Raw genomic sequence first — 57671 nt, 5'->3', positions numbered from 1 at the left:
CCACCAGCCGCGCCGGCCGCCGGTGCGCGGGAGCGCCCGCCGCGTGCGGCCCGTCCGGGCACGCCGGGTCCGGGCTGACCGGGTCGCAGGAGAACCGGCAGTGCTCCACCACGTCGACGCCCGGCAGCAGCCCCGCGAGCGCGCGCACCATGGTCGACTTCGCGGTGCCCTTCTCGCCCCGCACCAGCACCCCGCCGACCGCGGGCGAGATCGAGGACAGGACGAGCGCCAGACGCAGGTCCGGCATCCCGACGACAGCGGTGAACGGATAGGGCTTCAAGAGCACTCCCTCGTGGGTCGGCGTCCGGCCGATCATCGCACAGCGAAGCCGTCGCTTAGGGTGGGAAATCGTGCGCGAAGAATCACGCCTGACGGTGGTCGGGATCGGGGCCGACGGGTGGGCCGGGCTCACCCCCGCGGCCCGCGACGCCGTGCGGAAGGCGGATGTCGTGCTCGGTTCGGAACGGCAGCTGAAATCCCTGCCCGCGGACCTCCGGACCCAGCCCTGGCCGAGCCCGCTGCTCCCCGCGCTCGACGAAATCCTCACGAAGCAGACCGGCCGGGTGTGCGTGCTGGCCAGCGGCGATCCGTACCTGTCCGGCATTGCCACCACCCTGCGTGACCGCGGCTACGCGCTCGAGGTCCACCCCGCGGTTTCGTCAGCGACACTGGCCCGCGCGCGGCTCGGCTGGTCGTTCGAGGAGACCGAAGTCGTGACGGTCGTCGGCCGCGCCGTCCACCGCGTCGCGCGAGCCCTGGCACCCAACCGGAAACTGCTGGTCCTGGGCGCCTCCGCAGCAGAACTGCGCGAGTTGCTCAAAGCCCGCGGGTACGGCGATTCCGCCCTTACCGCCTGGGAAAACCTCGGCGCGGCCGACGAGCGCGGCTCCGACGGCTGGACCTGCGACCCCGGCCCGCTCACTGTGTTCGCCGTGCTCTGCAAGGGTCCCGGCCTCCCGCTCGTCGGCCTCCCCGACGACGCCTTCGAGCACGACGGCCAGCTCACCAAACGCGACCTCCGCGCGTCCGCCCTCGCCCGCCTCGCCCCGGCTCCGGGCGAACTTCTGTGGGACGTCGGCGCGGGCGCGGGCAGCATCGGGATCGAATGGTCCCGTGCCCATCCACTGAACCGCGCCATCGCGATCGAACGCGACCCCGCGCGCGCCGAACGCGTCCAGCGCAACGCCAATACCCTTGGCGTGCCGGAATTACAGGTGGTCACCGGTCCGGCGCCCGAGGCACTCGCCGGACTCCCCCGCCCGGACGCGATCTTCGTCGGCGGCGGCCTGACCGTGCCCGGCGTCCTCGACCAGTGTGTCGAAACCGACGCCCGGATCGTCGCGCACGGTGTCACCCTCGAAGCCGAGCAGATCCTGGCCGCCGCGTACGCCCGGCACGGCGGGGAACTGCAACGGATCTCCGTGGAGCACGCGAAACCGCTCGGCGGGTTCACCGGATGGACGCCGTCCCGGGCAGTCACGCAGTGGAGCTGGAAATGACCGTTTACTTCATCGGCGCCGGACCGGGCGCGGCCGACCTGATCACCGTGCGCGGCCGCGACCTGCTCGCGCGCTGCCAGGTGTGCCTGTACCCGGGCAGCATGACGCCGACCGACCTGCTCGCCTACTGCGCGCCGGACGCCGAGCGCGTCGACACCGCGAACCTCAGCCTCGACCAGATCACCGCGAAACTGATCGAAGCGCATCAAGCCGGACACGACGTCGCGCGGCTGTGTTCCGGAGACCCGTCGCTGTACAGCGCGGTCGCGGAACAGGTCCGGCGGCTGGAACCGGAAGGCGTGCCGTACGAGATGGTGCCCGGCGTTCCGGCGTTCGCCGCGTCCGCCGCCGTGCTCGGCCGCGAACTGACCGTCCCGGGAATCGGGCAGAGCCTCGTGATCACGCGCGCGCAGGCGAGGTCCACCGCGATGCCGGACGCCGAAACGCTGGAGAATTTCGCCCGCACCGGCACGACTCTCGCGCTGCACCTGGCGATCAACCACATCGAGCGCGTCACCGAAGAACTCTCCGGGCACTACGGCGAGGACTGTCCGGCCGCCGTCGTCGCGCTGGCCAGCCAGCCCGGCGAAACGGTGGTCCGCGGCACGCTCAAGGACATCGCCGGTCAAGCACGGGCCGCCGGAATGACCCGCGCGGCCACGATTTTCGTCGGCCGGGTCCTCGCCGCGGGCGGATTCCCGGACAGTTTCCTGTATTCGAGCACCCGGGACCGGGCGAGCCAACCGGAGTCGTTGTGACCGAACTGCGCTGGGGCCTGCTGGCCACCGGGACCATCGCCGCCGAATTCGCCGCCGGCGTCGAGCAAAGCCGCCACGGCGTGCTCACCGCGGTTGCTTCGCGCACGGCCGAGCGGGCGCAGCATTTCGCGACCAGGTACGAAATCCCGAAGGCGTACGGCAGCTACGAGGAACTCCTCGCCGACCCGGACGTCGACGCGGTCTACGTCGCCACCCCGCACGCGCAGCACGAGGAATGGGCGATCCGGGCCGCCGAAGCGGGCAAGCACGTGCTGTGCGAGAAACCGCTCACGCTCACCGCGCCCGACGCGGAGAAGGTCATCGATGCCGCGCGGCGCAACGACGTTTTCCTCATGGAAGCGTTCATGTACCGCATGCACCCGCAGACGCGGCGGCTGGTCGAGCTGATCGAATCCGGGGCGATCGGCGAGGTCCGCGCCGTGGACGTCACGTTCAGCTTCGACTCCGACGCGAACGACGCGGCCCGCCTCGGCGACCCCGCGCTCGGCGGCGGCGGAATCCTTGACGTCGGCTGCTACTGCACCTCGCTGGCCCGGCTGGTTTCCCAGGCCGCGACCGGAATTCCGGCGGTCGAGCCGACCCTCGTCACCGGCATGGCGCGGCTCACCGAAAGCGGCGTCGACGAGTTCGCGATGGGCCTGCTGCGGCTGCCCGGCGACATCATCGCGCAGATGTCCTGCGGTTACCTGCTCACCCAGGACGACCACATCCGGATCTACGGCACCGCCGGCCACCTGTACGTGCCGAAGCCCGCGTGGATCCACGAACTGCGCGCGCCGGGCGTTTCGACGATCGTGCTGACCCCGTCGGACGGCGAGCCGAAGGTCATCGAAATCGAAGCCACCCAAGGGATTTACGCCCGGGAAGCGGACTACGTCGCCGCGCATGTCGCGGACCAGCAAGGCCCGGAACTGACCTGGGCCGAAACAGTCGCCAACATGCGCACGCTCGACCGGTGGCGCGCGGCCGTCGGGTACGGGCGATGACCGTCCTGATCCTGGGCGGCACCGCGGAAGCCCGCGACCTCGCCGCACAGCTGCACGAACGCGGCGTCCCGGTGGTCTCCTCGCTGGCCGGACGCGTCACGCGGCCGCGCCTGCCGGTCGGAGAGGTGCGGATCGGCGGGTTCGGCGGCGTCGACGGCCTTACGGTCTGGCTGCGCGAAAACGGTGTCTGGGCAGTGGTCGACGCCACGCATCCGTTCGCGGAACGCATCGGTGCCAACGCTTTCCACGCCACCCAAGCCGCGGGCATTCCGCTCCTGCGGCTCGCCCGCCCCAGCTGGCAGCCGAGCGAAGACGATCGCTGGCACTGGGCCGCCGACCTCGAGGAAGCCGCCGCGCTCCTGCCCGGCCTCGGCACCCGCGTGTTCCTCACCAGCGGCCGCCAGGGCCTAGCCGCGTTCGCCGACCTCGACCCGCTGTGGTTCCTGATCCGCTGCGTCGACCCGCCCGGCCAGCCGCTGCCGCGCCGGCACGAGGTGGTGCTCGACCGCGGCCCGTACCGCCTCGACGGCGAACGCGCGCTGATGACCGAACACGACATCGACGTGCTGGTCACCAAGGACAGCGGCGGCGCGATGACGGCCGCGAAGCTGACCGCAGCGCGGGAACTCGGCCTGCCGGTGGTCGTCGTGCGCCGGCCGCCCCGACCGTCCGCTCCGGAAACCGCGGAAACCACAGACGCAGCCGCCGCCGTCGAATGGGTGCTCAGCCGATGAACGCTGAATCAATGAACGCCATGTTTTACGAAGTCCTGCACCGCCGCCGCGACGTCCGCGCCGAGTTCACCGGCGAACCGGTCGACGACGCCGTCCTCACCCGGGTGCTCGAGGCCGCGCACGCCGCGCCGAGCGTCGGGATGAGCCAGCCGTGGGACTTCGTGCTCGTCCGCGACCCCGCCACGCGCGAGGAATTCGCCCGCCACGTGCACGAGGAACGCGACGTGTTCGCCGCGTCCCTCGACGGCGAGCGCGCGGAGACGTTCGCCAGGATCAAGGTCGAGGGCATCCGCGAATCGAGCCTCGGCATCGTCGTCACCTACGACGAGCAGCGCGGCGCCCCGGCGGTGCTCGGACGGCACGCGATCGCCGACGCCGGGCTGTACTCGGTCTGCCTGGCGATCCAGAACCTGTGGCTCGCCGCGACCGCGGAAGGGCTCGGCGTCGGGTGGGTGAGTTTTTACCGCGAACCCGCGCTCGCCGACCTGCTCGGCATTCCCGCCGGGATCCGGCCGGTGGCCTGGCTTTGTATAGGACCGGTAACGAATCTGGCCGAGGTTCCCGACCTGGAGCGGCACGGCTGGCGCAGCCGCGCGCCCCTGGCCAGCGCGTTACACCACGAGCGGTTCACCCCGCGCGACGAGGGGTCCGCGCAACCGCGTCAACCCTGACCCAATAGATTTCCTCTAATGCGTCCGATTGCCGTAGTGCTGGGGTTGCTTTCGGCGCTGTGCGCCCTGGCCTATCCCTTCCTGCCGGTCGTGCAGGACACCGCGGAAGTCGTCTGGCCCGTCGCCTCCGACACGCGTTCCGTCAACGCGCCCTTGACCGGGTACTGGGCACAGGACCTGAAGGCCGAACTGCCCTGCGAGACGATCCGCTCGCTCGACGCGCGCACGAACGGCCCGGCGCTGCTGTTCTCGACCGTTCCGGACGGGCGCACCGGCAAGCACGCGGCCAACGGCGTCGGCATGCAACTGCGCGTCGACAACGGAGTGCTGCTCGCGTCCAGCCAGGGCCAGCAGATCGCGCAGCAGCCGCTGCCGCAGGACGGCTGCAAGGTCACGCTCGACTCGGACGCGACCCAGATGACGCTCTCGGTCGGCAAGACCTCGATCTTCCACACCACCGGCGACGTCCGGCCGCGCGTGCTCGGCATCTACTCCTCGATCACCTCCGCGCGCGACCCGATCGCCGGGCTGCACGTGTCGGTCGTCCCGGACACCCGCTACCAGACCTCGCCGACCACGCTGAAGATCGTCGTCGGCATCCTCGCCGCGCTGTCGTTCCTCGGCTGCCTGATCGCGGTGTGGCGGATGGACTCCGGCTTCGCCCGCCGCGCGCCGCGCTGGGCCCCGGTCGGCTGGTGGCGGCTGACCGGCCGCGACGCGACGGTGTTCGGCGTGCTCGGCGCGTGGGTCTTCATCGGGCCGGTGACCTCGGACGACGGCTACATCCTCACCATGGCCCGGGTCACCGAGGCCACCGGGTACCTCACGAACTACCACCGCTGGTTCGGCGTCGCCGAGGCCCCGTTCGGCTGGTTCTACCACCTGTACGAGCTGATGACGCACGTCAGCACGGTGCCGCCGTGGATCCGGCTGCCCTCGTACCTGCTGGGCGTGATCAGCTGGCTGCTGATCAGCCGCGAGGTGATGCCGCGGCTGGGCACCCAGGTCCGCCGCAGCCGCGCCGCGGGCTGGGCCGCCGCCGCGGTGTTCCTGGTCTGGTGGATGCCCTACAACAACGGCGTCCGGCCGGAACCGGTCGCCGCGCTCGGGTCGCTGCTGGCGATCTGCGCGGTCGAACGCGCCCTGGTCACCCGCCGCCTGCTGCCGCTGTGCCTCGGGCTGACCGCGGCCGCGTTCACCCTCGCCGCGACGCCGACCGGGCTGATCGCCGTGGCCCCGTTCCTGGTCGCCGGGAAACCGCTGTTCAAGCTGGTCCGGCAGCGGTCGGCGAGCGGCTGGCTGCCGATGCTCGCGCCGATCCTCGCGTCCGGCTTCCTGGTGCTCGTGGTGATGTTCGCCGACCAGACGTTCGCGACGGTCCAGGAGGCCACCCGCATCCGCACCGCGGTCGGCCCGAACCTGTCGTGGTTCCAGGAACTCGCGCGGTATCAGTTGCTCTTCGAGAACCTGCCGGACGGCTCCGCGCCGCGCCGGTTCCCGGTGCTGCTCGTGCTGCTCTGCACGGTCACCTGCCTGGTGGTGCTGCTGCGCCGCGGCCGGATCCCCGGCGCGGCGCTCGGGCCGAGCCGCCGGCTGATCGGCACCACCGCGCTGTTCTTCCTGCTGCTCGCGCTGACCCCGACGAAATGGACGCACCACTTCGGCGCGTTCGCCGCGGTCGGCGCGTCGATGGCGGCGCTCACCGCGCTCGCGACCAGTTCCACCGTGCTGCGCTCCAACCGCAACCGAGCCGCGTTCCTCGCCGTGCTGCTGGTGGTCGGCGCGCTCGCCGCGACCGGGCCGAACACGTACTGGTTCGTCTCGCGGATCGGCGTGCCGTGGACGAACGTCGCGCCGTCGATCGGCGGCATCCCGCTGTCGACGATCCTGCTCGCGGCCGCCGCGATCGCCGGGATCTACGCGTTCGTGGAGAACATCCGCGCGCACCGGCCGGGCCCGGCGCTGACCCAGCAGGAGGGCCGGAGCCGGTCGCTGCGGCTCGGTTCGCTGTCGCTGGTCGTGGTGTGCGGCCTGGTCGCGGCGGGCGAGATCTACACGATGGGCGCGGCGATCTACTTCCAGCGCGACAGCTACAGCCTCGGCGCGGCCAACATCGGGCACCTGTTCGGCAAGAGCTGCAACCTGTCCGACCACGTGATGGTCGAGCGCGACGCGGCGAAGAGCATCCTGCACCCGCAGCCCGAACAGCGGACGGTGCCGGAGAAACCGGTGACGCAGAACCCGCCGAACCCGCTGCCGAGCCCGGACCAGGACAACGGCCGGATCCAGACCGGTTTCCACACCAGCCCGGTCGACGACAAGGACCCGCTGGCCGAGCCGCCGCACGGGTTCAAGCAGGACCAGGTGCCGATGTGGAGCAGCTACCTCGACACCCAGACCCGCGCCGGACGGCTGCGCAGCGACTGGTACGCGCTCACCGACCGGACCGAGAACGGCCAGATCGTGGTCGCCACCGCGAGCCAGCCGCGCCGTCCCACGTCGGTGAGCCTGGAGTACGGCGTGAACACTCCCGAGGGCGTGCGCGTGCTGCGCGGCCAGTTCGCGCTCCCGCCCGGCGCGGGCACCGGCGGCTGGAACGACACCCGGATCAACCTGCGCGACCTGCCGCCGGAGACCACGTCGGTGCGGATCGTCATGGTGGACAACGACCTCACCGAGGACGGCTGGATCGCCGCGTCCGCGCCGCGCGTGCCGACCTTCACCACGCTCACCGACAAGCTCGCGGGCAAATCGGTGTACATCGACTGGCCCGCGTCGTTCGTGTACCCGTGCGCGAACCCGGTCACCTCGCACGACGGCATCTCCGCGATGCCGGACTACCGCATCACCGCCGGCCAGCTCGCCGACGAGGCGAAATGGGCGTCCAGCACCAACGGCGGCCCGAACGGCTGGCTCGAGGAGATCGCCGACGAGCCCGAGGTGCCGAGCTATCTGAACGGGCAGCCGTACCAGTCGTGGGGACAGCTGCTGCAGATCGAGCCGTACACGACCGGGGTGGCGCCGACGGTGCGGCACGGCGAGAAGACCGTGTGGGGCTGGTGGTCGCCTGGACCCGGGCCTTCGCAGCCGAACGGCAAGGACCCGACCCGTTAACCGGGTTGGCTGCCTTGGGGAAGGTTGCGTGACAACCGCTCGGTTCGGCGCTCTCGAGTTCGGGCCACGCCTCGAAATATCTTGTCGAGGGCCACGCGAGGCTGCACCCGGCGGTCACCGGCGGGCTGGTGACGGGAGTGCTCGACGCGGCAGTGCGGGACCGGCTCGCGACCGTCGAGACGATCGCCGTGCATCCCGACCACCAGTCCCAGGGCATCGCGACCGGCCTGCTGGAGACCGTCCTGCCTCGGCTGCGCGACCTGGGCGCCACCGAAGTGGACGCCTGGACCCGGGGCGAGGAAACCGCTCGCGCCGTTCGCCCCGGCCCGGGTTTCACCGTCGCCGGGGCCTTCCTGCACGCCGACGCGGCCAGCGAGCAGCAGTTGCGGGACACCTTCACCCGCGTCTACCGCTGCCGACGCTTCCACCGCCATCTCTGACACGGCGAGGCTTCGCGTCACCGCCACGTTTGACCGCTCACCGCGGCTCCCGCAGCCGCCGCGCCGCGAACACCGACACCGCGGGCAGCACCGCCAGCGCCAGCAACGCCCACTGCAACCCGACCGCGTTGGCGAGAGCCCCCACGGCAGGAGCGGCCACCCCGCCGACGCTCACCGCCAGCCCCAGCGTCACCCCGCTGGCGGTCCCGAGCCGGTTCGGCAGATAGTCCTGGCCGAGCGTGACATGCAGCGAGAACGGCACATACAACGCCAGCGCGGCCAACGCGATCAGCGGGAACACGCCGTACCCCGGCACGAGCGCGATCCCGGCGACCGCGGGCACTGACACGACATACGCGAGGTAAACCGTCCGGATCCGCCCCCACCGTCCGGCCAGCACCCCGCCGAGCAGCGTGCCCAGCGCGCCGACGCCGAACAGCACCACCAACGCCACTTCCCCGGCGAGCACGCTGCCGGTCCGCTGCGCGACCCAGATGGCGAGGAAGGTGTTGAGCGAGAAGGCAGCGATGGAACGTCCGACGACCACCACGGTCAGCCAGCCGAACTGCTGCCAATCGTCGCGCCCGGTGTGCGCCTTGTGCCCCGCCGCGGAATGGACGTCGCTCATCCGCCGGAACAACGCGGCGATCACCACCCCGGCGACGAGCGCGGGCAGGACCAGATACGGCGTCGCGCCCAGCCCGCCCGCCTGCAGCACCGGGGTGACGACGATCGGCCCGAGCGCGAAACCGACGTTGCCGCCCAAGGAAAACCAGCTCATCCCGACGTGCCCGCGCCCGGCGATCCGGCGCGCGATCCGCGCCGACTCTGGGTGGTAAGCGGCGACGCCGAGACCGGACAGCGCGATCGCGAGCCAGGTCAGCGGGTAGGAATCGGCGAGCCCGGACAGCCCGATCCCGGCCCCCGCGACCGTCATCCCAACGGGCACGAGCCACGGCATCGGCCGCCGGTCGGTCAGCACCCCGAACAGCGGCTGGACCACTGAGGACAGCAGCGTCGCGGCCACCGTGATCCCGGCCGCGGCGAGGTAGCCGTAATGCCGCTCGGCGACGAGAAACGGGACGAGTGCGGGGACCGCGCCTTGGTAGAGGTCGTCGACCGCGTGGCCGAGCACCATCAGCGGCATCGGCCAACGCGCGGGACGCGTCGGAGCGGGAAGGGTCGTCGTCACTCGATCATCGTCAGGCCCGGACCTGCCTTCGCGATTCCGTTATTGTGCCGAGTTGTGTCGATTTCCAGCCACCTGCCGACCGCGCCCACGAACACCCGCGACCTGGCGGCCACCACAGGCATCGCCGAGCACTGGCACGACGAGCACCAGATCGTCTACGCCAGCAGCGGCGTGCTGGCCGTGCACACGGACCGGTCGCGCTGGATCGCACCCGCACACCGAGCGCTGTGGATTCCGGCGGGCACCGTGCATTCCCACCGCGCATACGGCGTCACGCGGCTGCATCTGTTCGGCTTTCCGCAGGAACTGAGCCCGTTGCCGGTGACCGAGCCGACCGTCCTCGCGGTCACCCCGCTGCTGCGCGAACTGCTGATCGCGTACACCGAACTCGGCGAGGACCGCTCGACGCCGGCAGGCCAGCGGATGCGGGCGGTGCTGTTCGACCAGCTCACCCTCGCGCCGGAACGTCCGGTGCAGGTGCCCGCCGCGCGCGATCCGCGGCTGGCCGCCGTGTGCCAGTTGCTGGAGGAGGATCCGTCCGACTCACGCAGCCTGGAAGCACTGGGCCGCACGGTCGGCGCCAGCGGCCGGACGCTGACCCGGCTGTTCCGCGCGGACACCGGCATGACATTTCCGCAGTGGCGCACCCAATTACGGCTCTACCACGCCCTGCGGCTGCTGGTGGAGGGGCGGTCAGTCACCGCCGTGGCGCAGTTGTGCGGATTCGCCACCACCAGCGCGTTCATCGACGTGTTCCGGCGTTCCCTCGGGCATACCCCGGGGTTTTACCTCCACAGTGGACAATCCGGTGACGCACCACGAGACTCGCCGCGAGCCGGTTGACGCCGAACGAGACGAGAATGAGCCCAGTCGCGTCGAGCAGGTGCGCGCCGAGGACGCTGGCCAGCGCGAACGAGCCGATGCGGATCGCGAGAAACACCGCCCACAAGGCGATTCCCGGGCCGGTGAGCCGGTATTGCAGCCCGCCGGCCCGCCGGAAGCGCGTCACGTACCCCATCGCGGTCCCGGTGCCCGCGACCAGCACGAGTTCGCCGGCCAGCAGCCAGTCCGCCGGCTGCAACCCGCCGTCCAGCTCGAAACCGAGGCAAACCAGCCCTGCCGCGATCACCGCCAGCGGCATCACCAGCATCCGCCGCGGTTCGGCGGACCGCCACTGGAACTGCCGCACGATCAGGATCCCGACCGCGAGCGCGATCAGCACGTCGTCGACCATCGCCAACTCCATCACTAGTGATGCTTCCTCGAATGTATCACCAGTGATTGAATACGGCCATGCGCGCCGCCGACCTGCACCTCCTCGCCCGCACCCTGCGCGAGATCGCCCTGACCAGCACCGGGAACACCGGCACGGACCAGGTCAACGCGGGAGAGCTGGCGGTGGTCGAGGACGTCTCCCGCAACCCCGGCGCGACGATCAGCGACGTGACGCGCCGGACCGGGCTGGCGCAGAGCCTCGTTTCCCGGATCACGCGCCGGATGGCGGACGCGGGCGTCCTGCGCGTGCGGCCCGACGAAACCGACCGGCGCAAGTCGCGGCTGGAGATCGAACCGTCCGCGCGCGAGATGTTCCGCACCCGCGCGGACGGTTCGATCGCCTCAGCCCTCGCCGCGCATGCACCGAAACTCAGTGCCGCGCAACGGAAAGAACTCACCCACCACCTCGTGGAGGCGGAACGGCTGCTGCGCGAAGGTCAGGAATAACTCCGCGGCGTCCACACGACCGACCGCCCGTCCGGGCCTTCCTCCACCACCGTGCGCGACGAGCCCACGATCAGCAGGCACCGCATGTCCACAGTAGACGGATCGAGCCCGCCCAACGTGGTCACGCGAATGTCCTCCTCCGGCCCGCCGACATCCCGGGCCACCACCACCGGCGTCCCCGGATCCCGGTGCCGCAGCAGGACGTCCCGCGCGTTGGCCAGCTGCGTCACCCGGGTCCGCGAAGCCGGGTTGTACAGCGCCAGCACCAAATCCGCCGCGCCAGCCGCGTCGAGACGGCGTTCGATGATCTCCCACGGCTTCAACCGGTCCGAAAGGGACAGCACGCAATAGTCGTGCCCCAGCGGCGCACCGACCCGGGACGCGGCCGCCTGTGCCGCCGTCACCCCGGGCACGATCCGTACCCGCGCGCCGGCGCCGTTTCCGGCCGAAACCTGTTCCAGCACCGCCGAAGCCATCGCGAACACGCCCGGGTCCCCGGACGACACCACGGCCACCCGCGCACCGGTCGAAGCCAACTGCAGCGCCTCGACCGCCCGGTCCGCCTCGACCCGGTTCCCCGACGCGTGCCGCTGCTGTCCCGCCCGTTGCGGAACCCGCGCGACATACGGCCCGTAGCCGACGATGTGGTCCGCCGCCGCCAGTTCCGCCGACGCTTCCGGCGTCAGCCACTCCGGCCCGGCCGGACCGAGCCCGACGACCACGACCTCGCCGCCTTCCACCGGAACCGGAGCCGAAGAAGCAGCCGCGGGCTCACCCTCCACTCGCGACTTGTAGGCCGGACTCGGCAAGAGCGCCAAGGAAAAGTACGGCACCGACTCCGGATCGACGTCCGCGAACGGCTCCACCCGCTGCTGTCCCCAGGTCGCCCGTTCGATGTACAAAGCGTCGTCGAGCTTGCCCGACTCCGCGAGTGCTTCCCGCACAGAACCGAAGGTACGGCCCAGTTTCAGCACCGCCGCCGCCTCAGTGTCCGCCAGCCGCCGCGCCAATTCGGGCGCTGGCAACGTTCCCGGCAGCACCGTGAGCACTTCGTCGCGCTGCACCAACGGACGGCCGAGCACCGACGCCGCCGCGCTCACCGACGTCACGCCGGGCACCACCTCGGCCTCGAACCGTCCGGCGAGCCGCTCGTGCATGTACATGTAGGAGCCGTAAAAGAACGGGTCGCCTTCGCACAACAGCACCACGTCGCGTCCCGCGTCGAGATGCTCGGCCAGCTTTTTCGCGCTCAGCTCGTAGAAATCGGCGATCGCGCCCTCGTAACCGCCTGGATGGTCGGTGGTCTCGGTGGTGACCGGATAGACGAGCCGCTCTTCCAGCTGCCCCTCGCGCAGATACGGCTCAGCCACCGACCGCGCGATGCTGCGCCCGTGCCGCGCGCTGTGGTACGCGATGACGTCCGCCTCGCCGATCAGCCGCGCCGCTTTGACCGTCATCAGTTCCGGATCGCCGGGTCCCAGCCCGACGCCGTACAGCCGCCCCGTCATTCGACCGCGCTCGCAATCGCGTTCACGGCACCGACCGCCATCGCACTGCCGCCGCGACGGCCGTGCACGACCAGGTACGGCGCGGGCGCGCGCTTCGCCAGTTCCACTTTGGACTCCGCCGCGCCGACAAACCCCACCGGGACCCCGATGATCGCGGCCGGTGCGCCGACGCCCTCGTCCAGCAGTTCCAGCAACCGGAACAACGCGGTCGGCGCGTTGCCGATCGCCACCACCGAACCGGGAAGCCGGTCCCGCCACAGTTCCAGCGCGGCGGCCGACCGCGTGGTGCCGAGCCGTTCGGCCAGCCCGGGCACGCCGGGGTCGTCCAAAGTGCACACGACGTCGTTCGCCGCGGGAAGCCGTTTGCGCGTGATGCCGCTGGCGATCATCTTCGCGTCGCACAGGATCGGCGCGCCCGCCTCCAGCGCGGCGCGGCCCGCCTCGACCACGTCGAGCGAGTACCGCAGGTCGTCGACCAGGTCGACCATGCCGCAGGAGTGGATCATCCGGACCGCGACGCCCGCGACGTCGTCGGGCAGGATCGCCAGGTCCGCCTCTTCGCGGATCGTGGCGAACGAGTGCCGGTAGATCTCGGCCCCGTCCCGCAGGTAGTCGATCACGAAGGTCCCTTTCTCGCCAACGCATCCGCCAACTCGGACGCCGGGGTCCAGCGTCCGTCGACACGGTAGCCGCCGGGTTCGGCGACAACGTCGCGGTGGGCGCCGGACGGTCGTCCGCACCGCCGTGCACAGCCCGAGACGTGCACCCGCTCCCCGTCCGCGACCAGTGTCGCCGCGTCCGCGCGGACATCGGCGAGAGACTTCGCACACCCCGGCGCGCCGACGCAGGCGCTAAGCTCCGCCGTCGCCGGATCCGTCGAGAGCCCGGCCGCGTGCAGGCGTTCGACGTCCGCGCCGCCGGGCAGCAGCACCGAACGCCACGGCGTGACCACGGCGTCGCCGAAGTCCGCGAGCGTGCGCAACTGAGCGGCCGTCAACTGCCCGAACCTCGGCGCAACGCCCACCGCCTCGCCGCCGTCATCGCGCCGGATCCTCCCGACCGTCGGGTCGATCCGCGTCGGACGTGCCTGGCGCGCTTCCCGCGGACCGTCCGGCAGCAGTGCCGAAGGATCGGCCAGTTCCCCGATCCGCCATGCCGAACCGCGCGTGCGCGCAAACGTTTCCGCCACCGTGAGCAGCGCGGACACCGCCTCGTCCCGCGGCACCAGCCAGCCGGAATCAGCCCCCGCCAGCAGCACCACCCCGGTCGACGAACTCACCGCACGCCAACACACGTCAGTGCCCACGACGTCGCCGCGCCCGTCGTCAAAACCGAACAGGAACCGCCCGGGCAGCTCGGCGAGTTCCGGCCGCGCGCACAGCGCACGATCCAGCGTCGCGGAAAGGCCCCGGACGTCCGCGAGCCCGCCCCGCACCCCGCTCAACGGCGAGGCCAGCACGTTCCGCACGCGCTCGTGACTGGGCGACGGCAGCAGCCCGGCTTCGGTCAGCCGTCCGGCCAAGCCCTGCCGGTGCACGCCGCGCAACTGGACGTTCGCTCGCGAGGTCAGATGGACGTCGCCGTCGCCGAGGTCTTCCGCACAGGTTGCCAACGCGCGCAACCGATCCGCGGTCACCACGCCGCCGGGAAGCCGGACCCTGGCGAGCGGCCCGTCCGCCGCGTCGTGCGTCGCGAAGACTCCAGGGCAGGCGTCGGCGCGCACGCGGGCAGGGCTGGGCATGGCGCTCACTGTAACCCGCGGCTGTTTTAACAGGCTTGCGATCATATGTAGTACATCTGCTACATTCCATCGCACAGGCAGGATGGGGGTCATCCAATGAGAGATCAAGCGGACACCGTGCTCCGCGTCGAAGGCCTACGCATGCGGTACGGCGCGAACGACGTGCTGCACGGCACGTCGTTCACCGCGCACCGCGGCGAGGTGCTCTGTCTGCTCGGCCCGAACGGGGCGGGCAAGACCACGACGATCGAAATCCTCGAGGGGTTCCGCATGCGGTCCGCCGGCGAGGTGTCCGTGCTGGGCACCGACCCGGCACGCGGCGGCGAGGACTGGAGGGCGCGGCTGGGGGTCGTCCTGCAGTCCTGGCGCGACCACGGGAAATGGCGCGTGCGCGAGCTGCTCGACCTGCTCGGGTCGTTCTACTCGCCGTACTCCACCGACCGGATCCGGCGGCCGTGGGACACCGACGAGCTGATCGAGGCGGTCGGGCTTTCCGAGCACGCGGGCAAGAAGATCCGGATGCTGTCCGGCGGGCAGCGGCGCAGGCTGGACGTGGCGATCGGCATCGTCGGCCGCCCCGAACTGCTGTTCCTGGACGAGCCGACCGCCGGGTTCGACCCCATGGCGCGCCGCGATTTCCACGAGCTCGTGCACCGGCTCGCCGACGACGACACGACGATCCTGCTCACCACGCACGACCTCGACGAGGCCGAGAAGCTCGCCGACCGGATCCTGATCCTGAGCGGCGGCCACATCGTCGCCGACGGGTCGCCGGACCAGCTGAGCAGGCAGATCGCGGGCGAGGCCGAAGTGCGCTGGACGCTCGACGGGCAGCGGTTCGTGCACTCGACCACGGAGGCGACGAAGTACGTGTACGAGTTGTTCAAGCAGCACGGCGAAGCGGTCGCCGACCTGGAGGTCCGGCGCGCGTCGCTGGAGGAGACCTACCTGACGCTCGTGCAGCGCGCGGAGTCCGGGCTGACCTCGGCGGGTGCGCGATGACGGTATCGGCGCAGCGAACCGCGGCGAGGGTGGGGCTCCGCCGCGGGTTCATCGAATTCCGCCAGCAATGGACGAACCGGGACGACTTGCTGGGCCAGATCATCTGGCTGGGGATGATCTTCGGCACGCTGATCTTCATGCGCGGCGCGCAGTTGCCCGGCACGTCGTTCTCGCTGGGCACGGCGACGGTGCCGAGCGTGATCGGGGCGGGCATCGTGTTCAACGGCCTGTCCGCCGTCGCCGGGGCGCTGATCGTCGACCGCGAGGACGGCACGCTGCTGCGCGCCAAGGCGACGCCGAACGGGATGCTCGGCTACCTGATCGGCAAGGTCACGACGTTCTCGATGGTGCAGGTCGCGGGCATCGTCGTGATGCTGGTGCCGTCCCTGTTCCTGTTCGAGGGGCTGGCCCCGGACGGGTTCTTCTCGATCCTGCACCTGGTGTGGGTGCTCGCCGCGGGCCTGGTCGCGACCATGCCGATCGGCGCGGCGATCGGCTCGCTGATCCAGGATTCGCGGATGATGGCCCTGGTCATGCTGCCGATGCTCGGGCTCGGCGCGATCTCCGGGATCTTCTACCCGATCACCGCGCTGCCGGTCTGGCTGCAGGACGTCGCGCAGGTCTTCCCGATGTACTGGCTCGGCCTCGGCATGCGTTCGGCGCTGCTGCCCGACCAGGCGGTCGTCGTCGAAATCGGGCAGTCGTGGCGGCCGTGGGCGACCCTGGGGGTGCTGCTCGCGTGGGCCGTGATCGGATTGGTGCTGGCCCCGATCCTGCTGAAGCGGATGGCCCGGCGCGAATCGGGGTCGTCGGTGGCGGCGCGACGGGAAAGGGCACTTCAGCGTGTGTGAGGCGCGGTGAGCGAGAACGTCTACAACCGCATCGCGGTGCTGCGCGCCGAACGCGGCATCTCGCGGCGGCAGCTCGCGGACGCACTCGGCGTGCACTACCAGACCATCGGGTACCTGGAGCGCGGCGAGTACAGCCCGAGCCTGTACCTGGCGTTGCGGATCGCGGAGTTCTTCGAGGTCGCGGTGGAGGTGCTCTTCTCCACCGCGCCCTTCCCGCGGATCGGGGACGAAAGCAAGCCCGCGTGAGGGTCTGCTCACCTTGACGGCGCCGGTGCGCCCGGCGAGAGTAAGAGCGCACACGCGTCGGCACGCGGAGGAACCCGGTGGAAATCCGGGGCGGTCCCGCCACTGTGACCGGCGGCCCCGCGGCCGCCGTCAGCCAGGAACTCCCGCCGGCGTGCCCGACGACCCGGGGCGCGGACACCCCGAGTGAGGAACGCCGTGATCCTGCTGCTGTCCACTTCGGACACCGACCTGCTCAGCGCCCGGGCCAGCGGCGCGGACTACCGCCTCGGCAACCCGTCCCGGCTTCCCCTCGGCGATCTGCCCGGGCTGCTGGACGGCGTGTCGATCGTCGTCGTCCGGATCCTGGGCACGCCGCGGACCTGGCAAGAAGGCTTGGACACGCTGCGCGCGTCGGGTGCGCACGTGGTCGTGCTCGGCGGCGAGCAGACGCCGGACGCGGAGCTGATGAAGCTCTCCACCACGCCCGCCGGGATCGCCGCGCAAGCGCATCTGTACCTCGCGCAGGGCGGTCCGGAGAACCTCACGCAGCTGCACCGCTTCCTGTCCGACACGCTGCTGCTCACCGGCGAAGGCTTCGAACCGCCCGCCGAACTGCCGTCGTGGGGCGTGCTTTCGCGGCCCGCTTCCTCGAACGACGGCCCGGTCATCGGGATCCTCTACTACCGGGCGCACCACCTGTCCGGGAACACCGGTTTCGTGCACGCGCTGGCCGACGCGGTCGAATCCGCGGGCGGGCGGGCGTTGCCGATCCACACCGCGTCCTTGCGCACGCGCGCGCCGGAGATGATGGCTGAGCTGGGCAAGGTCGACGCCCTGCTGGTCACCGTGCTGGCGGCGGGCGGCACCCGTCCGTCGGAAGCCGGGGCCGGCGGGGACGACGAATCCTGGGACGTCGCGGAGATGGCCGCGCTGGACGTGCCCGTGCTGCAGGCGTTGTGCCTGACCAGCGACCGCGAAACCTGGTCCGCCAGCGACGACGGCCTGTCCCCGCTCGACGCGGGCAACCAGATGGCGGTACCCGAGTTCGACGGCCGGATCATCACCGTCCCGTTCTCCTTCAAGGAATTCGACGACGACGGCCTCCCCCGCTACATCGCCGACGCCGAACGCGCCTCCCGCGTCGCGCGCATCGCTCTCGCGCACGCCCGGCTCCGCCACACCCCGCCCGCTTCCCGGCGGATCGCCCTGATGCTGTCCGCGTACCCGACGAAGCATTCGCGCGTCGGCAACGCCGTCGGCCTGGACACCCCCGCGTCGGCGATCAAACTCCTGCGCCTCATGCGCGAACGCGGCTACGACCTCGGCCCCGAGGCTTTCCCCGGCGTCGACCCGACCGGCACCGACCAGCCGGACGGCGACGCGTTGATCCACGCCCTGATCGCCGCGGGCGGCCAGGACCCCGAATGGCTCACCGAAGAACAGCTCTCCGGCAACCCGATCCGCGTCCCCGCCGCCCGCTACCGCGCCTGGTTCGCTGCCTTGCCGGTCGAGTTGCGAGAGGCGATGGAAGAACACTGGGGCCCCGCACCGGGTTCGCTGTATGTCGACACGTCGGCAAACCCCGAGGGCGACATCGTCCTGGCGTCGCTGCAGTCCGGCAACGTCATCCTGATGATCCAGCCGCCGCGCGGATTCGGCGAGAACCCGGTCGCGATCTACCACAACCCGGACCTGCCGCCGAGCCACCATTACCTCGCCGCCTACCGCTGGCTGGAAGAGGAATTCGGCGCGCACGCCGTCGTCCACCTCGGCAAACACGGTTCGCTGGAATGGCTGCCCGGCAAGACCGCGGGCCTTTCCGCCGCCTGCGCCCCCGACGCCGTACTGGGCAATCTGCCGTTGGTGTACCCGTTCCTGATCAACGACCCCGGCGAAGGCGCGCAAGCGAAACGCCGCGCGCACGCGACGATCGTGGACCACCTGGTCCCGCCGATGGCCCGTGCCGAGTCCTACGGCGACCTGGCCCGGCTCGAGCAGTTGCTGGACGAGCACGCCAACATCGCCGCGATGGACCCGGCGAAGCTCCCGGCGATCCGCGCCCAGATCTGGACCCTCATCCAGGCCGCGAAACTCGACCACGACCTCGGCGTCGAGGAACGCCCGCACGACGCCGAGTTCGACGACTTCCTGCTGCACATCGACGGCTGGCTGTGCGAGGTCAAGGACGCCCAGATCCGCGACGGCCTGCACATCCTGGGCGAGGCCCCGGTCGGCGAGGCGCGGGTCAACCTGGTGCTGGCGATGCTCCGAGCCCAGCAAATGTGGGGCGGCAAGCAAGGTGCCGTCCCCGGCCTGCGCTCCGCACTGGGGTTGAAGGAAAACTCGGACGCCCCACTGTCCGAAGTAGACGCCATCGAGGCGACCGCGCACACGCTGGTTTCTTTGATGGAGACCCACTCGTGGTCCCCCGCTTCGGTTTCTCCCGTGGTCACCGAGGTGCTGGGCGCTTTTGACGCCGAAGTCGCGCGCGTCCTGACCTTCGCCGCCACCGAGATCGTCCCCCGCCTGGCAGGCACCTCGTCCGAAGTGGACGCCGTCCTGCACGCCCTCGACGGCGGCTACATCCCGGCCGGCCCGAGCGGTTCCCCGTTGCGCGGCTTGGTCAACGTCCTGCCGACCGGCCGAAACTTCTACACCGTCGACCCGAAGGCCATCCCCAGCCGCCTGGCGTGGGAAACCGGCCAGGCCCTGGCGGACTCCCTGCTCCGCCGCTACCGCGAAGACACCGGCGACTGGCCGCGATCCGTCGGCCTCTCGGTCTGGGGCACCTCCGCGATGCGCACCTCCGGCGACGACGCCGCGGAAGTCCTGGCGCTGCTGGGCATCCAGCCGGTCTGGGACGAGGCTTCCCGCCGCGTGACCGGCATCGAGCCCATCCCGCTGTCCGAACTGGGCCGCCCCCGGATCGACGTGACAGTCCGCATCAGCGGCTTCTTCCGCGATGCCTTCCCGCACGTCATCACCCTGCTGGACGACGCGGTCCGCCTGGCCGCGTCACTGGACGAATCCGAAGCCGACAACTACGTCCGCGCCCACGTCAACGCAGACCTGGCCGCCCACGGCGACAACCGCCGCGCCACGACCCGCATCTTCGGCTCCAAACCAGGCGCCTACGGAGCCGGCCTCCTTCCGTTGATGGACTCCGGAAACTGGCGCGACGACAAGGACTTAGCGGAAGTCTATGCGGTCTGGGGCGGCTTCGCGTACGGCCGGGATCTGGACGGCCGCCCCGCCCGCGAGGACATGGAATCGTCGTACAAACGCATTGTGGTAGCCGCGAAGAACACCGACACCCGCGAACACGACATCGCCGACTCGGACGACTATTTCCAGTACCACGGCGGAATGATCGCCACCGTCCGCGCCCTGACCGGCTCCGCCCCCGCGTCCTACGTCGGCGACTCCACCACCCCCGACGCCGTCCGCACCCGTACTTTGGGCGAAGAAACAGCCCGCGTCTTCCGCGCCCGGGTCGTCAACCCGCGCTGGCTGTCCGCGATGCGCCGCCACGGCTACAAGGGCGCCTTCGAACTCGCGGCAACCGTCGATTACCTCTTCGGCTTCGACGCCACCGCGGGCGTGGTGGGCGACTGGATGTACGAGAAGCTGTCGCAGTCGTACGTTTTGGACGAGGAAAACCAGCAGTTCCTGCGGGACGCGAACCCATGGGCGTTGCGGGGAATCATCGAACGCCTGACGGAAGCCGCGGACCGGGGCTTGTGGGAAGAGCCGGATCCGGAGTTGATGGCCCAGATGCGCGAGGTTTACCTGACTCTGGAAGGCGATCTGGAGAGCGACTGAGCCTTCGCTGCGCCGGGTTGCGGGCTGATCCGCAACCCGGTGCCAACGCTTCTCCAGCCGCGACGTGGGCCCGCCAGCGCTCTCCTAATGAGCTCCATGGCATTTCCCCCGCCCCAGCCGTCGCACAGCACTTTCGCCATGCCACTGGCCAGCCGTTCGACGCCCCGACCCACGCCTCTTCCGTCGCCAGCACACGCCCTTTCGGCCGCACCCGCTAGGCCAACTGCGGCCCCAGCCGCCCACCCCCGCGAAGGTCCGCCGAACAGTCCCGCCGACCCTCGCCCTATCGCCAAGCCCGCCCCGCCACTGCTCGCGCCACCACTCGCCGAACCGCCCCCTGACCCTCGCTCTACCGCCAAGCCCGCCCCGCCCAGCCACTCCACCACCACAGCTCGCGCCACCACTCGCCGAACCGCCCCCTGACCCTCGCCCTACCGCCAAGCCCGCCCCGCCCAGCCACGCCACCACCACAGCTCACGCCACCACTCGCCGAACCGCCCCCGCCGGTCAGCCACCGCGACCCCCGACCGGCGCCCCCGGCTCGCGCCTGCCCAGTCCAACCGCACCGTCACCGTCTCCCCCTCTCCCCAGCGGACCGCTCGCCCCGGCGGTCCGCGTCCTTTTGCGCGGAACCGTTGCGCCACAAGGGCTAACCCGCCGCAGCGAATTCCGGCATACCTCCCGAACCAGCCCCCCGCCGGACAAGAGCAGCCGACCGCACCTTGACTTCATAATGGTCTAGTCCAATGCTTACCGCATTCATTTTCCGAATGCTCGCCGGAGGACAGATGCAGCGAAGCAGACTGGCCGCCACACTCGTCGCCGCCGCTACCGTGGCCGGGGCGGCCGCCGTCGTGGCCGCGACCGCCCACGCGCAGACCGGGGCGTCGACCGGCCTCGACAACAACTGGTACGCCGCCGCGCCGTACCTCATGCCGCAGAGCAACAACCCGCCGGACCCGGTGACCGTCATGAACGCGACCGGGCAGAAAGCGTTCCAGCTGGCCTTCATCCTCGCGCCGAAGGGCGGCGGGTGCAGTCCCACCTGGGACGGCACCACGCCGGTTTCCTCGGACACGACCGTCGGCGACGCGATCAACCGCATCCGCGGCAACGGCGGCGACGTGTCGGTCTCGGTCGGCGGCTACGGCGGCACGAAACTGGGCCAGACCTGCGGCACCGTCGACGCGACCGCCGCGGCCTACCAGCAGGTCGTCGCGAAATACAACCTGAAAGCCATCGACTTCGACCTCGAAGAACCCGAGTACGAAGACACCGCGGCCATCGCGAACGAACTCGGCGCCGCGAAGAAACTGCAGGCGGACAACCCCGGTCTCTTCGTCTCGGTGACCATGCCGGGAACCGCCGCGGGCACCGGCTGGTTCGGCACCCAACTGCTGGACCAGGCGAAGTCGATCGGCTTCTCTCCCAACAACTTCTCGATCATGCCGTTCGACGGCGGTTTCAGCGGCGGCGGCGCGTCGCAGGTGTCGGCGCTCGATGCGTTCCACGGCTTGCTCCAAAGCCACCTGGGCTGGGACAGCGCCACCGCGTACGCGCACGAGGGTTTCTCGGGAATGAACGGGAAGTCGGACAGTTCGGAATACTTCAACGTTTCCGATTTCCAGACCGTGTACGACTACGCGACGAGCCACCACCTCGGCCGGTTCACTTTCTGGGCGGTGAACCGCGACCGGCAATGCACGACGACGACCGACAACAGCGTGTGCTCGAACGTCCAGCAAAACGACTGGGACTTCACGAAGTTCACCACCCGGTTCGCCGGCGCGACCCCGCCGCAGACCACTCCGCCGACGAGCCCGACCAGCCCGACCAGCAATCCTCCGGGAACCTGCTCGGCACCGGAATGGCAGAAAACGCAGGTTTACACCGGCGGTGCCGTGGTTTCGCACAACAGCCACAAATGGACCGCCAAATGGTGGACCCAGGGCGAGGAACCCGGCACGACCGGCCAGTGGGGCGTCTGGACCGACAACGGCGGCTGCTGACCGGCTAGTTTTTTCCCGATCGGGCGCTGCGACGCGGATTCCGTGCCGCAGCGCCCGATCGTCCGGTGCTCAGGGACGAACGCCGGGCAAATGCGTGTTCGCCCGCCGGACTTCCGAAGCCAGCGCCGGGACCTCGATCACCCGTCGTCCGGCCGCGACAAGCCGCTCGACCCCTTCGGCCTCGACGAACAACGACGGTTCCCGCCAGGCCATCACCACTCGGGGAATCGCGGTTTCGAGGATCAGCTGCGTGCAGCTTTTGGGATGGGACGCGCGATCGCTGCACGGTTCGAGCGAGCTGTACATGGTCGCGTCGGCGAGTCGCGGGTCGTGCGGATCGAGCTTCGCCAGCGCCGCTTCTTCCGCATGATTGCGCGGATCGCCTTCGCCGGAATGTCCGGTGGCGAGCACCGTCCCGTCCGGCAGCCCGACGACTGCGCCGACCCGAAACGTCGAACTCGGCGGGCATTCGTCGGCGAGCTCGATGGCCTGCCGCAACCGCAGCAGATCGAGCGACGACGGTTCGACCGCCGCGCGGTACCGCAGCACCGCGACCTCGCCGAGCCGCCGCACTTCCGTCAGTTCCAGCGGTCGCGGGAACGCGCCCGGCCCGAGAAACCGCGGCGCTCGCGGGTCGCCGACCATGATCGGCGCGATCGCGAGCCGGAGTTCGTCGGCGAGCCCGGCGTCGAGGAACTGCGTGTGCACCGCCCCGCCGCCCTCGACGAGCAGCGTCCGGATCCCGCGCGCGCCGAGGTCGTCCAGGATGTGCTCGAGCCGCGGCGGGCTGCTGACCTCGACGACGGTCGCGACCGCACTCAAGCTGTCCGCACTGCCTCGCGGCGCGTAGACGAGCTTCTCGGTGTCGCCGACGGTGAAGAACCGCGCCGCCGGATCCAGCTTGCCGCTGCTGGTGACCGTCACCTTGACCGGTTGCTCCGGCCGCCCCGCCGCGACCCGCTCGCGGCGGAGTTCGGCGGAGCGCACGAGGAGCCGCGGGTTGTCGGCCCGCACCGTGCCCGCGCCGACGAGGATCGCGTCGGCCTCGGCGCGGAGCCGGTCGACCTCCGCGAAGTCGTCCTCGTTGGACAGGAGCAGACGGGTGGCGCCGGCGTCGTCGAGGTAGCCGTCCAGCGATTGCGCCGCGGACAGCAGGACGTGCGGCCGCCCGGTCATCGTGCCCATCCGCTCATCGTGCTCCGGCCAGGTCAGGCGGGCACTACGGCGTACTGGCGGACGTACAGGTCGGTGTAGGTCACCGGCCCGCGCGGCCCCGGCACCCGGTCGAGATTGATGCCGGTTTCGGGCACCGCGAGCAGCTTGAAGCCGTCCAGCAGCCGGGTCGGCGCGTTCCAGAACACGCCCGTGCCGGTGTAGCCGTCGAAGAATCGCTCCGCGGCCGCCGGGTCCTCAGTCGCGATCCCCGCGGCGAGCCCGGACGTGCGCTCGTTCGCGATCTCGACCGCGTCGACGAGCCCGCCGACCTTCTCCACAGTGACGGTCGCCTCCCGCTCGGAGTCCAGCGCCCACTCGTAGCCGATCGGATGCTCGTGCGGCGCGAGCGAAGGCGTGACGCCGCGCTCGGCCAGCGCCGACTCGATCTGCGGCCACACCGTGTCGTGCACGTCCTCGTGGATCAGCAGCAGGTTCAGCCGGTTGCAGACGCCGAGCCGGTCGAGGCTCGAGAACACGAGGTCACGAACCTTGCCCGCATCCGCCGCGGCGTCGACGTACAGCACACCGCCGCCGTCAGCGTGCGCCAACGTGCGCACACCATGCACCGCGGCCTCGGTCGCCAGCGCGCGCGTGCTGTCGCCACTGCCGCGCAGGATGACCAGCGGCACCAGCCCAGGCAGCCGAACCAGCGCCGACGCGGCTTCCCGCTCCACGCGCGGCACCAACTGCACGACGTCCGGGTTGATCCCGGCAGCCTCGAGCGCGGGCGCGATCACGACGTCCCGCAACCGCTGCGCCGAGCCAAGCGCCGCCGACCCGGTCCGCAGCACGCCGCCGTTGCGCGACTTGACCAACTGCGAGGCCACGTCGACCGTCACGTTCGGCCGCGCCTCGTAGTTCGCGCCGATGACGCCCACCGGACGCCGCCGTTCGACCAGCCGCAGCCCGCCGTCCAGCGTGGACACGTCGACGGCCCGCTCCTGGTGCGGCGCGCCGGCCAGCAGACGCAGCTGATCGGCCATCCCGTCGAGCCGCTCGGGGGTGATGGTGAGCCGGTCGAGCAGACCAGCGCTCATCCCGTCGGCCGTAGCCTTGGCAACATCGGCCCGGTTGGCCTCAAGCACCTCGTCCCGGTGCGCGACGAGCCGCTCCGCCATCCCGACGAGCGCCGCGTCCACCGCCTCGTCCCCGGCGGCAGCCAACGACGGCGCAGCCGCCTTCGCCGCCCGCGCACACTCCTCGACGGCCTTCGCGACCTCGTCCATCGCCTGTCTCCCTCCGGCGGCTCAGCAGACGTCCAGTCTGCCGGACACCCGCCTCTGACCTGCATCGGGACCCTCATCGCGGGCCAGACGCCGGGACGCACCGACCGACCACGAGAGGCTTCCCATGAGTCCCGGAAACCTACCAAAGGCAGCGACGTGCCCAGCGAACGAGCAACCTTCTGCCGACGTGGAGCCGGGATTGCCGCCGTGGCCGTAGGCGTGGCACTGCTCGCGCCCCTGGGCCCGGGCAGCACGAAAAGCGTCCGCGACCGTTGGGCGACGAGGTCGCGATCGCCAAGGCCGGAGCACCCGCGCACAGTTCCTAAGCACGACGGTGCTGGAAACCGACGGGGCTTCCAGACCCCAAAGTCGCTCGAAAGCAACGGTGCGCGACCTCCTGATCAGGCGACGGGAACAGGTGCCGTTCGGTGATCAAAGCACCTGAGCTAAGTGGACATCACCGCCGTAACGAACGGAGCAGCACACACGACTACAAACCACCTCAGGCCAAGGAGCACCGCATGATCAAGGGCCTCGCCATCTTCGCCGCAGCGGCCGCAGCGACCGTCACCCTCACCGCCTGCTCCGGTGGTAACGCCAGCGGTCTCGGCGCCAGTGGTTTGACTCCCACCTCAGCTTCGACGCCCAGCTACTCGCCGCAAGAGTCCTGCCCTCCGCTCAAAGCCGGACAGTCATGCATCAACGGGCAACTGGTCGAGTCCAGCCCCACCAGCGAGACTCCCCAGGCCCTGACGAGTTCGCCCGCCGAGACTCCGCAATCCCCTCCTCCGGTCGAGTCCAGCCCAACGAGCGAAGCACCGCAGTACCCGCCCCAGGTCGAGCAGGCCCGCGACTCCGCGCTGTCCTATCTCAACTACACCGCTTTCTCACGAAACGGCCTGATCGATCAGCTGTCCTCCAAGTACGGCGACAGCTACCCCAAGAACGTCGCCACCCAGGCGGTGGACAGCCTGGACGTCGACTGGAACGAACAGGCAGCCAAGGCGGCGCAGTCGTACCTGGACTACACCTCTTTCTCGTGCGCAGGCCTGATCCAGCAACTGTCCTCGAAATACGGCGAGAAGTTCACCAACGCCCAGGCCAAGTTCGGCGCGCACCAGACGAAGGCGTGCAAATGAAGTCCGACGCGTAACCAACGCCGAACAGTTCCCGCACCCCTCACAGCGGCGTCGTGGCTGATCACCCCCAGCGGTTGGAGATCGCAACCACCCAGGAGAGCTGGGTCAGGCGCGAACGCCACCAAGCACTCGGACGTGCAGTGCCACGCACGCCCTGCCAAGCGCGGCGACAGCTTGCCACGGCATTGCCGACGACAGCGTGCGCCCATAACCGGCCGTTCCACCCTACCGCTTGCCACTCAACTGCTTGCCACTCAACTGCTTGCCACTCAACTGCTTGCCGCTCAACCAATCCGTCGGCAACCCAGCCAATGCTCAACCGATCCATGGGCCGCCCTGCCAACGCTCAACCGATCCGTGAGCCGCCCAGCCAGCGCTCAACCGATCCGTGAGCCGCCCAGCCAGCGCTCGACCAATCCGCCGCGGCCGCCGTCCGCTCGCACGCGGAGCGTGCATGAACGTCGCCGCCGCACCGCCACGGGCTTCCGCCGCATCCCAGCGACCGCGCGCCGTCGCACGACGCCACCGAGCCGCCAGTCCGCGTCACCTCACCGCAACCGACAACCGCAGCGACCGCATCACAACGCCAACGGTTGCAGCAGCCACAACCCGCCCGCGATCACGCAACTCGCCGTGAGCACGCCGAACACCAGCACCCACAACACCGCGGGCACAGCGGTCAGCCGGCTCAGCTGATCGGCGTCGGAGTCCCGCGCCTGGCCACGCCGCCGCTTGAGCTGAAGCTCCACCACCGGCCGAACCCCGCCGAACAGCAGGAACCAGGTCAGCAGGTACACGAAGGGCGCCTGCACCACCTTCGGCGCGACCAAGGCCACCAGCCCGAGCACGACAGCGCTTGCCACCACCGTGAACACGCCGTAGGCATTGCGCACCATGATCAGCACGCCCAGCAGCAGCAACGCGACCAGCACGAGCACCGCGGTGATCAGGTCGGCTCCGACCAGGCTCGCGAACAGCAGTCCCAGGACCGACGGGGCGATGTATCCGGCCAAAGCGGTGAACGCCATGCCGGGCCCCTCAGGCTTGCCGCGCGACACGGTGACCCCGGAGGTGTCCGAGTGCAGCCGGATCGACCGCAGCCGCCGTCCGACTGTCACCGCGGCCAGCGCATGGCCTGCCTCGTGCACGATCGTGATGACGTTGCGGGCGAACCGCCACGGCGTCCCGCCGGCCAGCACGACCAGCAAAGCGATCGCGCCGGTGACCAACGTGATGACGCTCGGCGTGTTCGCCTGTTCCAGCGCCGCGCTGACTGTCCCAGTGCTCGCGGCCATGGCCGCACCGGAGACTTCTCCGGTGCCCGGTCGAGCACTGAGCACAGTCGAGACGGCGAGTACAGGCGTAGTCACGCGGACACCTCACCACAGGCCCTATTTGGCTGCTGTGAGTGCCCAGGCAACATCCGTCGACCGCGATTCGGTATGGGCCGCGGCCTCACTCCATGGCATCTCCCTCCTGCCGATCCGCGACTTCAAGTACCGCTCAGTCCGCGACCTCCACGGACACCTTCAGCCGATCAAACCGGAATAGATGGGCAACCCATGACCGATACGGACGCCAATCCTCAGCCAACGGCTCAAGCTCGTCCGGCGGCGTGTCGGGAGGCAACGCGTACTCCGCGCACAGAATCTGGTGGAGCTGGGTGTCCAGGCGGGGGAAGAGATCGGGATGTCCCGCGCCGTGCAGCAAGATCTGCTCGGCGGAGAACGCTCCGATGCCCGGGATCGCACACAGGCGGCTCATCGCTTCGGGGATCGGCAGCGCCAGCAACTCCTCGGTGTCCAGGCGACCGTCTACAGCTGCCCGGGCGACAGCTCGGAGGCGCGCGAGCCGGAATGGCCCCACCGACGGTTCGTCGCCCAGCTCGGCCAGAATCTGCGGCGAGGGAAAGGAAAACAGCCCGTCTTCGCCGACCTGACGGCCATGGCGCACAGTCAACTGCTCGCGAAATCGTCTCGCCTGCGGGACCCGCATTCCTTGCGTGAGCACGGCCCAGCAAGCCGCTTCGTACGGCGACGAAAACAGCACTGGGCGCGCTCCGCTGTGACGGGCGTGCAGCCGCCGGACCACCGAGTCCCGGCTCGCGGCCTCGGCGAACCCCGATTCGTCGACATCGAGCGAAAGCATCCGGCTCACCTGCGCGACCACCCGCGCGGCGATCTCCACCGGCGCCGCCACCCCGACTTCGACCGTGCCCGGGGATCTCTGCCGGATCGCGGCCCCGGCATGGGTCCAGGTCCCCTCCACCGGGAACGCCATCCGCAGCACGCCCGGTTCGGCGGCGAAGGACCCCGCCGGGCCCGCCCCGGCGAGCCACCGCGAGGCGGCGCTCAGGTCGAAGGCCCCATGCACGGCGATTTCACCGGTGGGCAGGTCGATCGGACGCAGGATCGGTGCGGTCATCAGTCAGTCCTCCTCGCTGGTCTCCGCGAGTCGGAGACCGTGCGGACGACGTTAGGAACAGCCACCGACAATGCCGGGCCTCGAACGCTTGATCGGACAGATCTTCACTCGAACGAGTGAGCAGTTGATGCCGCATACTGCCGGTATCCCACCGAGAGGACCTCCGTGCCGCACCACAGCACCCAGCAACGGCTCACCGATCTGCTCAGCGAACCGGCCACGACAGCCGACGGTTTCTTCGACACCCTCGGCGACGCGGCCCAGGCCGGCCCGCCCACCGGGCTCACCCAGCGGCTCATGCGCACCACGCTGCTGCCGCAGGTATACGAACACTACTGGCGGCCCGTGCTCGGCCGCGTCCTCAAAGGCCCCAGCGGCCCGAGCATGGCCGACGAGGTCGCGCTGGCCTCCGAACGTCTCGGGCTACAGCCGGGCCAAGTCGTGCTCGACGTCGCGTGCGGAACCGGCCGGTTCACGCGCGCGTTCGGGGACGCGGTGGGGCCGGAAGGGCTCGCGATCGGCCTGGACGGCGCACGCAGCATGCTTTCGCGCGCGGTCGAAGAAACTGACTCACCGAACGTGGCCTACCTTCGCGCCGACGCGGTCGAACCGCCGCTGCTTTCATCCACTGTGGACGCTGTCTGCTGTTTCGCTGCCCTGCACATGTTCGCCCAGCCGGAACGCGCGCTCGATTCGTTCACCCGGATTCTGCGTCCCGGCGGCCGGATCGTCCTGCTCACGAGCGCCCGCCGAGACTGCTGGCTGGCCCGGATCGCCGACACCGCAGGAGGAATCGTCAGCGGGCAACGCATGTTCGACCGCGGAGAGATCGCGGCCAGCTTGCGCGCGCGTGGCTTCGACGAGGTGCGCGAGCAGTACTTCGGCGTCGCCCAACTCGTCTCCGGTCGGCTGTCCGACGTGCGGTGATCCATTTCTGTCGGGGTTCGGAGTTAGCATTCCCCGCATGACCCACGCCGCTCCTGTCCCGCCCGACGACAGCCACCTCCGTTCCCTCGTCGAAGCCACCGCCGATGCCGTGGCCGCCGCCGAACCGCTCAGTTCCGACTACGCCGGGGCCGACGCGGAAACCCGTGCTGCGGTTGAAGAAGAAGTGCGTTCCCGCGCGAGCGAACTCGTCGCGCTCAGCCAGGATCTGCACGCGCATCCGGAAGAAGGGTTCGCCGAACACCGGTCAGTCGGCGCACTCGCCGACTTGCTGCGCGCCCATGGACACGAGGTCACCGTCGGACTCGGCGGGCTGGACACCGCATTGCGCACCGGAACTCCGGACAACAAGGGGCCGCACATCGCGGTTCTGTCCGAGTACGACGCGCTGCCGGGATTGGGGCATGGCTGCGGGCACAACGTTATTTGCACCGCCGGAGCAGGCGGATTCCTCGGTGCGGCCGCAGTGGCCGAACGACTCGGCGGGCGTGTGTCGCTGGTGGGCACCCCTGCTGAGGAAGGCGGGGGCGGCAAGGAGACGCTCGCGCGAGCCGGGGTCTTCGACGATGTCGACGCGGTGATCATGCTGCACCCGTTCAGCCACGACATCGCGTTGCACCCGTTCCTCGGCAGGCGGCAGCTCGAGATGGTGTTCCACGGCGTCGGCGCACATGCTTCGGCGCAGCCGTTCATGGGGCGCAACGCGCTCGACGCGGCGGTGGCGGCCTATCAAGGAGTGTCGGCGCTGCGACAACAGCTGCCGTCGAGCGACCGGGTGCACGGCATCTTCACCGACGGCGGCGCGCGGCCGAACGTGATCCCGGCCCGGGCGGCTCTCCTGTTCTACCTCCGGTCGGCAAATCCCGACACGCTGCGCGACTTGGCCAGCCGGATGACCGCGATCGCCCACGGCGCGGCCGAAATGACGGGCTGCGGAGTGGAATTGCGCTGGGACGCGCAGCCGGCGTATCTGCCGATCCGGTTCAACACGACACTGGCCGGACGGTGGTCGGTCAATCAACAGGGCACGGGGCGGAAACCGCTGCCGCCGGGCATCGTGCCGGAGTTCCTGACGGGGAGCACGGACCTCGGGAATTTGTCTTTCCGGATGCCCGCGCTGCACCCGATGATCGCGGTGTCCGGGCCGACGGTCGCCTTGCACACCAAGGAATTCGCTGAGGCTGCTGGGTCGCCGGCGGGTGATCAGGCGGTCATCGACGGCGCGCTGGGGCTGGCTCTGACAGCCGCCGACTATCTCGCCGACGCGGCGCTGCGCAAAGCCGTGCACGACGAGTTCGAGGCATCGGGAGGGGCGTTGGACGTGCCGAGTTTCTTTGACTGACAAGTGTGGGAGTTGGTGGATGACGATGGCCGGAAGGCTGGAAAGGAGGTGCGCCGCGTCCAGCTTGCCGGGTTGCGCGGAAGCTTTGGACGGTTTGGACTGACGCATTGCTGATCGGCGGTGGTGAGCTCCGCGGGCTCATCGCTCTGGACGGCACGGCACGGCACGGCACGGCACGGCACGGCACGGCACGGCACGGCACGGCACGGCACGGCACGGCACGGCACGGACGAGGATGCACTGCCTGAGAACGACTGAGAATTCTCAGCTGATTCTTCTCAGGAAAGCCTGAGGGTTTTCCACAGGCTGCTCATAAGCACAGGCGCGAGTCTGGGTTCATGACCGAGAACGAGAGCCGGCCCGGCCCCGCTACACCCGGTGGGCACCAGCCGCACCAGAGCAGTGAGCAGTACGGCCAGTACCGGGCCGGGTCGAGTCCGTTCGTTGCGGGACAGGGACGTCCGCAGGAGGTCGGAGGCGGTCCTGTCGGGCAAGCCGGAGGGCGTGGCGAGCAGGAGACGGCCGCCAGCGCTCGGCAGGCCGGGCCGGGCAACGCGCAACTGCCCAGCGGTGCCCAGGCAGCCGGACCCGGAGCGGTCCGGGTTCCTCAGCCGGGGACTGCCGCGCAGTCTGGGCCGAACACCGCGCCGCACCCGCCAGGCACGCCGCACAACCAACCCGGCACCGCGCAGCAGCAGTTCGGAGCTCCGCACAGCCAACCCGCCGCCCCGCAACAGCCAGGCATTCCGCAAAACCAACCTGACACCCCACAGCAGCAGTCAGGCATCCCGCACTACGGCCCAATGCCACAACCCGCGCAACCGCCCGCAGCCCTGGCTGGTCCGCGGAAGCGACCCGGCCGGATGGCGGCGCTCGTCGGAGCCACGGCGCTGGCCGCGGCCCTGCTCGGCGGCGGTGCCGGTGCGGCGATCGTCGGGCTGACGGGCGGCACCAGCGCGTCCTCAAGCACCGCGTCGACCGCCGCCACTGGGCAGACCATCAGCAACACCACGGCTTCCGGGGATGTCAGCACCGTCGCCGCGAAGGTGGTGCCCAGTGTGGTTCAGGTGAACGTCACGACCGGGCGGGGCACGGCGATCGGATCGGGCGTCATCCTCACCGCGGACGGCCGGATCCTCACCAACGCGCACGTCGTGGAGGGCGCGCAGACCGTCACGGTCACCACGTCGGACGGCAAGAAGTACCAGGCCAGGGTCGTCGGTTCGGACACCAAGAGCGACATCGCGGTGTTGCAGGCCCAGGGCGCGAGCGGGCTCACCGCGGCGACGCTCGGCGATTCGAGCAAGCTCGCCGTCGGGCAGCAGGTCATCGCGATCGGGTCGCCGGGCGGGCTGCAGAACACCGTCACCACCGGCATCGTCAGCGCGCTCAACCGGCCGCTGTCCGACGTCGGGGGCGGCGACGGCGATCAGCAGAACTCGCCCTTCGGGAGGCAGACCTCGAACGTCACGTCCGGCCCCAGCTACACCGCGATCCAGACCGACGCCTCGATCAACCAGGGCAACTCGGGCGGCGCGCTCGTCGACAGCCAGGGCCGGGTGATCGGCATCAACTCCGCGCTCTACAGCCCGAACTCCTCGGCGGGCAGCGTCGGAATCGGGTTCGCCATCCCGATCAACGACGCCAAGAAGATCGTCGACCAGATCGTCAACGGCTGACCGGGACTCCGGAGGCGGACCGTGGTCGGGGCGGCCCGCCTCCGCTCCTCACTCTCGGGACGGTGAGGAAACCTGGCCGCTCTCTCCGGGAAATTCGGGGCCTGGAGAGAGCGGCTTCTTCACGCGCCCGGCAGTTCGTAGACCAGCGTGAACGTGTGCTTCCCCTCGTCGACGGCGATATCGGCCGATCCGGAGATGCCCACCAGTTCGTCCGTGCCCGAACCGGGCAGCAAGACCAGCGACAGCCCCTCGTCGCCGGCCGTGTGCCGGAGAACGAAGCTTCCCTTCCGCCCGTCGACAGATCCGGTGAACCGCTCGAAGGCGACATACGCGCGCGATGTCTCGTTCGACGCCGTCAGCATTTCGACCCGGCTGGTCCCTTCGACCGCCCCGGTGAACGTCTTCTCGATCAGCACCTGCGCGAACGCCGTGCCGCCGGCCTCGTCCTGCGCCTGCGGCTCCCATTTGTCCAGCTCGAACGCGGCGACGGCGGTCTTGGTCATGCGGTTGCTCCTCTGCCGGAAACTCGATCCCGCACAGTCAACCGCCGATACCTGCCATCTCCCGTCAGGTATCTCAACGCCGCCGGTTGCCGAACAGCCCGCGCGAGAACTCCCGTCCGAGCGAACTCGCCGCCGAGCGCATGAACGACTTCACCGCCGGGTTGCTCAGCACCTGCGAGATCATCCCCGGCTCCTCCTTCTCCGGCTTGGGCGCGGCCGGCACCTCGGGCTCCGCGGCCGGTGCCGCTTCCGGGGCTGGCGTGGCTTTCGCCGCCAACTTCTCGTACGCCGACTCGCGGTCGATTGTCTCCCCGTACTTGGCGTTCAGTTCCGACGACGCGACCGCCGCGCGGATCGCGTCCGCCCCGATCGACCCCATCTTCGACCGCGGGGCGCGCAGCCGCGTCCAGGCGACCGGCGTCGGCGCGCCGCGTTCGGACAGCACGGTGACGATCGCCTCGCCGATCCCCAGCGACGTCAACGCCGTCTCGAGGTCGTAGTGCGGCGACTTCGGATACGTCTTTACCGTGCGCGCCAACGCTTTCTGATCGTCCGGCGTGAACGCGCGCAACGCGTGCTGCACCCGCGCGCCGAGCTGGGACAGCACGTTGTTCGGGATGTCGGTCGGCAGCTGCGTGCAGAAGAACACGCCGACACCCTTCGACCGGATGAGCTTCACCGTCTGCTCGATCCGTTCGAGGAAAGCCTTCGACGCGTCGGAGAACAGCAGGTGCGCCTCGTCGAAGAAGAACACCAGCTTCGGCTGGTCGAGGTCGCCTTCCTCGGGCAGCTCCTCGAACAGCTCGGCCAGCAGCCACATCAGGAACGTCGAGAACAGCGCCGGTTTGGACTGCAGATTGTCCAGTTCCAGCAGCGTGATGACGCCCTTGTCGTCCTGCTGGCGCATCAGGTCGTGGACGTCCAGCTCGGGCTCGCCGAAGAACTCCTCGCCGCCCTGAGCCTCCAGATTGGACAGTGCGCGCAGGATGACGCCCGCCGTCGCCGCGGACACCCCGCCGATGCCCTTGAGGTCTTCCTTGCCCTCGTCGCTGGTCAGGTGCGTGATGACCGACCGCAGGTCCTTGGTGTCCAGCAGGGCGAGCCCGCGCTGGTCAGCCCAGTGGAAAATCAGGCCGAGCGTCGATTCCTGCGTCTCGTTGAGCCCGAGCACCTTCGACAGCAGCACCGGACCGAAGCTGGTGATCGTCGCGCGGACCGGGATGCCGGTGCCACTGGTGCCGAGCGACAAGAACTGCACCGGACCCGCTGCGGGTGCCCATTCGTCCCCCAGCTCTGCGGACCGTTTCGCGGTGCGATCGCTCGCCTCGCCGGGCGCGGACAGGCCGGACAGGTCGCCCTTGACGTCGGCCAGCACGACCGGAACCCCGGCCGCCGACAGCTGTTCGGAGATCAGCTGGAGCGTCTTGGTCTTGCCGGTGCCGGTCGCGCCCGCGACCAGCCCGTGCCGGTTCAGCGTCGCCAGCGGCAGCCGGACCGCGGCCGACGCCTCCGTCTTCCCGTCGATCACCACCGCGCCCAGCTCGACGGCCGCCCCGTCGCTCACGTATCCCTGCGCGATCTCCGCCGCTGGTCCCGACGCTTGCTCGGCCACTGGCCGCACCCCGTTCCGAGTCCGAAATCACACCTCGCTGCACTGGCTGACCGAGCGTAACGCGCCGGAAGCCCAGGTGACGCCGCTGATATCCCCGTGTCGGGTTAGGGTGGTGCGGGTGAACGACCATCTTGTCTGGATCGACTGCGAGATGACGGGGCTCGACCTCGGCAAGGACGCGTTGATCGAAATAGCCGCGCTGGTGACCGACGCCGACCTGAACGTGCTGGGCGAGGGCGTCGACATCGTCATCCACGCCGACGACGCCAAGCTCGACGGCATGCCGCAGGTCGTCCACGACATGCACGCCAAGTCCGGCCTCACCGAAGAAGTCCGCGCCTCGACGACCACGCTCGCCGAGGCCGAGCAGCGCGTGCTGGAGTACATCCGCGAATGGGTGCCGGACCCGGCCAGCGCGCCGCTGGCCGGCAACTCGATCGCCACCGACCGCGGCTTCATCGCCCGCGACATGCCGGAACTCGACAACCATCTGCACTACCGGATGGTCGACGTGTCGTCGGTGAAGGAGCTCGTGCGCCGCTGGTACCCGCGGATCTACTACGCCAAGCCGGAGAAAGGCCTGGCCCACCGCGCGCTCGCGGACATCAAGGAGTCCGTCGGCGAACTCGAGTACTACCGCGCGATCGCCTTCGTCCCCCAGCCCGGCCCGACGAGCGACGAGGCCAAAGCCGCCGCCGCCGAAGTGCTGGAACGCCACCGAGGGTGACCCCCTGAAAAGCGCTCGCGGGCACCCGCTAGGATTGCTTCCAGCAAGGTGATCGCGAGATCTTTTGCCAGATGGTGGCTATAGCTCAGCTGGTAGAGCACCTGGTTGTGGTCCAGGAGGTCGCGGGTTCGAGCCCCGTTAGCCACCCGCGCACCCCGGCTTCACCGAGATCTTTTTCGGAGAAGCCGGGGTTTTGTCATTTCCGGGGTACTGTGGCGAGTGCCGGTGTCGCGCAGGTCACTGGGGTCTCCCGTCCGACCCGCCCGCTGCCGCGTCGGCCGACGCTGCCCGGGTTCATGGGTGGTCACCGCCGCTGACCTGGGCTGTTGTCCCGGCGAGCAGAAAAGGGGACCCCCCTGAAACGGGGCCTGAACGCCCTGCTAATCTTTTCCACGTCGCCGAGGGAAACCACAGCGGCGGGAAGCACCAAGCGCCATTAGCTCAATTGGCAGAGCAGCTGGCTCTTAACCAGCGGGTTCGGGGTTCGAGTCCCTGATGGCGCACCCTTAATCCCCAGGTTCGAGAAGTTTTCGACCTGGGGATTTTGGTTTTCTGGAAGCTTTTCTTCCGGTTCCGGACTGTCCACAATGGTCGGTGGCGAGCCCGAGTCGCGCCCGAGCTGTCGCGGTGCTGACCGCGGGATGATCTTGGCGGTGGCCTCGGCCGCCGCGAGCGCGACTTCGGGCAGCACGGTGGTGTAGGTGTCCATGGTGACGGTGATCGAGGAATGCCGGAGCATGTGCTGCACCACCTTCATGTCCGCCCCGGCCGCGAGAGCGAGAGTGGCCGCTCCGTGGCGCAGGTCGTGCAGCCGGATCGGCGGCAACCCGGCCTGGCGTGCCAGCTCCTGAAAACGCGCGGTGACATCGGCCGGGTGCAACGCGCTGCCATCGGGCTGGGTGAACAACAGTCCGCTGCCGACCCAGCCGGCACCAAGCCGCGCGATCGCCTCATCCTGGTCTGCCAGGTGCTGACGCAGCACGAGCACCGTGCCGCCGTCCAACGCGACCAGGCTCTCCGACGACGTCGTCTTGGGCGCGGACTGCCCGGTCTCCCAGCCGTACTGCACGATCTGATTCGTCACATCCAGCGCAGCGGAATCCAGATAGGTGTCGACGCGCCGCTGACCGCATGCTTCCCCGCGCCGAAGCCCGACATGAGCGATCAGATGGAACAACGCGTACAGCGGATCGTGGACCGCGTGGTCGAGGAACCGGCCGGTCTGCTGCGGGGTCCACACCATCACCGGCGACGGAACCTCTCCCGTCTCCCGCCACCGCGCGACCCGCTCGTCGGTCCACACCTTCGCGGTCGGGCGTTTGGCCGGGGGCAACTCCACCAACGACGCGACATTGACCGTGAGCAGGCCTTCCTTCACCGCCGGGCTCAGCGCCGCCCGCAGCGTTTCCCGGATCCGCCGGATCGAGGTCGGTCCGACCGGCCGCTGCCACTTCACGGCCGCGACCTTGCGGGGATCCTTGCTGGCCCGGTACTCGGCGATCACGTCGTTGTGCTCCACGATCGCGTCGAACATGCCCTCCAGATGCGCCACACGCAGTTTGTCCCGGCGAATATGTCCCAGATGCGGCCGCAGATACAGCCGCACATGCGACTCGTAGGAACGGTAGGTGTTGCGGGAGCGGGTTTTCTTTTTCGTCGCGAGAAACGCGGTGAACACCTCGTCCATCAAAGGGTGCTCCAGCACCTCTGCCCCGGCCCGCACCAGCCGGCGCATGTCTTCCAGTTCCGGGAGTTTCTGGCGTGCGGTGATCGCGGCGGCGATCACGTCCGCGATCTTGCCCAGGGTGTCCTCGTCGTCCCCGGCGAGCGCGAGCAGGTCGCCGACGTGACTGAGTTCCTTCTGCGCCTTCGTCGCGGTCTCGAACCCGCTGCGACGCCGCGGCCGACGATTCCCGCCGCGGTCCGCGGGCAGCTCGATGCGGTAGCACCACTGCCCGTGCCGGCTCTGTTCCAGTCTCGGGCACGCCGCACCCAGACTGCGACCGTTGCTGTCCTTGCAGGAACAGCGTTTGTACACCGATCCCTCGGCCATCGCCTGCCGCCTTCCCCTCGGTTGCGTTGAATCAGCGGGTTGCCGTCATGCTCGCGCTGCAGAACCCGCTCGGGGAAGCCCGAGCCCGAGCGACACCACCCGATCCGGCGAATCCCCGAGCAGCGCTCAGCCAGCAGGCTCGTCCAGGCCAAGGACCCGTCGCAACCCGGCGGTCGGGACGCGGTATTCCCCGCCGACGCGCAGCACCGGACACGGGAAACCACCGTCGCGCGCCAGCGCGTACGCCGTCGTCCGGCCGATCCGCAACGCCCGCGCCGCGGTCATCAGATCCACCACCGCCGGCAACGCGGCCACCTCCCCCAACGTCAGCACGGCCGCTGCGTTCACGAGACCACCGCACCCGTCAGGCGGCGGCAGGCCAGGTCGTGACAATCCGGATCCAGATCGACGCCGACGAACGAGCACCCGTGTTCCAGCGCGGCGATCCCGGTGGTCCCGCTGCCGCAAAAGGGATCCAGCACCACACCACCGGGCGGGCACCCCAGACGGACACAACGCCGCGCGATCTCCAGCGTCCCCGCTGCCGGATGCCCCGTACCCGAACGCCCCGCCGGGACCCGCCAAAGATCCGTCATCCCCTCCGCCGCGAACCAGTGCACCGGCGACCGGGTCAGCAGGAACACCGACTCGTACCGCTGGGCAAGCCGGTCCCGCACACTCTCCGGCCGCGCGTTCGGCTTCTCCCACACCACCGCATTCCGCACCAGCCACCCACGATCCTGCAACGACAACGCCACCCGCCACGGCACACCCACCAGATCCTTGCGCCGAAACAACGACTGCGGCGGCCGATGCACCCCGTACCCCGTCGCCGCCCGCACCGCAGCAGTGCGCGCGACCGAGCCCGGCGCCACGTAATTCCCCCACGACCCGCCGAAACAATCACCCAGATTCAGCCACACCGTCCCGCCCAGCGCCAGCACCCGCGACAGCTCCCCGAAGACCCCGGCCAGTCGCGCGACATATCCATCCACGGTGGACTCGACACCGTATTGCCCGACGACGCGGTAGTCCCGCAAACCCCAATACGGCGGCGACGTCACGACGCAATCCACCGACCCAGCTGCCATCCCTGCCACCACCTCACGCGCATCGCCGACGCACAACCGCACCGCCGCCCCAGTTCCGGCCGTCATCGGTCTCCCCCATGCCTGCCTGCGTCCAGTCGCCGCTGTGCGAGGTCGTGGTAGGCGGGGTTGGTGTCGATGCCGGTGAAACGCCGGCCGAGCGCGCGAGCGGCCACGCCGGTGGTGCCGCTGCCGCTGAACGGGTCCAGGACGTGACCGCCCGGCGGGCATCCGGCCGCGATGCACCGGCGCGGGATCTCCACCGGCGACGGTGCCGGATGGCCGCCGCGGGTGCGGTCGGGTGGAACGGTCCACACGTTGCCGGGGTTGCGACCGCGCTGCCCGTCGGCGGGTGCGCGAAGCCAGGTTCCGCGTGCTGTATTCGGCTTCGTGCCGCCGCGGTAGGCGCGACGGGACAGGGCACGGTCGCCGGTATACGGCTGCCGGATCGCGTCGAGGTCGAAGTAGTAATCCGGTTGCGTGACGAACAGGAAGAGCATCTCGTGGCGGGTCGCGAGCCGATCGGAGACCGGGGTGGGCGTGGCGTGGGGCTTGTGCCACACGATCGCCGACCGCAAGATCCACCCGTCGCTTTGCAGTGCGAAGGCCAGCCGCCACGGCATGCCGAGCAGATTCTTGTGCGGCACGTCCGCTCGTGACCGGTAGTGCGGCTGACCGGCCTGGCCGGGGGTCGCGCACCAGTAGCCGTCGGAGTTGGTGGAGTAGCTGTCACCCAGGTTGACCCACACCGTGGCCCGCGGAGCCAGCACGCGCCGGGCCGCGGCGAACACCGCGCGAAGGGCTGCGAGGTAGTCATCCGCGGTCGCTTCCAGCCCGGTCTGCGGATGCTCGCGCCGGTCCCCGCAGTCTTGGCACCGCCACCGCCTGGCACCCGCGTCGCGGAGACTGGCCGGGCGGTGACGGCAGCCGGGTCGGCCGCCGGTCCAGGCGTCCGGGGCGTAGTCGCGCAGCCGCCAGTAAGGCGGGCTGGTGACCAGACAGTCCACCGAATCCTCTGGCAGATTGCGGAGCGCGGCTTCCGCGTCGGCGGTCACCAGCGTGATGGCGGCGTCCGCACGGGCGTGTGCTGCGCAAGTAGTCATGCGGCCCTCCCGGTGTCCTGTGCGGGGAGGCCGAGACGGCGCAAGCCGATGTCGTGGAACGCCGGGTTGAGGTCGATGCCGAGATAGGACCGGCCGAGCCGACGCGCGGCCAGTCCCGTCGTGGCCGCACCGCTGAACGGGTCGAGCACCACACCGCCGTCCGGGCATCCCGCGGCGATACAGCGCAGCGGGATGTCGACCGGGAACGCGGCGAAGTGCGCTTCCCGCAACGGGCGGGTGGTGATCGACCAAACGTCACCAGGATTCTTACCCCGAGCGTGCGCGGCGGTGTGCCGAGCCCCGGTCGGGCGCATCGCGTCCCCCGGGGCTTTCCCTGCGAACGGTTCAGTGTCGCGGTATTTGCCGTACACGCTGTGCCCGCGGCGACGCGCGGTCGCACCGATCCCGCCGTGGCGGCCCTTGTTCGCACCGCCGAAGACGATGCCCTCCCCGACCGCCTCGGGACAGGCAAATGGCTCGCGGATCGGATCGAGGTCGAAGAAGTACTTCTGCTGTTTGGTCAGCAGGAACAGCATCTCGTAGCGATTGGAGAGCCGGTCGCGCACGGACTCGGGCATCGCGTTGGGTTTGTGCCACACGATCGCGTTGCGCAGAATCCAGCCGTCGGCCTGCAACGCGAACGCGACCCGCCACGGCATCCCGACCAGGTTCTTCCGCGGCAACGACCGCGTGCGCGCCACCCCGGCCTGGCGCACCGATTCCCGCAGTGGCGCTGCTGCGCTACGGCCGGACAAGGTGCTCGCCCGCATCGCGTCCCCGGTGCGGCCGGGCGGTTCGGCAGAGTACGAGTCGCCCAAGTTCAGCCACACCGTGCCGGTGTCGGCCAAGACACGATGCAGCTGCGCGAAGACCTCCCGCAGCCGGTCCACGTAGTCCTGCGGGGTCGGTTCAAGGCCGTGCTGGTCGTCCTCGCGCTGGGCGCCGCACCGGCGGCAGCGCTGCGGCACGCCACCGCGATGCGCCGCGGACGCGGGATAGGCAAGCCCAGGGTGTTTGGACTGGGGAACGTTGCCGCCACGTCCGGCCGCGGCCAGGTGCGCGCACCCGGGATCGCCGCCGACCCAAGTTCCGGTCCCGTAGTCGCGCAGCCCCCAGTACGGCGGGCTGGTGACCACGCAGTCCACCGAATTGGCTGCCAGGCCGGTCAACGTGGTCGCGGCGTCGCCAGTGTAGAGCGTGACCGCGTCGTCGCGGTAGTAGACCGTGTCCATAAGGTTTGCTCCTTCGGCACGTTGAGCAGAGGTTGCGAGCCGCAGTAGGTCGGATCGCGTCGCCGCGCCGCAGACGGGCACCGACGCGCATCTTGCGTGAAGCGGTCCACACTTCAGGCGACGACCAAATCGGGCCTTGTTCCGTGCCAGGCGCGGTGCGACGGCGCGGGCAGCGCGGGGAGGGGTTGGTTCAGAGCCGGATAGGCCGCGTCGGGATCGGCCCGGAGCACCAGCGCGGTGTGATGTGCGGGCAGCGCGACCGGATGCCCGAGAGCGCGTTCGGCACGGGCGGCGGCGCGGCGCTGAGCCAGCGACGCGCGGGTGTAGGTGCGGCCTCGCCGCACGGTGGCGGTCAGCGCCACACACCGCGCGACTGGTGCCAGCCCGGCAGCGGTGGCGACCGCCGTGATCCGGCTGGGAACGTCGAGCAGGTCGTGCCGCACTGGGTGGCGCCGCGGGGCACTGGTGATGACCGCGTGCCCGCCGGGACGCAGCAGCGGCCGGTACTGCGTCAGCAGTCTGTGCAATCGCTCCAGCGCACCATCCATGTCGCCAGCCGGACTGGGCCGCAGGGTCGTCAGGAGGAGGTCGATCCGCCCGGTCAGTCCGGCGGTGGCCGCGGCGACCGCGGTGCCGGGGCGTCGGTCGAGGATGAGGACCATGCCGTCGGCGAACACCCCGCGCGCCTTTGTGGCAGTCACGTTGGTGCGCGCCAGACGCCACCAGCGCCGCTGCCCGGTCAACCCGATCGCGTGCCGCCCGCCCCGTAGCGCTTCGACGATCGTAGTGCCCGCCCCGCAGTCGGGATCGAGCACGACATCGCCGGGCCGAGTCAGCGCCGCGATGGCGTGGCGGGCGATCGCCGGGGCCATCAGAGCGTGGTCGGCACCGGTGGCGTCGTGGTAGCCGCCCTCGTTCAGCTGGGCCGTCAGACTGTCGGTCCCGGTCGGCCACACCGACGCCACAACCGGGCCTTCGGACCGCTCCCCCGCCGGGCGGGGGTGCTGCCTCCCAGTGCGCTTAGACATCCGAGGTCTCCTTCCCGTCGAAAGCACCCTCGTCCGTCGCGTCCGGCGACAATCGACCGAGCAGAACGAGGTCGTGATGCACCGAGCGCAGCGGCGGCGCTGCGGCGTCGACCGCGCGCGGCGAGAAGTCCAGCGTCGAGGCCGCGATGCCTGCGCGGCCAGCGGCTACGGGGCGGTTCGGCAAGGTCGACACGGGCGTAGCGAGCACGGCGATGTGATCGAGACATCGCAACCCGCGACTACCCAGCGTGCTCAGCGCAGTCGCGTGCGGGTCGCGTAGTCGCCCATCACGGACATCGCTGTGTGTGACTACGGCGATAAGGCCGCCCGGAGTGAGCAGGGCGTCCCAGTCGGTGTGCGCGAGCCAGTCGGTGGCGTGCGGATCGAGCGCGGTGATGATCAGGTCGAACCCGCCATGCGGTCGGTCCCCGTCGCGACGCCGAGGGCGTGCGGAGTCGGGGTGCGGTTCGGCCACCGGGTGCAGCCCGAACCGACCGAGTCGGAGTCGCGACCCCGACTCGGATCCGGCGCAGGGGGCCGAGTCGGGGTGCTCGGCCGGGTAGCCGGGTGCGGGTGCCGCAGTCGCGGCGTCGGCACCGCGGCCGAGCCGGGAAACGGTCCAGACCGCCTCGGCGAGACCTGCGTACGGGGTGGCGCTGCGGGTGCCGTCAACCGCGCGCCGAAGAGCGCGCGGGGACGGCGGTGGAGTAAGCAGAAGGACGCGGTCGCCGGGGCGGGTGTAGGTCGTCACGAGGGTGACGACCGTGCGTCCGAGCCAGCCGGGAAGCAGTGCAGTACCGGGCAGCATTTCCGCCTCGGCGAACGGCCAGAAGGTCGCCGGACGTGGCCTGCGGGCAACTGCGGTTGCAAGCTTGGTCTGTGGCGCGCGATGCCGACTGCGGCGGAGGCCGGCAGTGTCGCGATGCGGCAAGCGGTGGTGACGGCGTCCGGGCTCGGGGTGCGGTGGTGAAGTCATCGGTGGCCTTCCTCGCGGTGTGATCGGCGTGGTCTGCCAAGTCGCCCCAAGAGGCGGGTTTTGGGGCCGTTTTTCGACACCGCTCGCCCAAGTTTTTTCATAACCTCCGAAGTCCTGCACCGTACGCAGAGAGAAACGAGTCCGAATAGGTCGACACTTTCCCAGCTTCCCGGAAGGATTCAAGCCAGGACGGCCGGGGTTGACCCGCTTTCGAATCACCCGGGTTCGGGTCAAGAAGAATTTCCGACCAGAACAAAGCAAGCCCCCGGAGCTGCCGCGGACCCGCCTGAGCCGGCCGCCGACTGCCCACTAAGGATCACTTAAACGACCAGCTCACAAGCTACTAAGACGATCACGGACACCGCCAGGACAGGTTGCCCTGCGTGAGGTTTCCGAATCCTTCGAAGCTTCGCTTTTAGTAGCCAATTTCACCTACTAAGAAGATCATCTTTGTTCTTTTCTTGTCTTTTTCTTGTCGCCGCCCTGGCGTCCTGACGGAGCCGATTCCACGAACTCCAGTCAGGAGCACGCCAATGACGAACGACGAGACCGTGTCCGCGCCTATCCGCCCCGATCACGAAGGGCACGACTGGCTGCCGCTAGACACCGCGCGCGACGCTTTCGGGTGGCTGGTCACCGGGCCGAAGCCGATGGCTGTGCACGGGGCCCGGTTCGCCGGATTGCCACGGCGTCCGGTGCCGCTGGACGAACTGCGGGACCGGGTGATGAGCAAGCAGTGCCCGCCCCGCACGCGCGACGATGTGTGGGCGCACCTGGTGCTGCGCTCCCGCGCGCACGGGGGTGCCTGGACGGTGGCGTGCGTCGGGATGGCCCTGCCGTCGCTGGCCTCGAGCGCGCGATGGCTGGCGGCGCGGTATCGCGGCGATCGCGCGGACGCGCACGCGGCCGTGCTCGCCGGGTTTGTCCACGCGCTCTCGACGGTCGATCTGGCTGACCCGGCCATCGCGGTCCGGCTGCACTTCGCCGCGCGCCGCGCCGGGCAAGCAGCATTGGAGGAGTCGCTCGACGCTCCGATGCCTGCGGGCTCGGGCTATCGGTCCGCGGTGCCGCGCCCGCCGTACGGACACCCCGACTTGGTGCTCGCGCGGGCGGTCGGTGAGCAGATTCTCACCCCCGCCGAAGCGGAACTGATCTCGTCGACCCGGCTCGGCGAAACCTCGGTGACCGGCTGGGCGCAAACCCACGGAGCCGCGCTCAAGACCGCGTTCAAGGCCCGCGATCGAGCTGAAGACCGACTCGTCGCGTGGCTGCGCGATCAGCTCGCCGACACCGACTCCGACGACCCCGTCGCGGACGTAGCTGTCTCCGCTCTGCTCACCGGCTCACCGGCCGCTCCCGCCGAGGAGAAGCCGCACTCGTCACGTGCCGTGAGCGGTCGTCTGCGCAACGGCCGGCCAGTCGATTCCAAGAAATCGTCACGAGCGGTGTCGAAAAAGGACCCGAAATCCGGCCTCTTGGGGCGCGGGGAGATCCCACCCAGCTCTCCGCGTACCGCCGAGCACGAGCCGATTTCGGAGGTGCGCCGATGCGCGTGACACCCCATCCCCAGATCCGACGCGCCACCGCGCCGGCGCGCTCGCCCGCGTCGAGCGCATCCGAACAGAACCGACTCCGCACGGGCACCATCAGGCGCGCGCGGCCGACTGCACACACGGATGGTGCACGTCCATGTCATCGGACCTCTCAGTCGCGACCGGTGCGCAGCACGGTGACCCACTCCGTGGTCTTAGCGCTACTCGGCACGGTCCTGCTCAGTGTGCTCAGCGCGGATGCGGCGCAGGCCTCCACACAGGTTCTCGCGATCGCGAGCAGCGTCGGCCAGGTCTTCGACAACATCCGCAATTGGCTGGTCGGCATCCTCGCCGGGCTGGCGACGGTGTTCCTCACCATCGGCGGCGTCCGGTACCTGATGGCCGCGGGCGACCCCGGCGAAGTGGAGAAGGCCAAGCAGTCGTTCAAGAGCGCCGGGTGGGGCTACGGGCTGGCGGCGCTGGCACCGCTCGTGGTGGAAATCCTGCGCGGGATTGTCGGGGCCTGACGCCATGGCCGCGCCCCGACACCCCGGCCCGTCCGAACCCGATCGCGGCGAGCCCGGCACCGGCGCACGCCCGGCGGACCCGGCGCGCCGGGAGAGGGTCCTGCTCGCACCGCAGCGCGTCGGCCGTGGTTCCCGGCGGCGGCTGGTCTGGCTGCTGGCGCTCGGCCTGACGGTGGTGCTCGGCAGTGTGCTGGCCGTCGGTGCATGGGCCTCGCCCGGCGCGCCCCCGCAGCCCGGTGCGCAGCAGGCGGCGCTGGCGCAGCAACCGCCTCCGTTGCCGCTACCACCCAACCCCAGCAACTCGTGTGCCCCGAACTCGCCGGACCCGTCGTGTCACTTTCCGACAGGCTCTCCGCGCCCGTCGGTCCCAGCGACGCCGCTGCCGCCGATCACCGAGCTGCCGCCGCCGACAAGTTGCTTTCCCGGCCAGATCGGATGCACCCCCGGCGGCCCGACCACCGCACCAAGCACGAGCGCGCAACCGAACCCGCCGTGCACAGGCGAGGACTGCATTCCGCAGCCCACCCCGCCGCCGAGCACTGGCCAGCAACCGGGCGGTCCCAGTACGGGAAACGACGATCCGGAGTGCGGGCTGACCAACATCACCGGCTGTATCGCCAAGGCGATCAACGGTGTCTTCAAGGATCTGGTCAATGCCGCCCTGTCGCCGATCCTGGACTTGCTCGGCCACACCGCGCTGACCACGCCGACGCTGGACCAGCTTCCCGGCATCGGCGAGCTGTGGGACAACTCGTGGCAGATCGTGCTGGCCTGCTACGGGATGCTGCTCCTCGTCGCCGGGATCGTGGTGATGTCCCACGAGACGGTGCAGGCACGGTATTCGATCAAGGAGATCGGCCCGCGGATCCCGATCGGGTTCCTCGCCTCCGCGCTGTCGCTGTTCTTCGCCGAGAAGCTCATCCGGCTGACCAACGCGCTGTCCGCCGCAGTGCTCGGCGACGGAGTGAATCCGCCGTCGGTGGGGTCCACGCTCAAGGACGCCGTCGAGGGTGCGGTCTCCGGCGGGTTCTTCATGATCCTGCTGGCGCTGGTGCTCGTGGTCGTCGGGATCGCCCTGCTGATCGTCTACGTCTTCCGCGTGGTCATCACGCTGATTCTCATTGTCACCGGGCCGCTTTTTCTGATGTGCCACTGCCTGCCCCATACAGATGGCATCGCCCGGTGGTGGTGGAAGGCGCTCGGCGCGACGCTGGCGATCCAGGTTGCCCAGTCACTCGTGCTGATCAACGCCGTGCGGACCTTCCTGTCCGGCGGGGTGCGTCTGTTCGGCTCGACACTGTCCGCGCTCGGCATGCTCATCGCCGCGATCACCTTGTTCTACATCTTGTTCAAGATTCCGTTCTGGTTCCTCTCGGCCACCAAGCTCGGCAGCGGCCGTTCCTTCCTCGGCGGGCTCGCGAAGGCGTACATCGCGGCGAAAACGTTCGGGATGGTCGCCGGGAAGTCCGGAGGGTTCGGCAAGGCCGGAGCGGTCGCCGGTGGCGGAAAAGGCAGTAAGCGCGGCGGTGCCGCTGCCGATCCGCCGTGGCCCGCTCAGCCGCGGATCGCGCCGACACCGGAGGCGGTCAACCAGCGGATGCAGGCGGCCTACGACAAAGAGCGCACCCGTGCTGCCCAGCACCCTCGCCCGCCCTCGCAGCGACCGGAGTTTCTGCAGCCCGGCCCCCAGGAGACCACCCACGACCCAGCCGTCACCCCGGCCAATCAAGGACCCGTCATGCCCGAATTCAGTTCAGCATCCAAACCCGACACTCCAGTCCCACCGCCGGCCGGACGGCGCCGCAGGCAGGCTCCGGCGGCGCCCAGGTTCCAAGCACCCGGTGCACCGCGCCGCGCAAGCGGCAACACGCCCCCGGCCCGGCCGGTCGCGGCGGCCGCAGTTCCGCCGCACTTGCGGTTCCAACCGCCGACGCCGGACCCGTCCCACGTGTCCCGGCCAGTCACGCCCGCGACGGCGCCACCCGCCGCACCGGCGTTCCGGACCGCGCACCCGGAGCCTCGCCTCGGAGACGCCCGCCCGCGCACGCCGTCCGTCCCGCCGGTGACGTTCCGGGCGCCCACCCCACCGAAATCCGCGCCGACATCCCCGCCTCGCGGAGGTGAGAAGTCATGACTCAGCCCGTGCGCATCCCTGCCGACGTCGACCGCGAAGACCGCGTCCTAGCCAATCTCACCGTTCGTCAGCTGGCGATCCTCGCGGTGACCGGGATCGTGCTCTACGGCGGCTGGACGCTAGCCCGCGGTGTGGTCCCGCTGCCGGCGTTCCTGATCGTCGCGATTCCTATCGGGGTCACCGCCGCGGTCCTGGCGCTGGGGCGACGCGACGGCATGAGCCTGGACCGGCTCGTGCTCGCCGCACTTCGCCAGCGGCTGCAACCCCGCCGCCGGGTCGCCGCCCCCGAAGGTGTCCGGCCCGCACCGGAGTGGCTGACCAGCAGCATCACCGCGTCCGACGCCACCGGCGCGGCGGGCACATCGGAGGTGTCTCCGGCGGCGCTGCGGCTGCCCGCGGAAGGGGTCACCGAGGCCGGTGTCGTCGACCTCGGCCCCGACGGGGTCGCGATGGTCGCGGTGGCCAGCACCGTCAACTTCGCGCTCCGCACGCCCGGTGAGCAGGAGGCGCTGGTCGCCAGCTTCGGCCGGTATCTGCATTCGATCTCCGCGCCGGTGCAGGTGCTCATCCGGGCCGAACGTCTCGACCTGAGCCGCCAGATCAGCGACCTGCGCGAGGCCGCCCCCGGCCTGCCGCATCCGATGCTCGAAGCCGCCGCACGGGAGCACGCGACCTACTTGGACCAGTTGCGCCGCTCCACCGATTTGTTGCGCCGCCAGGTGCTGCTGGTGCTGCGCGAGCCGGTCCGCGCAACGGGGCCGACCGACGGGCTCGGCGGCGCGTCCCCGCTCACCCTGCTGCGGGCGCGACGCGCCCGCGGACGGGACGGCGAGATCACCGAGACCGCGCGGCGCTCGGCGGAGGCCCGGCTCGTGCGGAGGCTGGGCGAAGCCACCGAACTGCTCTCCCCGGCCGGGATCACGATCACGCCCCTGGACGCTGGGCAGGCCACTGCCGTGCTGGCCACCGCGTGCAATCCCGACAGCCTGATCCCGCCCTCGGCGGGTCTGGCCGGTGCAGACGAGGTGATCACCACCGCTGCCCCGGATCCCGACGACGAACCGCCAGTCCATCACCGAAGCACGGCCACCCGGGCCGGGCGTGACAACGCGCCGCCGGAGCCGTCGGCCTTGGATGAGTGGGAGGGCGGGGACCTATGAGCAGGAAGTTCGGCCGTGATCGAGGCCGCGGCGCGCGGGATACGAATGCACCGTTGGGAAGGGCCAGTGCGTTCACACCGGATTCGCTGTCGGTCGCGCCCCGGCATCTGGAGATCGGCGGCGAATGGGTCTCCTCTTTCGCGATCACCGGCTATCCGCGCGAGGTGCACGCGGGGTGGCTGCAACCCCTGCTGTCCTACCCCGGCCGCGTGGACGTGTCGCTGCACATCGAGCCGATCGACCCGGTCACCGCCGCCAACCGGCTCAAGCGCCAGCTGTCCAAATTGGAGTCCGGGCGACGGCACACCAGCGAGAAGGGACGGTTGCTGGACCCGATGGTCGAGGCCGCGACCGAAGACGCCTACGACCTCTCGGCGCGCGTCGCCCGCGGCGAAGGGAAGTTGTACCGGCTCGGGCTGTATCTGACCGTGCACGCCACCAGCGAAGACGATCTCGCCGAGCAGGTCGCCGCAGTGCGGGCGCTCGCGGCGTCGCTGCTGATGAACGCCCAGCCGACCACCTACCGGTCGATGCAAGGCTGGGTGTCCACCCTGCCGCTGGCGCTGGACTTGATCGGCATGCGCAGAACTTTCGACACCAGTGCGCTGGCCGCCGCGTTTCCCTTCACCAGCCCCGATCTGCCTCCCGCTGACCCGACCAGTGTCGCCGCACCGGCCGGTGTGCTATACGGGTTCAACGTCGGCTCGCAGGGTTTGGTGCATTGGGATCGCTTTTCCGCAGACAACTACAACGCGGTGGTGCTCGGGCGCTCCGGCGCGGGCAAGTCGTACCTGGTGAAGCTGGAAACCTTGCGCAGCCTCTACCGCGGGGTCGAGGTCGCGATCATCGACCCGGAGGACGAGTACCGGCGGCTGTGCGAGGCCATCGGCGGCACCTACATCCACCTCGGCGACGCTGACGTCCGCATCAACCCGTTCGACCTGCCGATCGCCGTCCGCCCGGACGGGCGTCGCACCGCGCCTAAAGACGCCCTGACCCGGCGGGCGTTGTTCCTGCACACCGTCACCGGGGTGCTGCTCGGCACCGACCTGTCTGCACAGCAACGCGCCGTGCTCGACCGGGCGATCATGGCCACCTATCAGCAGGCCGGGATCACCAGCGACCCGCGGACCTGGGGCCGGCAGGCGCCGCTGCTGGCCGACCTCGCCGCAGCCCTCACCGGCACCGCAGACCCGGTCGCGGCGGACTTGGGCACCCGGCTGCACCCGTTCGTCGAGGGCGCGTTCTCCCCAATGTTCTCCGGGCCCACCACCACAAGGCCCGAGGGACACCTGACCGTGTTCAGCCTGCGGGACCTGCCCGACGAACTCCGGCCGATCGGGACGCTGCTCACGCTGGACACGGTGTGGCGGCGGGTGTCCAACCCGGCCATCCGTCGGCCAAGGCTGATCACGGTCGACGAGGCATGGCTGCTCATGCAAGACCCTGCCGGGGCGCGGTTTCTGCACCGGATGGCCAAAGCAGCCCGGAAACACTGGGCGGGCTTGACGATCGCGACCCAAGATGTCGGGGACGTCCTCGGGACGAACCTGGGCAAGGCGATCATCGCGAACGCGGCTACGCAGATTCTTCTCCGTCAAGCGCCGCAAGCGATCGAGGAGATCGTGGCAACCTTCAACCTGTCCGAGGGCGAGAGGCAGTTCCTGATTTCCGCGGACAAGGGGCAAGGTCTGCTCTCGACCGGGACACAGAGAGTCGCGTTCCAGTCGCTGGCGTCTCCGCAGGAAAACGCGCTCATCACTACAGATCCGGCCGAATTGGCGCGGTACGCGGAGCACGAATCTAGCACGGACGACGGCGCGTTTGTGGACCTCGGCGTCCATGACACTGAGCTGGCTCTTGATGCGGACGCTGACGGTCACGTCGACCTCGACATCGCCGCATAGCCTGCCCCGCCACATGCGGGCCTCCTGAACCACAACCGTTCTGCCCAATTTATTTGCTCGCCTGACTTCTTTTGCGAGGTGTCGTATGTCTTCTTCCGCCAGCGTGACCCGACCGGGTCGGTTGCTGACGCAAAACCGGGAGATGCGCGCAATCGGTGTCTGGAACTGGACTCTGCCCGCGTTAGCCGCCCGGCTGCCCGACGGACGCACGCAGGTGACCTGCCCGGCGGCAAGCGCATGCGCTCGGATCTGCTACGCGCGCAATGGAACCTATCTCTTCCCTGCGGTCAAAGCCAAGCATACCGCCAATCTCGCGTACGTCCTCGAAGACTTGCCCGGTTGGGAAGCAGCCATGATCAGTGAACTGTCGGCACCGCGCCTCGCCGGGAAATTTATCAGGGTGCACGACGCAGGGGATTTTTTCAGCGATGCCTACACTTTGGCGTGGTGTCGCGTGATGCGAGCCTGCCCGCAGGTGACGTTCTATGCGTATACCAAGGAAGTTCGGCGGTTCAAGCGACTGATCGAACCGGGCCCGCCCGAGAACTTCCTGTGGGTCTACAGCTACGGCGGTCGTGAAGATTCGTTTATCGATCCCGACCGTGACCGGGTCGCCGATGTGTTTCCCGATGAGGACGCCATCACCGAGGCCCCCGAGTGGTCATCGCAGGAAGCCTCGGATCTGCTCGCCGTGCTCGGCCCGCGATTGGTCGGGGTGCCCGCGAACCGCATCCCGCAGTTCCTCAAGCGCATGGGCGGACGACGGCTGTCGGAGTGGCAGGCCGAGATCGACGCCGAACGGGCACACAGACGGCAGCGTCATCTGCGGCTCGCACCCAACGACCCGTCCGCTCCTGCACCGACGCCGGAAGCCCGAGCGAGCGTGAACGATGCCGAGCGACACGCGGCCTGAATCCACGTCCTTACGACTCTTCCTTGCGAGAGGGGATTTCTGATGCCTTCTACCCAGTCTTTTGCCGCTTCGGCGAGGCTGCTCGCATCGCCGTTGCAGGACTACCTCCGCGATCCCGGTGCCGCAGTGCGCGCTGTCTTCGCCGCGCTGCGGGAATTCGCACTGTCCTGGGGGCCACTCGCCGGGCCGGCCATTGCGCTCGCGGTGACTGGCGTCGTGGCCGGGCGCCGGTGGTGGGCGCGCCGGTGCCACGACCGGATGGCCGCCGACGCCCGGGTGGTCACAGTGCTGGCTCCGCCCACGGTCGATCCGGACGGCGCAGCGGCCTTGTACTCCAACCTGGTCGGGTTGTTGCGATCCGGCTGGAAACGGCGGATGCACGGCCAGCCGCACATCGTGTGGGAGTACGTGTTTTCCCACACCGGGGTTGCCTTGCGGCTGTGGCTGCCGGGCGTCGTGCCGCCCGGCATGGCCGAGCGCGCCATCGAGGCTGCCTGGCCCGGCGCGCACACCCGCACCGCACCCGCCAAGCCGCCGATCCCCTTGTCCAATCCGCCGGGCAAAGCAGTCGAGGCCGTAGGCGGTGAACTGCGCCTGGCCCGGAGCGAAGCACTTCCTATCCGGTCGGACTTCCCCGCTGATCCCGTCCGCGCCTTGCTGGGCGCCCCGGTCGGCATGGCCATCCAAGAACGTGCCGTAGTACAGATCCTCGCGCGCCCGGTCACCGGCGCTCGTGTTCGCAAAGCTCGCCGAGCCGCCCGCCAGGCCCGCGCAGGCAGCTCGGTCAAGCTGGCCGGACGCCTGCTAGACCTCATCACCCCGCACACCGGATCACGCAAGCCCAGCACGACCGCCAAGAAGCAGGTCGTCGATCACCAAACCTCCCTGGAAACCTCGGCGCAGGACCGGGTCATCGTGACCAAACAGCGCAGCTCCCAGTACGAGACCCGCATCCGTTATGCCGTGGCCACCCTGGTCGACGAGCACGCGACCAGCGCTGAGCGGGTTCCGGTGCGTGAACACTTGCGCGGACGCGGCCATGCCATCGCCAGCGCGTTCGCGGCCTACAGCGAACACAACTACTACCGTCGCGTCCGGCTCACGCATCCGGTCAAGTCCGTGTCCGAACGACGCCTCACCTCCGGCGATCTGCTCTCGATCGCCGAGCTGGCCGCGCTCGCGCACGTCCCGACCGACGAGGCCGTGCCCGGTTTGCAGCGCGCCGGGGCGAAGGCGGTTCCGCCGCCACCGGGTATCGCCACCGAGGGAGCCGGGGTGAAACCGATCGGGATCACCGACTCCGGCCACCCCCGGCCGGTGGGGCTGCGCGTCGCCGACTCGCGCCATCATCTGCACATCCTGGGTGCGACCGGTTCGGGCAAGTCCGAGTTGATGGCGCGGATGATCCTCGCCGACGCCGACGCCGGCCGCGGACTGGTCGTCATCGATCCCAAGGGAGACCTGGTCGCCGACACCCTCATGCGGCTGCCATCACGGCTCGGAAAGAACGTCGTGCTCTTCGACGCCGACAGCCGCTACCAGCCGCCCGTGCTCAACCCACTCGAAGGCGACGACACCGCCCGCACGGTGGACAACCTGGTCTCGATCTTCTCCCACGTTTACGCCTCCAGCTGGGGGCCGCGCACCGAGGACATCCTGCGCTCGGGGCTGCTGACATTGCGCGAGCTGCCCGGCACACCCACGCTGACCGACCTGCCGAAACTGCTGACGGGGCCCGCCTTCCGGCAGCGTGCGCTCGAACAGATCTCCGACGACGTCCTGACCGGCTTCTGGCACTGGTACGACGATTTGTCCGCCGCCAGCCGGGCACAAGTCGTCGCGCCCCTGATGAACAAGCTCCGCGGCCTGCTGCTGCGCCCGTTCGTGCGGGCATCCCTCGCCGGGGGTGAGTCCACCGTGGACATGGACGCCGTGCTCGACGGCGGAATCTGCCTGGTGCGCTTGGGCAAGGACGCGCTCGGGATGGACACCGCCCGGCTGGTCGGCTCGATCGTGGTGGCCCGCACCTGGCAGGCCGCCACCCGACGCGCCCGGATACCGCAGCGCGACCGCCACGACGCCGCGCTCTACATCGACGAGTGCCACAACTTCCTCAACTTGGCGTACCCGATGGAGGACATGCTCGCCGAAGCCCGCGGCTACCGGATGTCGATGACGCTCGCGCACCAGTACCTGCGGCAGCTGCCGCGCGAACTCGAGGAAGGCATCAGCACCAACGCCCGCTCGAAGATCATTTTCTCGGCGTCGCCCGAAGACGCCCGGCACCTGGCCCGGCACACCGCGCCCCGGCTCTCCGAGCACGACCTCGCCAACCTCGGCCGCTTCCACATCGCCGCGCGACTGGTCCTCGACAGCGAGGAAGCTCCTCCGTTCACTGCGGTCACCGAGAAGCTGCCGCCCGCGATTCCCGGGCGAGCCAAGCAGATCCGTCGACTCGCGCTCGTGAACACCGAACCTCGACACACACCCGAACCGGCCGAGAACGACCAGCCGGTGACATTCGATCCACGCCGCGCGGCCTGACCCCGCTCAGCCTTTTCCGTTGGTGCGCACGGCGTTCCCGCGTCCCGCAGACCTGGAGGTGCCTGTAACCATGGCGAGCAATCCCACGCCGCAAAGGCAATTGCGCACGCATCGGCCGAAACGACCTGTTGCGCGCGTGCTCAACTCGGCCGAGCACCACGCGTGGCTGGCCCGGCATCTCACCGACCGCGACCGGTGGCTGTGCCGGATGCTGTTCGAGCACCACGTGCTCACCAGCACTCAGATCATCGACATCGCCTTCACCGGGCGCCGCGGGGCGAACCTGCGCCTGCGCAACCTCTACCAGTGGGGTGTGCTGCACCGGTTCCAGCCGCACCGCGACCGCGGCTCGCACCCGATGCACTACGTCCTCGACACTGCCGGAGCCGTCGCCCTCGCCCGCGAGGACGGCATTGACCCCAAAGAACTGGGCTACAGCCGTGAGCGCGAGATCGGACGTGCGTTCTCACTGCAGCTGGCGCACACCGTGGGCAGCAACGGGCTGTTCACCACCCTGATCCGCCGAGCCCGCCAGCCCGGTGCCGCTGGCGTGCTCGCGGCGTGGTGGTCGGCCGCCCGGTGCGGCCGGCACTGGGGCGACATCGTCACCCCGGACGGCTACGGACGCTGGCGCGAGGCCGGCCGGGACGTCGAGTGGTTCATCGAGTTCGACTTCGGCACCGAGCAACTGTCACGCCTGGCGAGCAAACTCGCCCGCTACGAACGGCTGGCCGAGGTCACGGGCATCACCACACCCGTGCTGGTGTGGCTGCCCAGTGCCAGGCGCGAGGTCAACGCACGCAGGGCGATGGCCGAGGCGCTGCGCGGTCTCGACCGGCCTGCACGCGTCCCCGTGGCGACCAGCAGCGGCGAGGCCACCGCTGACCCGCTCGATATGGCCGCGCCGCGCTGGCTACGGCTCGACGAGCCCGGCACCGCCGGTCGAGTGGCGCTGGCTGACCTGCCCACCCTCTGGCCGGACCTGCGTGCCTCGGCTCCCGGTGGTGGGCAGCGTCCGACTGCCGCGGTGCCTGGCGCCGCACGTCCGGAGATGGCCCCGCCCTCCCCGATGCCCCCGCCCGATCCCGCGTGTCCGTGGAGGTGATGCGTCATGGGCAAGATGGCCGCCGCCGGTGCCGGGTTCGTCGTCGTGATCATGCTCTTCATCGGCGGCGGCGCCATCGCGGTGGTTCAAGCCGTCTTCGGCAGTTCCAGCAGTTCCGCCAGCGGCTCGAACTGTGCCCCTGTTGGGGCCAGTGCGACCTCGGCAGCGGGGTACGGACCACAGGAGATGGGCAACGCGGCGACGATCGTCGCGGTCGGCAAACGGATGAACGTGCCCGAGCAGGGCTGGGTCGTCGCGGTCGCCGCGGCGCTCACCGAGTCACGGCTGAAGAACCTGAACGATGGCGATCGCGACAGTGTCGGCCTGTTCCAGCAGCGGCCCTCGCAAGGCTGGGGAACGGTCGCACAGATCATGGACCCCGCCTATAGCAGCGAGCAGTTCTACCGGCATCTGCTGGCGCTTCCGAACTGGCAGAACATGCCGGTCACCGTTGCTGCCCAGACCGTGCAGCGATCGGGCTTTCCCGACCGCTACGCGAAATTCGAGCCAGCAGCGCGCCAGATCGTCGGAGCGGTCCAAGGAGCCACCTGCACGAACGGTGCGACGACCGGCGGCTGGACGACCCCCACGAGCGGCACCTGCACCTCCAGATTCGGGTACCGCGGCAATGAGCTCCACAAAGGACTCGACATCGCCGCGCCCATAGGCACGCCGATCCTGGCAGCCAACTCCGGCACGGTGATCAGCTCAGGCCCGGCGTCCGGCTACGGACTGTGGGTGCGCATCCAGCACGGAGACGGGATCGTGACGATCTACGGTCACAACGACCACAATCTGGTCCGCGAAGGACAATCCGTTCGGGCCGGCGAGCCCATCGCCGCGGTCGGAAACCGGGGAGCGTCCACTGGAGCGCACCTGCACTTGCAGATCGAGGCCAATGGGCAGGCCGTCGACCCTGTGGAGTTCTACCGGCAGCGAGGAGGCCAGCTATGCGGATAGGTGCGCACAGTGGCGTTGTCTCTCGATTTCTGTCTGCGGGCCGGGATAGCCCGGCGGATTACTCGTCGGCCGGGGTGCCTTTGAGATGGTTGTAGAGGTTCGCCCGGCTGAGGCCGACCTCCTTAGAGATTCTGGTCTTCGGCACACCGGCCTTGTCTGCTTCCCGGATGTCGGCGAGCCGCTCGGTGCGTTCGGCTTTCAGCTGCTTGGTCAGGATCTCTTTCATCTCCTGCAGCGAGCTTTCCACGTCCCGGATGCTCTCCAGCGTGGTCTCGATCGCCTCCACGCGTTGTCGGCGAGCGCGCAACTGCGCGATGTGCTCGTCCTTGTCCATCTGCGGCCCTCTCTCGCGTGGCCAGGTTGACCGGTCTCCGGGCTTGGCTGTCCATCTGTTCGACACTATGTCGCCCTAGACACCTTACCGAGACAATCCGCGACCAGAGGGAGTGCCACGACTAGGGTGTCGTGGTCACAGCCCGAGGCTGAACTGGTCCAACGGGGCGTCGGCACCCACAGACGGTGACCTCGGCGGCACATGCGCTCGCCGGCCTGACCTGCCCCCTCGTCCGGCCGAGGGGGCTCAGCCCGGTTGACCCCGGCGCATACAGGGCCGGTCGTACGCTGGCATCAGATGCCTCTTCGCGGCTTGGTCGCGATAGGGAAACGCCGCCGCCGGGCCGGCGCGATACGTTGCGAGACATGCAAAGCGGACAGGTTCGGTGTGGGTGCCGATCGTTGTTGGGATGATCGGGCTCGTCGGGGTGGTCGCAGGTCAACTCGTCAACGCCTGGCGCGAGGATCGGCGCTGGCGCCGCGAACAGGAACGCGAAGACGTACGGTGGGCGCGGGAGAGCAAACGCGAGTCGGTCAAACTCGACCGCGACACGAAGATCTTGATCTTTGGTGAACTGCTTCAATCCCTGAACCGGGCTCATTCGCTGCTCGACAGAATTCGCGAAGCAAGTGGTAAAGAGGCCCTCAAAGGAATCACTTCGGAATATCTGAACAATGTCCACAAAATTCGCGCAAAGGCTGCCGAAGTTCAACTGATCTGTTCACCCGACATGCACCGGTTCTTCTCTAAAGGAATGTCTGACATGTGGTTGCTTCCCGCGATGATGTACGGCGTCGACGTCGACGATCCCAGGACTGGTGAGCCCGCGGGGACTCTCAGCGCCGAGGATGCGATGGATAGAATCAGCGGGTTTCGGAGCGATTTTCTGCGCCTTGCCCGCAATGAACTCGTCATCGGGGCAACAATGCGGTAAGCCTCGAGGCATGAAGACCTGCCGTGGGAGTTCCGGGGTTGACTCGCGGTGAATCCGCCGAGTAGACCCAGGCGTATAGATCGCAATCCGTGCGGGCGTGCAGGCTGCAGTAGGGGTGTGGGGCGTACTGCTGGCCTGCGGGTTTGCGCGACGGTGGCAGTAGTGCGGACGTCGCCGACTTCGATTCACGGGCACACACCCAGGTGCGACGAGGAGGTCCACGAGCGCCGGCCACCGTTGACGCCGAACTATCTGCTGACGCTGCAGGTGGCGAGCTGGGTCAAACGGTCGAGCGGCAACCGATGGGTGCGGTGCCTCGTTGGCCGGGTGTCGCTCGGCCGGGTAGATGGTGGCGAGATGCGCACCTGACCCGGTCATAAGCGTGACACTGTCGCCGGAGACCCGGGGCAGCGAAGCGGGTTGCGTGATTGAGTGCGTCACGCTGTCGTTCGCTGGCACACGCGTAACAGGCGGGTTGCGGAGCGCCTGCATCAGCTATCAATGACTGGGTCGGTGCCCGGTGCCTCATACGCGTCGACGACTTCCGGCGGCATCTGCTCAGTGGTGCGGTAGCCGCGCAGCTTGTGCCAGGCGACGGTCCAGGTGGCTTCTTTCTCTCCGCGCCGGGGTGGCGGGAAGACTGGGTTCGGCACGGTGACCGACTTCTTGTTGACTCGCCGTACGCGCATCCACATGTTGTTGTACAGCACCCAGTCGCCCGTGCTCACGGTGTCCGGCCCCAGCGTGGACGCCTTGCCCTCAGCCTGGAGCTGGGCGTAGACGCCCTTCCAGTAGTCGATTTGCTCGGTGAGGGTGGCGATTTCGCGCCGCAGGTAGACCGCGCGCTCCTCTCCGGGGTGCTGGATTCCCCAGCGGTGCCGCGGTTGGCCGTGCTCGTCGGTCTCGGTCACCCAGCCCGGTTCGCCGGCGAGTTCGCGTTGAAGACGCCTGCGGTCGGCTTCCTGCTTCTCGATCCGATTGGCCACGGTAACCGGGTGGGCCTGACCCGTTTTGACGGACATCCGAGATCAGGG

General features: G+C 69.6%; 48 protein-coding genes, 2 tRNA genes, 2 pseudogenes and 1 riboswitch (1 of these 53 running past the window's edge). Of the genes and pseudogenes, 31 read left to right on the top strand and 21 right to left on the bottom strand.

Features of this window, described 5'->3' with window-relative positions; genetic code table 11:
- On the bottom strand, positions 1-280 hold the 5' portion of the coding sequence (locus tag EIZ44_RS20225) for a putative cobaltochelatase (RefSeq protein WP_134730431.1). It extends 1709 nt beyond the left edge of the window; the window shows 280 of its 1989 coding nt (coding positions 1-280); its start codon is at positions 278-280; its stop codon lies off the left edge, out of view.
- A gap of 70 nt (positions 281-350) precedes the next feature.
- Between EIZ44_RS20225 and cbiE the strand changes: the two genes are divergently transcribed.
- From cbiE to EIZ44_RS20190, 7 genes and pseudogenes are all read left to right on the top strand, one after another.
- The gene (gene cbiE, locus EIZ44_RS20220) at positions 351-1499 is read left to right on the top strand and encodes a precorrin-6y C5,15-methyltransferase (decarboxylating) subunit CbiE (protein WP_134730429.1); all 1149 of its coding nucleotides are present in this window, start codon (positions 351-353) and stop codon (positions 1497-1499) included.
- Positions 1496-2257 carry a precorrin-4 C(11)-methyltransferase gene (gene cobM / locus EIZ44_RS20215; RefSeq protein WP_043839025.1) on the top strand — a complete coding sequence of 254 codons (762 nt, stop codon included), beginning with the start codon at positions 1496-1498 and terminating at the stop codon, positions 2255-2257. The genes cbiE and cobM overlap by 4 nt, the downstream gene beginning before the upstream one ends.
- Positions 2254-3264 (top strand): Gfo/Idh/MocA family protein, encoded by a 1011-nt coding sequence (locus tag EIZ44_RS20210; protein WP_134730427.1) that lies wholly within the window; start codon positions 2254-2256, stop codon positions 3262-3264. The genes cobM and EIZ44_RS20210 overlap by 4 nt, the downstream gene beginning before the upstream one ends.
- The gene (locus tag EIZ44_RS20205) at positions 3261-3998 is read left to right on the top strand and encodes a cobalt-precorrin-6A reductase (protein WP_134730425.1); all 738 of its coding nucleotides are present in this window, start codon (positions 3261-3263) and stop codon (positions 3996-3998) included. Before EIZ44_RS20210 ends, EIZ44_RS20205 begins: the two co-directional genes overlap by 4 nt.
- Positions 3999-4009: 11 nt before the next feature.
- Positions 4010-4669 carry a 5,6-dimethylbenzimidazole synthase gene (bluB, locus tag EIZ44_RS20200; protein WP_037817604.1) on the top strand — a complete coding sequence of 220 codons (660 nt, stop codon included), beginning with the start codon at positions 4010-4012 and terminating at the stop codon, positions 4667-4669.
- Between the two features lie 18 nt (positions 4670-4687).
- Positions 4688-7783, top strand: a complete 3096-nt coding sequence (locus EIZ44_RS20195) for an arabinosyltransferase domain-containing protein (protein WP_134730423.1) — start codon at positions 4688-4690, stop codon at positions 7781-7783.
- Between the two features lie 80 nt (positions 7784-7863).
- Positions 7864-8223 (top strand): annotated as a pseudogene (locus EIZ44_RS20190) (GNAT family N-acetyltransferase); the annotation flags it as partial.
- 37 nt (positions 8224-8260) lie between these two features.
- On the opposite strand, the gene EIZ44_RS20185 reads toward EIZ44_RS20190, so the two are convergent.
- Positions 8261-9415: an MFS transporter gene (locus EIZ44_RS20185; RefSeq protein ID WP_134730419.1), complete on the bottom strand. Its 1155-nt coding sequence runs from the start codon at positions 9413-9415 to the stop codon at positions 8261-8263.
- Positions 9416-9469: 54 nt separating this feature from the next.
- On the opposite strand from EIZ44_RS20185, the gene EIZ44_RS20180 reads away from it, so the two are divergent.
- Positions 9470-10258 carry an AraC family transcriptional regulator gene (locus tag EIZ44_RS20180; RefSeq protein ID WP_134730417.1) on the top strand — a complete coding sequence of 263 codons (789 nt, stop codon included), beginning with the start codon at positions 9470-9472 and terminating at the stop codon, positions 10256-10258.
- On the opposite strand, the gene EIZ44_RS20175 is transcribed toward EIZ44_RS20180, so the two are convergent.
- On the bottom strand, positions 10158-10649 hold the full coding sequence (locus EIZ44_RS20175) for a hypothetical protein (RefSeq protein ID WP_134730416.1): 492 nt from the start codon (positions 10647-10649) through the stop codon (positions 10158-10160). The two genes, EIZ44_RS20180 and EIZ44_RS20175, sit on opposite strands and share 101 nt — an antisense overlap.
- Before the next feature lie 59 nt (positions 10650-10708).
- Here EIZ44_RS20175 and EIZ44_RS20170 point away from each other — a divergent pair, with 59 nt between their 5' ends.
- On the top strand, positions 10709-11137 hold the full coding sequence (locus EIZ44_RS20170) for a MarR family winged helix-turn-helix transcriptional regulator (protein WP_134730414.1): 429 nt from the start codon (positions 10709-10711) through the stop codon (positions 11135-11137).
- On the opposite strand, the gene EIZ44_RS20165 is transcribed toward EIZ44_RS20170, so the two are convergent.
- The 3 genes from EIZ44_RS20165 to cobG are packed head-to-tail and all read right to left on the bottom strand — an operon-like array spanning position 11128 to position 14386.
- Positions 11128-12645, bottom strand: a complete 1518-nt coding sequence (locus EIZ44_RS20165) for a precorrin-2 C(20)-methyltransferase (RefSeq protein ID WP_134730412.1) — start codon at positions 12643-12645, stop codon at positions 11128-11130. The two genes, EIZ44_RS20170 and EIZ44_RS20165, sit on opposite strands and share 10 nt — an antisense overlap.
- Positions 12642-13265, bottom strand: coding sequence for a precorrin-8X methylmutase (locus EIZ44_RS20160; RefSeq protein WP_037817617.1), 624 nt, complete (start codon positions 13263-13265; stop codon positions 12642-12644). The genes EIZ44_RS20165 and EIZ44_RS20160 overlap by 4 nt, the downstream gene beginning before the upstream one ends.
- The gene (gene cobG / locus EIZ44_RS20155; RefSeq protein WP_037817619.1) at positions 13262-14386 is read right to left on the bottom strand and encodes a precorrin-3B synthase; all 1125 of its coding nucleotides are present in this window, start codon (positions 14384-14386) and stop codon (positions 13262-13264) included. Before cobG ends, EIZ44_RS20160 begins: the two co-directional genes overlap by 4 nt.
- 96 nt (positions 14387-14482) lie before the next feature.
- Between cobG and EIZ44_RS20150 the strand changes: the two genes are divergently transcribed.
- The 5 genes from EIZ44_RS20150 (at position 14483) to EIZ44_RS20130 (ending at position 22295) form a co-directional block, all read left to right on the top strand.
- The gene (locus EIZ44_RS20150) at positions 14483-15388 is read left to right on the top strand and encodes an ABC transporter ATP-binding protein (protein WP_037817620.1); all 906 of its coding nucleotides are present in this window, start codon (positions 14483-14485) and stop codon (positions 15386-15388) included.
- Complete coding sequence (locus EIZ44_RS20145; RefSeq protein ID WP_037817621.1) at positions 15385-16239, top strand: ABC transporter permease; 855 nt, start codon at positions 15385-15387, stop codon at positions 16237-16239. The genes EIZ44_RS20150 and EIZ44_RS20145 overlap by 4 nt, the downstream gene beginning before the upstream one ends.
- A 6-nt stretch (positions 16240-16245) precedes the next feature.
- Entirely contained in the window at positions 16246-16485 is a 240-nt protein-coding gene (locus EIZ44_RS20140; RefSeq protein ID WP_037354504.1) for a helix-turn-helix transcriptional regulator, read from the top strand.
- Between the two features lie 67 nt (positions 16486-16552).
- Positions 16553-16628, top strand: a riboswitch (cobalamin riboswitch).
- A 52-nt stretch (positions 16629-16680) separates the two neighbouring features.
- Positions 16681-20286: a cobaltochelatase subunit CobN gene (cobN, locus tag EIZ44_RS20135; RefSeq protein ID WP_134730581.1), complete on the top strand. Its 3606-nt coding sequence runs from the start codon at positions 16681-16683 to the stop codon at positions 20284-20286.
- Positions 20287-21074: 788 nt separating this feature from the next.
- The gene (locus tag EIZ44_RS20130) at positions 21075-22295 is read left to right on the top strand and encodes a chitinase (protein WP_134730410.1); all 1221 of its coding nucleotides are present in this window, start codon (positions 21075-21077) and stop codon (positions 22293-22295) included.
- Positions 22296-22364: 69 nt separating this feature from the next.
- Here EIZ44_RS20130 and EIZ44_RS20125 read toward each other — a convergent pair whose 3' ends face one another.
- Together EIZ44_RS20125 and EIZ44_RS20120 are read right to left on the bottom strand one after the other, a co-directional pair.
- The gene (locus EIZ44_RS20125; protein WP_167754220.1) at positions 22365-23471 is read right to left on the bottom strand and encodes a dihydrofolate reductase family protein; all 1107 of its coding nucleotides are present in this window, start codon (positions 23469-23471) and stop codon (positions 22365-22367) included.
- Positions 23472-23503: 32 nt separating this feature from the next.
- A complete protein-coding gene (locus tag EIZ44_RS20120; protein WP_134730406.1) occupies positions 23504-24736 on the bottom strand; it encodes an aldehyde dehydrogenase family protein in 1233 nt (410 codons plus the stop codon).
- 521 nt (positions 24737-25257) lie between these two features.
- Here EIZ44_RS20120 and EIZ44_RS20115 point away from each other — a divergent pair.
- A complete protein-coding gene (locus EIZ44_RS20115) occupies positions 25258-25875 on the top strand; it encodes an Ltp family lipoprotein (protein WP_134730404.1) in 618 nt (205 codons plus the stop codon).
- Positions 25876-26453: 578 nt separating this feature from the next.
- On the opposite strand, the gene EIZ44_RS20110 is transcribed toward EIZ44_RS20115, so the two are convergent.
- Entirely contained in the window at positions 26454-27170 is a 717-nt protein-coding gene (locus tag EIZ44_RS20110) for a M50 family metallopeptidase (protein ID WP_037817627.1), read from the bottom strand.
- Positions 27171-27378: 208 nt separating this feature from the next.
- Entirely contained in the window at positions 27379-28299 is a 921-nt protein-coding gene (locus EIZ44_RS20105) for a DNA-3-methyladenine glycosylase family protein (protein WP_134730402.1), read from the bottom strand.
- Between the two features lie 165 nt (positions 28300-28464).
- Between EIZ44_RS20105 and EIZ44_RS20100 the strand changes: the two genes are divergently transcribed.
- The 3 genes from EIZ44_RS20100 to EIZ44_RS20090 all read left to right on the top strand — a co-directional run bounded on the left by EIZ44_RS20100 (position 28465) and on the right by EIZ44_RS20090 (position 32265).
- Positions 28465-29226, top strand: a complete 762-nt coding sequence (locus tag EIZ44_RS20100) for a class I SAM-dependent methyltransferase (RefSeq protein ID WP_134730400.1) — start codon at positions 28465-28467, stop codon at positions 29224-29226.
- A gap of 37 nt (positions 29227-29263) precedes the next feature.
- Complete coding sequence (locus EIZ44_RS20095) at positions 29264-30586, top strand: M20 family metallopeptidase (RefSeq protein WP_134730398.1); 1323 nt, start codon at positions 29264-29266, stop codon at positions 30584-30586.
- 743 nt (positions 30587-31329) lie between these two features.
- Positions 31330-32265, top strand: coding sequence for a S1C family serine protease (locus EIZ44_RS20090; protein ID WP_439098612.1), 936 nt, complete (start codon positions 31330-31332; stop codon positions 32263-32265).
- Positions 32266-32384: 119 nt separating this feature from the next.
- Here the strand turns inward: EIZ44_RS20090 and EIZ44_RS20085 are convergent, their stop codons facing one another.
- Positions 32385-32768, bottom strand: coding sequence for a DUF3224 domain-containing protein (locus EIZ44_RS20085; protein ID WP_134730394.1), 384 nt, complete (start codon positions 32766-32768; stop codon positions 32385-32387).
- A gap of 73 nt (positions 32769-32841) precedes the next feature.
- Positions 32842-34380 carry a helicase HerA-like domain-containing protein gene (locus tag EIZ44_RS20080; protein ID WP_134730392.1) on the bottom strand — a complete coding sequence of 513 codons (1539 nt, stop codon included), beginning with the start codon at positions 34378-34380 and terminating at the stop codon, positions 32842-32844.
- A 118-nt stretch (positions 34381-34498) separates the two neighbouring features.
- Between EIZ44_RS20080 and orn the strand changes: the two genes are divergently transcribed.
- From orn to EIZ44_RS20065, 3 genes are all read left to right on the top strand, one after another.
- Positions 34499-35107, top strand: a complete 609-nt coding sequence (orn, locus tag EIZ44_RS20075; RefSeq protein WP_037817745.1) for an oligoribonuclease — start codon at positions 34499-34501, stop codon at positions 35105-35107.
- Positions 35108-35181: 74 nt separating this feature from the next.
- Positions 35182-35254, top strand: a tRNA-His gene (locus tag EIZ44_RS20070).
- Between the two features lie 283 nt (positions 35255-35537).
- A tRNA-Lys gene (locus EIZ44_RS20065) sits at positions 35538-35610 on the top strand.
- A gap of 245 nt (positions 35611-35855) precedes the next feature.
- Here the strand turns inward: EIZ44_RS20065 and EIZ44_RS46170 are convergent.
- From EIZ44_RS46170 to EIZ44_RS20030, 7 genes and pseudogenes are all read right to left on the bottom strand, one after another.
- Positions 35856-36350 (bottom strand): annotated as a pseudogene (locus EIZ44_RS46170) (site-specific integrase); the annotation flags it as partial.
- A 936-nt stretch (positions 36351-37286) separates the two neighbouring features.
- Complete coding sequence (locus EIZ44_RS20055) at positions 37287-37508, bottom strand: helix-turn-helix domain-containing protein (RefSeq protein ID WP_043839057.1); 222 nt, start codon at positions 37506-37508, stop codon at positions 37287-37289.
- Positions 37505-38317, bottom strand: coding sequence for a DNA-methyltransferase (locus EIZ44_RS20050; protein WP_051173139.1), 813 nt, complete (start codon positions 38315-38317; stop codon positions 37505-37507). Before EIZ44_RS20050 ends, EIZ44_RS20055 begins: the two co-directional genes overlap by 4 nt.
- On the bottom strand, positions 38314-39351 hold the full coding sequence (locus tag EIZ44_RS20045) for a DNA-methyltransferase (RefSeq protein ID WP_043839060.1): 1038 nt from the start codon (positions 39349-39351) through the stop codon (positions 38314-38316). The genes EIZ44_RS20050 and EIZ44_RS20045 overlap by 4 nt, the downstream gene beginning before the upstream one ends.
- A complete protein-coding gene (locus EIZ44_RS20040; RefSeq protein WP_051173141.1) occupies positions 39348-40583 on the bottom strand; it encodes a DNA-methyltransferase in 1236 nt (411 codons plus the stop codon). Before EIZ44_RS20040 ends, EIZ44_RS20045 begins: the two co-directional genes overlap by 4 nt.
- Positions 40584-40696: 113 nt before the next feature.
- Complete coding sequence (locus tag EIZ44_RS20035) at positions 40697-41611, bottom strand: DNA methyltransferase (protein ID WP_043839062.1); 915 nt, start codon at positions 41609-41611, stop codon at positions 40697-40699.
- Positions 41604-42086: a hypothetical protein gene (locus tag EIZ44_RS20030; RefSeq protein ID WP_134730390.1), complete on the bottom strand. Its 483-nt coding sequence runs from the start codon at positions 42084-42086 to the stop codon at positions 41604-41606. Before EIZ44_RS20030 ends, EIZ44_RS20035 begins: the two co-directional genes overlap by 8 nt.
- Positions 42087-43120: 1034 nt before the next feature.
- Between EIZ44_RS20030 and EIZ44_RS20025 the strand changes: the two genes are divergently transcribed.
- The 9 genes from EIZ44_RS20025 to EIZ44_RS19985 all read left to right on the top strand — a co-directional run bounded on the left by EIZ44_RS20025 (position 43121) and on the right by EIZ44_RS19985 (position 55369).
- Complete coding sequence (locus EIZ44_RS20025) at positions 43121-44143, top strand: hypothetical protein (RefSeq protein WP_051173144.1); 1023 nt, start codon at positions 43121-43123, stop codon at positions 44141-44143.
- A gap of 185 nt (positions 44144-44328) precedes the next feature.
- Positions 44329-44646, top strand: coding sequence for a pilin (locus EIZ44_RS45155; protein WP_200864550.1), 318 nt, complete (start codon positions 44329-44331; stop codon positions 44644-44646).
- Positions 44647-44650: 4 nt separating this feature from the next.
- On the top strand, positions 44651-46780 hold the full coding sequence (locus EIZ44_RS20015) for a TrbL/VirB6 family protein (protein WP_043839064.1): 2130 nt from the start codon (positions 44651-44653) through the stop codon (positions 46778-46780).
- A complete protein-coding gene (locus tag EIZ44_RS20010) occupies positions 46777-47940 on the top strand; it encodes a PrgI family protein (protein WP_037817383.1) in 1164 nt (387 codons plus the stop codon). Before EIZ44_RS20015 ends, EIZ44_RS20010 begins: the two co-directional genes overlap by 4 nt.
- Positions 47937-49847 (top strand): VirB4 family type IV secretion system protein, encoded by a 1911-nt coding sequence (locus tag EIZ44_RS20005; protein ID WP_043839066.1) that lies wholly within the window; start codon positions 47937-47939, stop codon positions 49845-49847. Before EIZ44_RS20010 ends, EIZ44_RS20005 begins: the two co-directional genes overlap by 4 nt.
- 85 nt (positions 49848-49932) lie before the next feature.
- Complete coding sequence (locus EIZ44_RS20000) at positions 49933-50760, top strand: GP88 family protein (RefSeq protein ID WP_043839068.1); 828 nt, start codon at positions 49933-49935, stop codon at positions 50758-50760.
- Positions 50761-50802: 42 nt separating this feature from the next.
- Complete coding sequence (locus EIZ44_RS19995; RefSeq protein ID WP_051173148.1) at positions 50803-53304, top strand: type IV secretory system conjugative DNA transfer family protein; 2502 nt, start codon at positions 50803-50805, stop codon at positions 53302-53304.
- A 70-nt stretch (positions 53305-53374) separates the two neighbouring features.
- Entirely contained in the window at positions 53375-54409 is a 1035-nt protein-coding gene (locus tag EIZ44_RS19990) for a replication-relaxation family protein (RefSeq protein WP_037817374.1), read from the top strand.
- A 6-nt stretch (positions 54410-54415) separates the two neighbouring features.
- Positions 54416-55369: a M23 family metallopeptidase gene (locus tag EIZ44_RS19985; RefSeq protein WP_101434550.1), complete on the top strand. Its 954-nt coding sequence runs from the start codon at positions 54416-54418 to the stop codon at positions 55367-55369.
- Positions 55370-55427: 58 nt separating this feature from the next.
- On the opposite strand, the gene EIZ44_RS19980 is transcribed toward EIZ44_RS19985, so the two are convergent.
- Positions 55428-55703: a helix-turn-helix domain-containing protein gene (locus tag EIZ44_RS19980; protein ID WP_037817372.1), complete on the bottom strand. Its 276-nt coding sequence runs from the start codon at positions 55701-55703 to the stop codon at positions 55428-55430.
- A gap of 409 nt (positions 55704-56112) precedes the next feature.
- Between EIZ44_RS19980 and EIZ44_RS19975 the strand changes: the two genes are divergently transcribed.
- The gene (locus EIZ44_RS19975; protein ID WP_134730387.1) at positions 56113-56637 is read left to right on the top strand and encodes a hypothetical protein; all 525 of its coding nucleotides are present in this window, start codon (positions 56113-56115) and stop codon (positions 56635-56637) included.
- A gap of 491 nt (positions 56638-57128) precedes the next feature.
- Here the strand turns inward: EIZ44_RS19975 and EIZ44_RS19970 are convergent, their stop codons facing one another.
- Positions 57129-57623, bottom strand: a complete 495-nt coding sequence (locus EIZ44_RS19970; RefSeq protein ID WP_134662597.1) for a hypothetical protein — start codon at positions 57621-57623, stop codon at positions 57129-57131.
- Positions 57624-57671: the final 48 nt, after the last annotated feature.

This window comes from Amycolatopsis nivea, assembly GCF_004522235.1.
GTDB classification, from domain to species: Bacteria; Actinomycetota; Actinomycetes; order Mycobacteriales; family Pseudonocardiaceae; genus Amycolatopsis; species Amycolatopsis nivea.
Note: the sequence above shows the minus strand (reverse complement) of the source record. Positions and strands in the feature narration are given on the sequence as shown.

Excerpts from the sequence above, each read along its gene's own strand:
- cobM (WP_043839025.1), top strand. The coding sequence starts at position 1,496 with ATGACCGTTTACTTCATCGGCGCCGGACCGGGCGCGGCCGACCTGATC.
- EIZ44_RS20205 (WP_134730425.1), top strand. The coding sequence starts at position 3,261 with ATGACCGTCCTGATCCTGGGCGGCACCGCGGAAGCCCGCGACCTCGCC.
- bluB (WP_037817604.1), top strand. The coding sequence starts at position 4,010 with ATGAACGCCATGTTTTACGAAGTCCTGCACCGCCGCCGCGACGTCCGC.
- EIZ44_RS20195 (WP_134730423.1), top strand. The coding sequence starts at position 4,688 with ATGCGTCCGATTGCCGTAGTGCTGGGGTTGCTTTCGGCGCTGTGCGCC.
- EIZ44_RS20175 (WP_134730416.1), bottom strand. The coding sequence starts at position 10,649 with ATGGTCGACGACGTGCTGATCGCGCTCGCGGTCGGGATCCTGATCGTG.
- EIZ44_RS20170 (WP_134730414.1), top strand. The coding sequence starts at position 10,709 with ATGCGCGCCGCCGACCTGCACCTCCTCGCCCGCACCCTGCGCGAGATC.
- EIZ44_RS20165 (WP_134730412.1), bottom strand. The coding sequence starts at position 12,645 with ATGACGGGGCGGCTGTACGGCGTCGGGCTGGGACCCGGCGATCCGGAA.
- cobG (WP_037817619.1), bottom strand. The coding sequence starts at position 14,386 with ATGCCCAGCCCTGCCCGCGTGCGCGCCGACGCCTGCCCTGGAGTCTTC.
- EIZ44_RS20150 (WP_037817620.1), top strand. The coding sequence starts at position 14,483 with ATGAGAGATCAAGCGGACACCGTGCTCCGCGTCGAAGGCCTACGCATG.
- EIZ44_RS20145 (WP_037817621.1), top strand. The coding sequence starts at position 15,385 with ATGACGGTATCGGCGCAGCGAACCGCGGCGAGGGTGGGGCTCCGCCGC.
- EIZ44_RS20130 (WP_134730410.1), top strand. The coding sequence starts at position 21,075 with ATGCAGCGAAGCAGACTGGCCGCCACACTCGTCGCCGCCGCTACCGTG.
- EIZ44_RS20125 (WP_167754220.1), bottom strand. The coding sequence starts at position 23,471 with ATGACCGGGCGGCCGCACGTCCTGCTGTCCGCGGCGCAATCGCTGGAC.
- EIZ44_RS20120 (WP_134730406.1), bottom strand. The coding sequence starts at position 24,736 with ATGGACGAGGTCGCGAAGGCCGTCGAGGAGTGTGCGCGGGCGGCGAAG.
- EIZ44_RS20115 (WP_134730404.1), top strand. The coding sequence starts at position 25,258 with ATGATCAAGGGCCTCGCCATCTTCGCCGCAGCGGCCGCAGCGACCGTC.
- EIZ44_RS20110 (WP_037817627.1), bottom strand. The coding sequence starts at position 27,170 with ATGGCCGCGAGCACTGGGACAGTCAGCGCGGCGCTGGAACAGGCGAAC.
- EIZ44_RS20105 (WP_134730402.1), bottom strand. The coding sequence starts at position 28,299 with ATGACCGCACCGATCCTGCGTCCGATCGACCTGCCCACCGGTGAAATC.
- EIZ44_RS20095 (WP_134730398.1), top strand. The coding sequence starts at position 29,264 with ATGACCCACGCCGCTCCTGTCCCGCCCGACGACAGCCACCTCCGTTCC.
- EIZ44_RS20085 (WP_134730394.1), bottom strand. The coding sequence starts at position 32,768 with ATGACCAAGACCGCCGTCGCCGCGTTCGAGCTGGACAAATGGGAGCCG.
- EIZ44_RS20050 (WP_051173139.1), bottom strand. The coding sequence starts at position 38,317 with ATGACGGCCGGAACTGGGGCGGCGGTGCGGTTGTGCGTCGGCGATGCG.
- EIZ44_RS20045 (WP_043839060.1), bottom strand. The coding sequence starts at position 39,351 with ATGACTACTTGCGCAGCACACGCCCGTGCGGACGCCGCCATCACGCTG.
- EIZ44_RS20040 (WP_051173141.1), bottom strand. The coding sequence starts at position 40,583 with ATGGACACGGTCTACTACCGCGACGACGCGGTCACGCTCTACACTGGC.
- EIZ44_RS20035 (WP_043839062.1), bottom strand. The coding sequence starts at position 41,611 with ATGTCTAAGCGCACTGGGAGGCAGCACCCCCGCCCGGCGGGGGAGCGG.
- EIZ44_RS20025 (WP_051173144.1), top strand. The coding sequence starts at position 43,121 with ATGACGAACGACGAGACCGTGTCCGCGCCTATCCGCCCCGATCACGAA.
- EIZ44_RS20015 (WP_043839064.1), top strand. The coding sequence starts at position 44,651 with ATGGCCGCGCCCCGACACCCCGGCCCGTCCGAACCCGATCGCGGCGAG.
- EIZ44_RS20010 (WP_037817383.1), top strand. The coding sequence starts at position 46,777 with ATGACTCAGCCCGTGCGCATCCCTGCCGACGTCGACCGCGAAGACCGC.
- EIZ44_RS20005 (WP_043839066.1), top strand. The coding sequence starts at position 47,937 with ATGAGCAGGAAGTTCGGCCGTGATCGAGGCCGCGGCGCGCGGGATACG.
- EIZ44_RS20000 (WP_043839068.1), top strand. The coding sequence starts at position 49,933 with ATGTCTTCTTCCGCCAGCGTGACCCGACCGGGTCGGTTGCTGACGCAA.
- EIZ44_RS19995 (WP_051173148.1), top strand. The coding sequence starts at position 50,803 with ATGCCTTCTACCCAGTCTTTTGCCGCTTCGGCGAGGCTGCTCGCATCG.
- EIZ44_RS19990 (WP_037817374.1), top strand. The coding sequence starts at position 53,375 with ATGGCGAGCAATCCCACGCCGCAAAGGCAATTGCGCACGCATCGGCCG.
- EIZ44_RS19985 (WP_101434550.1), top strand. The coding sequence starts at position 54,416 with ATGGGCAAGATGGCCGCCGCCGGTGCCGGGTTCGTCGTCGTGATCATG.
- EIZ44_RS19980 (WP_037817372.1), bottom strand. The coding sequence starts at position 55,703 with ATGGACAAGGACGAGCACATCGCGCAGTTGCGCGCTCGCCGACAACGC.
- EIZ44_RS19975 (WP_134730387.1), top strand. The coding sequence starts at position 56,113 with ATGATCGGGCTCGTCGGGGTGGTCGCAGGTCAACTCGTCAACGCCTGG.